Consider the following 57671-nt stretch of genomic DNA (forward strand, 5'->3'; position numbering starts at 1 on the left):
GTCGTGCGCCGGCACCGGCCGCCCGGCCCCGCGCGCGACGGCCGCGATGACGTCGCGCACCGAATGGCCGCGGCCGGTGCCGAGGTTCAGCGCGCCGCTCGCGCCGCCGCCGAGCAGGTGCGCGAGCGCGCGCACGTGCGCGTCGGCGAGGTCGGTCACGTGGATGTAGTCGCGCACCGCGGTGCCGTCGGGCGTGTCGTAGTCGGTGCCCATCACCTGCAGCGGCCCGCGCTGGCCGAGCGCGGCCTGGATCGCCAGCGGGATCAGGTGCGTCTCGGGGTCGTGCACCTCGCCGATCTCGCCGTCGGGGTCGGCGCCGGCGGCGTTGAAGTAGCGCAGCGCGAGCCAGTGCAGCCCGTGCGCGACGCCGTGCCAGTGCAGCGCACGCTCGACGAACAGCTTGCTCTCGCCATACGGGTTGACCGGCTGCTGCGGATGGTCCTCGGGGATCGGCACGACGCGCGGCACGCCGTAGGTTGCGCAGGTCGACGAGAACACGATGTGGCGCACGCCGGCGGCGTGCATCGCCTCGAGCAGCGCCAGCGTGTGCACGACGTTGTTGCGGAAGTACTTCGCCGGGTCGCTCATCGACTCGCCGACGTAGGCGCTGGCGGCGAAGTGGATCACGGCGTCGATGCGCTGCTCGCCCAGCGTGCGCTCGACGAGCGCGCGGTCGGCGAGTTCGCCCTCGACGAAGGGGCCCCAGCGCACCGCGTCGCGGTGGCCGGTGCTCAGGTTGTCGAACGTGACCGGGACGTGGCCAGCGGCCGCCAGCGCCTTGCAGGTGTGGCTGCCGATGTAGCCCGCCCCACCGGTCACGAGGACGCGGCGTTGCGTCATGGAGACTCCGGAATCAGGCGGCGACGAGCTGCACCGCGCCGCGCGACAGCTGCGCCTCGAAGTAGGCGATCGTGCGCAGCAGCCCCTGCTCGAGCTGCACGACCGGCTGCCAGCCGAGCACGGCGCGCGCGCGCGTGATGTCGGGCTGGCGGCGCTTCGGGTCGTCCTGCGGCAGCGGCTCGTGCACGATGCGCGAGCGGCTGTTGGTCAGCCGCTTGACGGCCTCGGCGAGCTCGAGCATCGTGAACTCGCCGGGGTTGCCGAGGTTGATCGGGCCGAGCACCTCGTCGGGCGAGGCCATCATCTTCATCAGGCCGTCGACGAGGTCGTCGACGTAGCAGAACGAGCGCGTCTGCTGGCCGTCGCCGTAGATCGTCAGCGGCTCGTCCATCAGCGCCTGCACGATGAAGTTCGAGACGACGCGCCCGTCGTCGGGACGCATGCGCGGGCCGTAGGTGTTGAAGATGCGCACCACCTTGATCGGGATGCCGTGCTGGCGGTGGTAGTCGAAGTACAGCGCCTCGGCGCTGCGCTTGCCCTCGTCGTAGCACGAGCGCACGCCGCACGGGTTCACGTGGCCCCAGTAGCTCTCGGGCTGCGGGTGCACGAGCGGGTCGCCGTAGACCTCGCTGGTCGAGGCGAGCAGGCTCTTGGCGCCGGTGCGGCGCGCCAGGCCGAGCAGGTTGATCGACCCGAGCACGCTCGTCTTCATCGTGTGGATCGGGTCGGCCTGGTAGTGGCCGGGCGAGGCGGGGCAGGCGAGGTTGTAGACCTCGTCGGCCTGCAGCACGAGCGGCTCGGTGATGTCGTGCCGCACGACGTCGAAACGCGGGTGGTCGAGCAGGTGCGCGATGTTGGCCTTGCGCCCGGTGTAGAAGTTGTCGACGCAGATCACTTCGTGACCGGCGGCGAGCAGCCGCTCGCAAAGGTGCGAACCGATGAACCCGGCGCCGCCGGTGACGACGATCTTCTTGCTTTCCTCCATGCGCCCCTCTCGTGGTTGGACTGACGGGCGCCTTCGGCGCCCGTGGCACCTCCAACGCGGCGCCCCCGGTTCCGGTTGACGCGCAACGGCACTGGGGCTGCGCGTCGCGCGATCGAGGCACTCCTCCGCGACAAAATGTGGTTTTCTCGCAACACTTGCGGGACGATTGAGTCGCGCCGGGCCGGCGCGGGCACCCTTCGCGCGGCGTCAGCGAAAGCGCGCCGCGCGCTTGTCGAGAAAGGCCTGCAGGCCCTCGAGCCCGTTGGGCGAGAACAGGTTGGCGACGAAGTGCTCGCGCTCGTCGTCGAGGTGCGCGCGCAGCGGCCGTGCCGGCGCGGCGTCGACGAGTTCCTTCGCGCTGGCCAGCGCGTTCGGCGCCATTGCTGCGAGCCGCTCGGCCAGCCGCAGCGCCTCGGGCAGCGCCTCGCCGGCCGGCACGACCTGATTGACCAGGCCCCAGCGCTGCATCTGCGCCGCGTCGACCGGCTCGGCCAGCCACAGCAGCTGCAGCGCGAGCGCGCGCGGCAGCCGCTGCGCGAGGTGCCAGCTGGCGCCGCCGTCGGGTGACAGGCCGATGCGGCCGTAGCTCATCACGAAGCGCGCGTCGTCGGCGGCGACGATCAGGTCGCACGCCAGCGCGAGCGAGAAGCCGCCGCCGGCGGCCCAACCCTCGACGGCGGCGATCACCGGCTTCGGGCACGCGCGCAGCGCTTCGACGAGGCCGTGGAACTGGTCGATCGACGCGCGCTGCGCGGCGGGGCCGCCACCGTCGTCGCGCAGCCGCGTCGCGCGCAGGCGCTGGATGTCGCCGCCGGCGCAGAAGTGCGTGCCGTCGCCGCGCAGCACGACGCAGCGGATGTCGTCGCTCGACTCGGCCGTCTGCAGCGCCTCGATGCCGGCCGCGTAGGCCTGTGGCGACAGCGTGTTGCGCGTGGCCGGGTCGCTGAGCGTGAGCACGAGCGTCGTGCCGTGGCGGGCGGTCAGCAGTTCGGACGGCATCGCGGCGTCGGGCGGGAAACGGATCGGCGGCGGCGCGCGATTCTGGCACGCAGGCACCGGCCTGTTCACTCAATTGCGCGGCGGCCGCGCCGATAGAGTTACCCAACCAACTGCAACCGATCGTGTCGCCCGTCCTGCCCCGCCTGCTGCATGCCGTCGCGCCGAGCATCCTGGCGCCCAGTGCCCTCGCGCTCGCCGCGGCGCTGGCGTGCGCGCCGGCAGCGGCGCTGTCGATCGGCAGCGCGCGCACGCCGATCGTGATCGGGCAGCCGCTGAACCTCGCGCTGCCGATCCAGCTGGCTGCCGGCGAGGTGCTCGAGCGCGACTGCGTGAAGGTCGACGTCACGCTCGGCGAATCGCGGCTCGCCCGCGAGCTGCTGGCCGTGGGTCTCGAGCCGGCGGCCGATCCCGCACGGGTGATGCTGCGCGTGCGCAGCGGCGTCGCTGTCGAGGAGCCGATCGTGTCGCTGACCGTCGCGGCCGGCTGCCCGGCGCGGCTGGTGCGCAGCTTCGTGCTGTTTCCCGAGTTGCCGGCGGTGGCGGCGGCCAGCGAGGCGGCGGTGCCGACGGCCGCCGAGGCGCCGGTTCCCGTCGCGCCGGTCGTCACGTCCCCGTCCGCACCGGCCGAGGCCGCGGCGTCGGTGGCCGCCGAGCCGGCCGCTGCGCACCGGTCGCCCCCCGTGCGCGAGGCGCGCACTGCGGCCGCCACGGCGGCACGCGCCGAGCGCCACTCGACGCGCGCCGAGCGCCCGCGCGCCGGCGGGAAGGCGCAGCCGCGGACCCCCACCACCCGCACGGCGGCGCGGCCCGTGCAGCCGCGACTGCAGCTCGAGCTGCTCGAGCCGGCGGCCGACGTGCAGGCCGCGCAGGCACGTGCCGAAGCGGCCGAGCAGGCCCTGCACGCCGCGCAGGCCGCCGCGGCGCAGGCCCAGCAGCGCATCGCCGAGCTCGAAGCCGCGCTCGCGCGCCGCGAGACCGACGCGAAGGCCGACCGTGCAGCGATCCAGGCGCTGCAGCGCGACCTCGCCGAGGTGCGCTCGCAGGCGGCGTGGTGGCCGCTGGTCGCGGGCGTTCTCGCCGCGTCGACGCTGCTGTCGGCCGGGCTCGCATGGCGCACGCGGCAGCAGGCGCAGCGCGCGTGGTGGCACGGGCAGGCCGGCGGCGACGGGGCCACGACGACGACCGCGTCGCATGTATCGGTGCCGACGGTGGCGACGCAAACGCTGGGCGTCGAGTCCGCGCCGCACGCGGCTGCCTCGGCCGAAGGCGCGCGCGCATGGCCGGCTGCGCCCGTCGCGGCGGCCCGGCCGACCGGCGCCGACGTCGCGCCCGCGGCGCCTGTCGCGGCACACGCCGATGCCAACACGCTGCAGCCGGTGGCCCTGCGCGGGCTGGACGTGCTGGGCGTGCTGGGCATGAGCGTCGACGAGCAGATCGACCTCGACCAGCAGGTCGAATTCCTCGCCGTGCTCGGCCAGGACGAGGCCGCGGTCGAGCTGTTGCGCGACCGCCTGCGCCGCTCGGCCGGTCGCGCCCCGATGCCGTATCTGCGCCTGTTCGACCTGTACCGGCGCCTCGGCGAGCGCGAGTCGTACGAGCGGCTGGCGGCGCGTTTCGCCGAGCATTTCAATGCCCGCGCGCCGGCGTGGGAAGACGCCGCGGCGGCGCAGCGCGGTCTCGACGCCTGCGCGTGCCTGGCGACGATCGAGGCGCAGTGGTCCGATGCGGTCGCGGTGCAGCGCACGATCGAGTCGCTGCTGCTGCCCGGCGCGAGCGACGCGCCGCCGTTCGACTTGCCGGCGTTCGACGACCTGCTGCTGCTGTACCAGGTCGCGCGCGAGCGTGCGCTCGAGGCAGGGGCCGCCGACGTCGCGATCTCGGCGCCGCTCGAGCTGGCGCTCGTCGATGATGATGCGGCGCCCGCCGCGCGGCCGGCGCCGAAAGCGCGGCGCCCGCGCCGCAAGGCCAGCGCTGACACCGGGGGCCGCGAGCCGCGGCGCGACCGCGAGGTCGCGCCCGACTTCAGCGACGTCGCGACGGCGGCGAGCGACTGAGCTTCGCCGCCTGCGCGCTACAGCCGCGCCAGGCGCTCGAGCGCGAGGTCCAGCGTCGCGTCCTTCTTCGCGAAGCAGAAGCGCACGATGCGCTGCTCGAAGCCGCCGGCATAGAACGCCGACAGCGGGATCGCCGCGACGCCGACCTCGGTCGTCAGCCAGCGGCAGAACGCGGCTTCGGTGAGGTCGCTGATCGCCGAGTAGTCGACGCACTGGAAGTAGCTGCCCTCGCTGGGCAGCAGCCGAAAGCGCGTCGCGGCCAGCCCGGCGCGGAACAGGTCGCGCTTGCGCTGGTAGAACGCACTGAGTTCCAGGTACGGCGCCGGGTCGACCATGAAGCGCGCCAGCCCGTGCTGCACCGGCGTGTTGACGGTGAACACGTTGAACTGGTGCACTTTGCGGAACTCGTCGGCCAGCGGCCCCGGCGCGGCGACGTAGCCGACCTTCCAGCCGGTCACGTGGTAGGTCTTGCCGAAGCTCGAGACGACGAACGCGCGCGCGGCGAGCTCGGGGTGCGACGCGGCGCTGGCGTGCGTGCGGCCGTCGTAGACCATGTGCTCGTAGACCTCGTCGCTGATCAGCAGCACGTCGGTCGGGCGCAGGATCGTCGCCAGACGCTCGAGGTCGTCGCGGCTCCACGTCGTCGCGCTCGGGTTGTGCGGCGAATTGACGATGATCGCGCGCGTGCGCGGCCCGATCGCCGCGGCGATGCGATCGAAGTCCGGGCGGAACGTGCCCGGTGTCAGCGGCACGCGCACGATGGTGCCGCCGGCCAGCTCGATGTTCGGGCCGTAGCTGTCGTAGCACGGCTCGAGCACGATCACCTCGTCGCCCGGGTGCACGCAGGCGAGGATCGCGGTCAGGATCGCCTGCGTCGCGCCGGCGGTGATCGTGATCTCGCGCCCCGGGTCGTAGCGGTGGCCGTACAGCGCCTCGATCTTGGCCGCCACGGCCTCGCGCAGCGCCGGCACGCCGGCCATCGGCGGGTATTGGTTGAGCCCCGCGCGCATCGCGTCGGCAACGGCGTCGATGAGGCGCGGGTCGCCGTCGAAGTCGGGGAAGCCCTGTCCGAGGTTGACGGCGCCGTGCTCCTGCGCGAGCGCCGACATCACGGTGAAGATCGTCGTGCCGACGTGCGGCAGGCGGCTGGGCAGCGGGGGAGTGCGGGAAATGGCCATGGTGTCGGGTCAGAGGCGGTGTCGAGCGCCCGCGGCCCAGCCGGCTTGAGCGGCTCGCGGGCGGCGTCCCGCCGGCGGGCGGGCGTGCAGGGCGCTTCGGGAGGGGGTCACAGGTCGAAGTGTTCGCCGCCGCCGGCCAGTGCGCGCTCGATCAGCGCGCGCGGCAGCCGCTCGGACAGCAGCTCGGCGAAGGCGTAGACGAAGTGGCGCAGGTACGCGCCGCGCTTGAACGCCACCCGCGCGACGTTGCTGCCGAACAGGTGGCCCACCGGATGCGCGACGAGGTCGCCGGCCGTCTCGCCGGCCATCGCCATCTCGGCGACGAGACCGACGCCCAGGCCCAGCCGCACATAGGTCTTGATGACGTCGGAGTCGATCGCTTCGAGCACGACGCGCGGCGCGAGGCCGCGCTGCGCGAACGCGGCGTCGATGCGCCGGCGCCCGGCGAAGGCGCTCTGGTAGCTGACCAGCGGCTCGGCGGCGATCTGCTCGAGCGTCGGCCGCTCGACGGCGGCCAGCGGGTGCGACGCCGGCACGACGAGCACGTGCTGCCACTCGTAGCACGGCAGCGAGACGAGCCCGTCGATTTCGGCCAGCGACTCGGTGGCCAGCCCGATGTCGGCGGCGTCGTCGAGCAGCATACGCGCGACCTGCTCGGGCGCGCCCTGGTGCAGCGTCACGTGCACCTTCGGGTAGCGCCGCCGCAGCTGCGCCACCGGCTCGGGCAGCACGTAGCGCGCCTGCGTGTGCGTCGTCGCGATCGACAGCGTGCCGGCGTCCTGCAGGCTGTACTCCTCGCCGATGCGCCTGAGGTTGGCGATCTCGCGCATGATGATCTCGATCGAGCGCAGCACCTGCTGGCCGGGCTCGGTCACGCGGCGCAGGCGCTTGCCGTGGCGCGCGAAGATCTCGACGCCGAGCTCCTCCTCGAGCTCGAGGATCGCCTTGCTGATGCCCGGCTGCGACGTGTGCAGCGCCTTGGCGGTCTCGGTCAGGTTCAGGCCGCGGCGCACGGCCTCCTGCACGAAGCGGAACTGGTGCAGGTTCATGGTGTCTCGGCCAGCGCGATCGCCGCCTGCGCCATCGCGGCGACGAGTTCGTCGCGCTCACCCACCGCGCGGTGCAGCCGCACCGTGACGCCGGGGTGGCGTGCGCGCACGGCGTCGAGCAGTGGCGGCACGTCCTTGCGCACGTGGCCGCCGGCGCCGAGGAACAGCGGCACGACCTCGAGGTGCGTGCAGCCCTCGGCGACCAGCGCGTCGGCGGCGCTGCCGAGGTCGGGCGCCATGAATTCGAGGAAGGCCACGCGCACGCCGGCGCCCGGGCGCTGCGCGCGCAGCCGGGCAGCGACGGCCTCGAACGGCAGCGCCCAGTTCGGGTCGCGCGCGCCGTGGGCGAACAGCAGGTAGCCGGTCTTCGTCGTCGCGTTCATCGGTAGCGCACCAGCCACGCGAACGCGGCCAGCGACAGGCTGAGGTAGACGATGCCGGGCAGGCCCGCGGCCAGCCACGGCGTCCAGTCGCGCAGCGTGCCGAGGTGGCCCGCCAGGCTGTTGAGCAGCATGAAGCTGGTGCCCAGCATCACGCCGCCGAAGACCTTGACGCTGATGCCGCCGCTGCGCGCGTGCAGGTACGCGAACGGCAGCGCGAGCGCGACCATCACGAGGCACGCCAGCGGGTACAGCGCCTTCTTCCAGAACTGGATCTCGTAGCGCTGCACGTCCTGCGCCTGTGCGCGCAGGTGCCGCACGTAGGCCCACAGCTCGGCGGTCGACATCGTGTTCGGCGGCAGCACGGCGGCCTTGACGACGTCGGCGCGCAGCGTGCCGGGCCACTGCCACGCGTCGAGTCTGCGCGTCGTCACCGCCGGCGTCGCGCCGTCGCTGCCCACGGGCCACTGCCGCAGCTCGACGTCCTTCAGGTGCCACACGGCGTCGTCGTCGATGCGCGCCGACTCGGCCACGACCTGCTCGACGAGCCGCTGGCGGTCGTCGAGCACGAACAGGCGCACGCCGCCCAGCTCGCCGTCGGCACGCAGGCGCTGCACGTGCACCGACACCGAGCGCGGCTGTCCGTCGTGGACATAGCGGTCCTTCAGCCAGGCACCGCCGCGCGTGCCGGCGCGCGCGCCGCCGGTGTCGAGCAGCAGGCGCTGGGCCCGCTGGTCGGCCCACGGCGCCACGTAGTCGCCGACGAGCAGCGTCGCCACCGCGAAGACGGCGCCGAGGGCGGCCAGCAGCGCCAGCGCGCGCCCGGGGCCGAGGCCGCTGGTGCGCAGGATCGTGAACTGCGTCGACTGCGCCAGCCGCGCGAGCGAGAAGATGGTGCCGATCAGCACCGCGATCGGCAGCAGTTCGTACAGGTTGCCGGGTGCCTCGAGCAGGCTGACGGCCACGGCGGTCCACGTCGGGTAGCCGCGCCGCATCGCGGTGCCGAGCTGGTCGACGAGGTCGACGAAGAAGAACAGCGCGAGGAACGCCAGCGCGACGAAGACGACCGCGCCGACGATGTCGCGGTACAGCAGGCGACGCACGGTGCGCACGCGCTCAACCTCCCCGGCGCCACAGGCGCAGCGTCGCGACGGCGGCGTTCTCGCGCCACCAGATCAGCGCCAGCGCGAGCGCGAACACCGTGCCGTGCAGCCCGAACACCGCGACGCCGAGCCCGACGCGGCCGCCCGCGACCCAGGCCTGCATCAGCGAGATCAGGTTGTAGTAGACGACGAAACCCAGCAGCGCGAACACGAGGTTCCAGTTGCCCGGGCGCCGCGGGTCGCTGGCCGACAGCCCGACGGCCAGCAGCAGCAGGTTGCCGGCGCCGAACAGCAGGCCGATGCGCCACGCCAGCTCGCCTTGCTGGCGCGGCTGCGGGTCGCGCAGCAGCTCGTGCGTCCACTGCTCACGCGGCGGGCGCTCCTGCGCGCGCTGCGCCGCGCGCTCGCTGACCAGCATGCGGTAGCGCTCGAAGCGGGCCATCGTCATCACGCCCGAGTCGAGGCGCGTGTCGTTCTGCTGGCCGTGGTCGAGCACGAGGTAGCGGCGCTCGCCTTCGGACTCGAGCCGCCCGGCCAGCGCGGTCGTCACCGATTCGCGGTCGCCGCGCGAGTTCAGCACGAACACGTTGCGCGCGTCGGCGTCGCGCTCGGAGTGGCTCTCGATGAAGAACACGCGGCTGCCGTCGCGCGACGACTGGAACACGCCGGGCGCGACGCGCGACAGGTCGCTGCGCTGTTCGAACTGCTCGCGCAGGTCGGCACTGGTGCGCTGGCTCCACGGACGCGCGAACACGACCAGCAGCGCGATGACGACCAGCACCGGCCACGCGGTGCGCAGCACCGGGCGCACGAAGCGCGACAGCCCGATGCCGGCAGCGAACCAGATCGCCATCTCGCTGTCGCGGTACATGCGCCCGATCGTCACGACGACGGCGGCGAACAGCGACAGCGCGAGCACCGTCGGCAGCTCGGAGAGTGCGACGTAGCCCATCAGCAGCATCACGTCCTGTGGCGCGACCTGCCCGCGCGCGGCCTGGCCGAGCATGCGCACGAGGAACATCGTCATCACGATGGTCACGATGACGACCATCGTCGCGCCGAAGGTGCGCGCGAGCTCTCGGCGCACCGAGGTATCGAATAACATCAGTCGATCTGAGAACTTCGCCTCATTATGGACTTGCGCACCCAGACCCTTCCGGCAGCCGGCGTCGCCGGCGTCGCGGCCGACGCACTGCTGGTCGTCGTCGTCGGCACGGCAGCGCCGCGCGGGCTCGACGCGGCGCTGGCGCCGCTGCTGGCCGACGCGCTCGAGCACGGCGACTTCGAGTTCAAGCCCGCGCGCGTGCTGTACCTGCACCGTCCGGCGGGGTTCAAGGCGGTGCGGGTCGCGCTGGCGGCGGCCACCGAGCCGACGCCGAAGGCGTTCAAGGCCGCGGTGGCGGCGGGGCTCGCTGCGCTGAAGGTGCCGGGCGTCAAGCGCCTGGCCGTGGCGGTGGCTGCCGACGACACCGACGCGATCGACGACCGCCACGCCGAGGCGCTCGCGGTCGCGGTGGCCGAGGCGGTCTACGTCTACCGGCACACCAAGCCGAGCGCGCCCGCGGCGCCGGCGCTGGCCGCGGTGACGCTGCTGTGCGCGAAGCCGCGCGCGGCGCTGCTGCAGCGCGGCCTCGTGCGTGGACAGGCGATCGCTGCCGGCGTGACGCTGGCGCGCGAGTGCGCCAACCGGCCGGCCAACCACTGCACGCCGACCTTCCTCGCCGAACAGGCGCGGGCGCTGGCGAAGTCGCACGGTCTGAAGGCCGAGGTGCTCGACCGCAAGGACGTCGAGAAGCTCGGCATGGGTGCGTTCCTCGCCGTCGCGCGCGGCTCGCACGAGCCGCTGCGCTTCATCGTGCTGCGCTACCAGGGTGCGGGCAAGGGCGACGCGCCGATCGTGCTGGTCGGCAAGGGCATCACGTTCGACACCGGCGGCATCTCGATCAAGCCGGCTGCCGAGATGGACGAGATGAAGTTCGACATGAGCGGCGCGGCCAGCGTGCTCGGCACGCTGCGCGCGCTCGCCGAGCTCAAGCCCCGCGTCAACGTCGTCGGCCTGATCCCGGCGTGCGAGAACATGCCCGGCGGGCGCGCCGTCAAACCGGGCGACGTCGTGACCTCGATGTCGGGGCAGACGATCGAGATCCTCAACACCGATGCCGAGGGCCGGCTGATCCTGTGCGACGCGCTGACCTACGCGGCGCGCTTCAAGCCGCAGGCGGTGGTCGACGTCGCGACGCTGACCGGCGCGTGCGTGATCGCGCTCGGCCACCAGCACAGCGGCCTGTTCAGCGCCGACGACGCACTCGCCGCCGACCTCCTCGCCGCCGGTGCCGCGGCGCTCGACACCGCGTGGCGCATGCCGCTCGACACCGAGTACGACGAGGCGCTGAAGAGCAACTTCGCCGACATGGCCAACGTCGGCCCGCGTGCCGGTGGCGCGATCACGGCGGCGAAGTTCCTGCAGCGCTTCGCGAAAGACTTGCCGTGGGCGCACCTCGACATTGCCGGCACGGCGTGGAAGAGCGGCGCGCACAAGGGGGCGACCGGCCGGCCCGTGGGGCTGCTGACGCACTTCGTGCTTGCGCGCGCCGCCTGACGCGGAGCGGCAGGGTGCCCGAAGTCGCGTTCCACACCGGACTGCCCGACAAGGTCGAGTACGCGTGCCGTCTGCTGCGCAAGGCGTGGCGGCAGCGCCAGCGCGTGGCCGTCACCGCCGATGCGGCGACGCTCGGGCGGCTCGACGCCGCGCTGTGGACCTTCGAGCCGCAGGGCTTCGTGCCGCACGTGCGCCTGGCCGCCGGCGCGTCGCCGGCGCCGCGGCTCGCGCGCACGCCGATCTGGCTCGTCGACGACGGGGCGCGCGCGCCGCAGTGCGACGTGCTGGTCAATCTGGGGCCCGCGCAGGCCGCCGACGCCGGCCGCTACGCGCGCGTGATCGAACTCGTCGGCGCCAGCGACGCCGACCGGCAGGCCGGCCGCCAGCGCTGGCAGGCGTACAAGAGCGCGGGCTGGAGCGTCACCCACCACGCCCGCGACGGTGACGGCTGAGGGTGCCTTGCGATGAACCTGCGCACTTTCGATCCGCCCGTGCAGCCGGCCCGCGTGCCGACGCTGACCGAAGTGCTGGACGCCGCCACGCCGTCGGCGCCGCCGACACCGGCCGAGCCGCTGCCGGTGCTCGTCGAGCCCGTCGAGACGCCCGGCGACGGCCCCGCCGTGGCGCCGCTTTCGTTGGCCGCTCAGCAAGCGGCGCCCGCGCTCGCGGCCGATCCGCAGGCCGTCGCCGACGAGCTGGCGCGCCGGCTCGCACCGCAGCTCGAGGCGCTCGTCGACGCGCGCCTGCGCGCGGCGTCGGCAGCCGTCGCGCAAGCGCTGCTCGCGCACGCGCGACGCACACTCGCCGATGACGTGCATGCGTGCGTCGCTGCCGCGGTGCGCGACGCGCTGACCCGCCCCGCGGCGCCGGCCGACGATCCGCGCGCAGGCCCGTAGCGGCGAACGAGCTTGGCCCGCTGCACGGCGGGGTTGCGGGTTCCCCGGACGAGATTCATGACAATTTCGAGTATCGTTGCTGGCGTTGAGAAACATTCCCATCGCTCAACGCATCCCCACGGAGGTACTGAATGCAACTGAAAGCGAAACTGATCGCCGCGTCGGCGGCGCTGATCCTGGCCGGCGGCGTCTCGGCGCAGGATCTCGTCGTGCGCATCGGCCACGTCGGCCCGACCAGCGGCGCGATCGCGCATCTGGGCAAGGACAACGAGAACGGCGCGCGCATGGCGATCGAAGAGCTCAACGCCAAGGGCGTGACGATCGGCGGGCGCAAGGCCAAGTTCGAACTGCTCGCCGAGGACGATGCGGCCGACCCGAAGCAGGGCACGGCAGCGGCGCAGAAGCTCATCGACAGCAAGGTCAACGGCGTCGTCGGCCACCTGAACTCGGGCACGACGATTCCCGCGTCGAAGCTGTACTTCGACGCCGGCATCCCGCAGATCAGCCCGTCGGCGACGAACCCGCGCTACACGCGCCAGGGCTACAAGACGGCGTTCCGCCTCGTCGCTGACGACGTGCACCTCGGTGGCACGCTGGGCCGCTACGCGGTCGAGACGCTCAAGGGCCAGCGCATCGCCGTGATCGACGACCGCACCGCGTACGGCCAGGGCGTGGCCGACGAGTTCGAAAAGGGCGTCAAGAGCAAGGGCGGCAGCGTCGTCGCGCGCGAGTTCACGAACGACAAGGCGACCGACTTCACTGCGATCCTGACCAGCATCAAGGGCAAGAACCCCGACGTCGTCTTCTTCGGCGGCATGGACGCCGTGGCCGGCCCGATGTTGCGCCAGATGAAGCAGCTCGGCATCAACGCCAAGTTCATGGGCGGCGACGGCATCTGCTCGGGCGAGCTGCCGAAGCTTGCTGCCGGCACGTTGGCCGACGGGCAGGTCATCTGCGCCGAGGCCGGTGGTGTCGAAGGCGAATTCAAGGCCAGCATGGACAAGTTCAAGGCCGATTACAAGAAGCGCTTCGGCATCGACGTGCAGCTGTATGCGCCGTACGTCTACGACGCCGTCAACGTGATGGTCGCGGCAATGGTCAAGGCCGGCAGCGCCGACCCGGCGAAGTACCTGCCTGAACTGGCCAAGACCAGCGGCTACAAGGGTGTGACCGGCACGATCGCCTTCGACGAGAAGGGCGACCTGAAGAACGGTGCGCTGACGCTGTTCACTTACAAGGGTGGCAAGCGCGAGCAGCTCGCCGTCGTGCGCTGAGTCGTCCGATCGACGTGAACGCAGGGCGCCGGCCGCGAGGCCGGCGCCTTTTTCGTTGCATCATCCGAGGCCGGCGCCTCCGAGGCGTCGTCGCGCAGCGAGGAGACCTGCATGACCCCGGTGGATCTGGCATCGAGTTTCGACCTGCCCAAGCGCGCCGTCGCGCTGGTGCTGGCCGGGGGACGCGGCAGCCGGCTGAAGAACCTCACCGACCGGCGCGCGAAGCCGGCGGTGTACTTCGGCGGCAAGTTCCGCATCATCGACTTCGCGCTGTCGAACTGCCTGAACTCCGGCATCCGCCGCATCGGCGTCATCACGCAGTACAAGAGCCACAGCCTGCTGCGCCACCTGCAGCGCGGCTGGGCGTTCCTGAAGTCGGAGATGAACGAGTTCGTCGACCTGCTGCCGGCGCAGCAGCGCGTCGACGAGGAGAGCTGGTACCGCGGCACCGCCGACGCCGTGTTCCAGAACCTGGACATCATCGACGGCTACGACGCCGACTTCGTCGTCGTGCTCGCCGGTGACCACATCTACAAGATGAACTACGCGCTGATGCTGGCCGACCACGTCGCCCACGGGCGGCCGTGCACAGTCGGCTGCATCGAGGTGCCCAAGGCCGATGCGACCGCGTTCGGCGTGATGGCCACCGACGACTCGCGGCTGATCACCGACTTCGTCGAGAAGCCGGCCGACCCGCCGGTGATGCCCGGGCGGCCCGACACGTCGCTGGCCAGCATGGGCATCTACATCTTCGACGCGAAGTACCTGTTCGAGGCGCTGCGCCACGACATGGCCGACCCGGCGTCGAGTCACGACTTCGGCAAGGACATCATTCCGCGTGCCGTCGCGCAGCGCAACGCGGTGGCGCACCCGTTCGGGCTGAGCTGCGTCGGCACGCGGCCCGGCCAGCAGCCGTACTGGCGTGACGTCGGCACGATCGACGCGTACTGGGACGCCAACATCGACCTCACGGCGACCGACCCGCTGCTCAACCTGTACGACACGCGCTGGCCGATCTGGACGTACCAGCCGCAGCTGCCGCCGGCCAAGTTCGTCCACAACCTCGCGCACCGCCGTGGCATGGCGATCGAGTCGATGGTCTCGGGCGGCTGCATCGTCTCCGGGCGCACGTGGCGCACGCTGCTGTTCTCCAACGTGCGGGTGCACTCGTACGCGCAGGTCGACTGGTCGGTGCTGCTGCCCGACGTCGAAGTCGGCCGCCACGCGCGGCTGTCGCGCGTCGTCGTCGACCGCGGCTGCGTGATCCCGGAAGGCATGGTCATCGGCGAGGATCCGGCCGACGACGCGCGCCGTTTCCTGCGCACCGACAACGGCATCACGCTCGTCACGCGCGAAATGCTCGCGCGCCTCGCGTCGGCATGAGGGTCCTGCAGGTCGCGGCCGAGGTGTTCCCGCTGGTCAAGACCGGCGGTCTGGCCGACGTGCTCGGCGCGCTGCCGCAGGCGCTGGCCACCTGCGGCGCCGACGTGCAGCTGCTGCTGCCGGGCTTTCCTGCCGTCGGCGACGCGCTGGGCGGCGCGCGCACCGTCGCGCGGCTGGGCCCGCTGTTCGGTGCGGCGCGGGTCGACCTGCTGCACGGCCGCCTGCAGGGCCTGGACACGCCGGCCTACGTGATCGATGCGCCTTACCTGTACCGCCGCGACGGCAACCCCTACCTCGGCCCCGACGGCCACGACTGGCCCGACAACCTGCAGCGCTTCGCCTTGCTGGGCTGGGCTGCGGCGCACCTGGCCGCCGGCGAGCTCGACCCGGACTGGCATCCGGACATCGTCCACGCGCACGACTGGCACGCCGCGCTGGCCTGCGCCTACCTCGCGATGCACCCGACGACACCCGCCGGCAGCGTGTTCACGGTGCACAACCTTGCGTACCAGGGACTGTTTCCGCTCGGCGACTTCGCGCTGCTCGGGCTGTCGCACCGGCTGCTGTGGCCGCACGGCATCGAGTTCCACCGCCAGGTCTCGTTCATGAAAGCCGGGCTGCTGTACGCCGACCGCATCACCACCGTGAGCCCGACCTACGCGCGCGAGATCGCCACGCCCGAGTTCGGCTGCGGCCTCGACGGCGTGCTGCGCGACCGCGGCAGCGACGTGCGCGGCATCCTCAACGGCGTCGACCGCGAGGTCTGGAACCCCGCCACCGACCCGTGGATCGCGGCGCGCTACGACGCGACGTCACTCGGCGGCAAGGCGTACTGCAAGGCCGCGCTGCAGCGCGAGTTCGGGCTGGAGGCACGCGCCGACGCGCCGCTGCTGGGCGTCGTCAGCCGGCTGACCTCGCAGAAGGGCCTCGACCTGCTGCTCGGCGCGCTGCCTGCGCTGCTGGCGCGCGGCGGCCAGCTCGCGGTGCAGGGCACCGGTGACGACGCCCTCGAGCAGGCCTTCCGCCGCGCGGCCGAGCAGCATCCGCGGCAGGTCGCGCTGCACATCGGCTACGACGAGCCGCGCGCGCACCGGCTGGTGGCCGGCGCCGACATCATCGTCGTGCCGTCGCGCTTCGAGCCCTGCGGGCTGACGCAGATGTACGGCCTGCGCTACGGCACGCTGCCGCTCGTGCGCCGTGTCGGCGGGCTGGCCGACACCGTCGTCGACGCCGACCCGGTCGCGCTGGCCGAGGACCGCGCCACCGGCTTCGTGTTCGACGCCGCGCACCCGAGCGCGCTCGAGGCCGCGCTGGCGCGTGCGATCGCGCTGTACCGCGAGCCGGCGCAGTGGCAGCGCGTCGTTCGCCGCGCGATGGCGCAGCAGTTCACCTGGGATGCCGCGGCGCGTCAGTACCTGGCGCTGTACGACGAGGCGCTGCGTGCTCGGCGCGAGACGCCGCGCAAGGCCGGCGCACGCTGAGGTTGCGATGGCGGAGGGAGCGGGATTCGAACCCGCGGTGGGCTGTTGACCCACACACGCTTTCCAGGCGTGCGACTTAAACCACTCATCCATCCCTCCGCGGGGACGGTCGGCGTGCGGCACGCCGATCGACGAGGCGCGGATTATCCCACCGCGCTCCAGGCGTGCTGCTGCAGCTGCTCGAGCGTCACGTAGTGCAGCGCGCGCTCGTGCGTCGCTTCGAGCACCACCGGCGGTGCGCAGCCGGCGCGCACCGCCTCGACCCAGCGCAGCGCGCACACGCACCAGCGGTCGCCCGGCTTCAGGCCGCGGAAGCGCATCTCGGGCCGCGGCGTGATCAGGTCGTTGCCGCGCTCGAACTGGAAGTTCAGGAACTCGACCGTGACGCGCGCGCAGATCACGTGGCTGCCGAGGTCGTGCTCGTCGGTGTGGCAGCAGCCGTCGCGGTACCAGCCGGTCAGCGGGTCGTAAGAGCACGGCACGAGGTCGGTGCCGAGCACGTTCTTCGCGGGCTTCGGGGTCATCGGCGGCAGGCGTGACAGCGAACGCGGACAGTCTAGCCAGTGCGCCGTGCCACGAGCGCGTCGTGGGAACGGGCCTACACTGCGCCGTTTTTGTCGCCTTCCGTCGCCCGCGAGGACCGCTGCCATGCTGCGCTTCCACTTCCCGATCGTCATCATCGACGAGGACTTCCGCTCCGAGAACGCCTCGGGGCTGAGCATCCGCGCGCTTGCGCAGGCGATCGAGAAGGAAGGCTTCGAGGTGCTCGGCACGACGAGCTACGGCGACCTCAGCCAGTTCGCGCAGCAGCAAAGCCGCGCCAGCGCGTTCATCCTGTCGATCGACGACGAGGAGATCGCCGCCGAAGGCGGCGAGGAAGGGCCGGCCGTCGAGGCGCTGCGCAAGTTCATCCGCGAGATCCGCTTCCGCAACGCCGACATCCCGATCTACCTCGCCGGCGAGACGCGCACGAGCCAGCACATCCCGAACGACATCCTGCGCGAGCTGCACGGCTTCATCCACATGTTCGAGGACACGCCGGACTTCGTCGCGCGCCACATCATCCGCGAGGCCAAGGCCTACCTCGACGGGCTCGCGCCACCGTTCTTCAAGGCGCTGATGGACTACGCGCAGGACGGCTCGTACTCGTGGCACTGCCCGGGGCACTCGGGCGGTGTCGCGTTCCTGAAGAGCCCGGTCGGGCAGATGTTCCACCAGTTCTTCGGCGAGAACATGCTGCGCGCCGACGTGTGCAACGCCGTCGAGGAGCTCGGCCAGCTGCTCGACCACACCGGCCCGGTGGCCGCGAGCGAGAAGAACGCGGCGCGCATCTTCAACGCCGACCACTGCTTCTTCGTCACCAACGGCACGAGCACGAGCAACAAGATCGTCTGGCACCACACGGTGGCGCCTGGCGACGTCGTCGTGGTCGACCGCAACTGCCACAAGAGCATCCTGCACTCGATCATCATGACCGGGGCGATCCCCGTGTTCATGACGCCCACGCGCAACCACTACGGCATCATCGGCCCGATCCCGCAGCACGAGTTCTCGCGCGAGGCGATCGAGAAGAAGATCGCCGCGCACCCGCTGCTGCAGGGCGTCGACGCGAAGACGGTGCGCCCGCGCATCATGACGCTGACGCAGAGCACCTACGACGGCGTGCTCTACAACACCGAGACGATCAAGGGCATGGTCGACGGCTGGGTCGAGAACCTGCACTTCGACGAAGCATGGCTGCCGCACGCCGCGTTCCACCCGTTCTACGGCAGCTACCACGCGATGGGCAAGAAGCGCGCGCGGCCCGTCTCGACGGTGGTCTATTCGACGCAGTCGACGCACAAGCTGCTCGCCGGGCTCTCGCAGGCGTCGCAGGTGCTGGTGCAGGACTCGCAGCAGGTCGGGCTCGACCACCACCTGTTCAACGAGGCGTACCTGATGCACACCAGCACGAGTCCGCAGTACGCGATCATCGCCAGCTGCGACGTCGCCGCGGCGATGATGGAGCCGCCCGGCGGCACCGCGCTCGTCGAGGAGAGCATCAAGGAGGCGTTGGACTTCCGCCGCGCGATGCGCAAGGTCGAGCGCGAGTTCGGCCACGACTGGTGGTTCACCGTCTGGGGTCCCGACCAGCTCGCCGAGGAGGGCGTGGGTCGCGCCGCCGACTGGGTGCTCACCGCCGGCGATGCGTGGCACGGCTTCGGCGAGGTGTCGGCGGGCTTCAACATGCTCGACCCGATCAAGAGCACGATCATCACCCCCGGGCTCGACGTCAACGGCAAGTTCGACCAGACCGGCATCCCGGCCGGCATCGTCACCAAGTTCCTCGCCGAGCACGGCGTGGTCGTCGAGAAGACGGGGCTGTACTCGTTCTTCATCATGTTCACGATCGGCATCACGAAGGGCCGCTGGAACACGCTGCTGACGGCGCTGCAGCAGTTCAAGGACGACTACGACAAGAACGCGCCGCTGTGGCGCATCCTGCCCGAGTTCGTCGCCAAGCACACGCGCTACGAGCGCATGGGGCTGCGCGACCTGTGCCAGGCGATCCACGAGGCCTACGCCGAGGGCGACGTCGCGCGGCTGACGACCGAGATGTACCTGTCGGACCTGCAGCCGGCGATGACGCCCACCGACGCCTACGCCTGCATCGCCAAGCGCCGCACCGAGCGCGTGCCGATCGACCGCCTCGAGGGGCGCATCACGACCTCGCTGCTGACGCCGTACCCGCCGGGCATCCCGCTGCTGATCCCCGGCGAGCGCTTCAACAAGAAGATCGTCGACTTCCTGCGCTTCGCGCGCTCGTTCAACGCCGCGTTCCCCGGCTTCGCGACCGACGTGCACGGTCTGATCGAGGACGTCGACGCCGACGGCCGCAAGACCTACGCCGTCGACTGCGTGCGCGATGACTGACGCCGCCGTCGCGGCGCCGCTGCCGTGGCTGGTGGCCGACGTCGGCGGCACGCACGCGCGCTTCGGCCTCGTCGAGGAGCCTGGCGGCGGCGTGCGCCACGTCCAGGCGCTGCGCACCGCCGACTTCGCCGGCCCGGCCGAGGCGGCGCGCGCGTACCTCGACGCGCGCCGCGCCGACGGCGCGCTCGCACATGCGCCGCGCGCGGCGGCGTTCGCTGTCGCGACGCCCGTCGGGCGCGAGCCGATCGCGCTGACCAACGCGCGCTGGTCGTTCACGCGCGCGCAGCTGCGCGCGGCGCTCGGCGTCGAGCGGCTGCGCGTGCTCAACGACTTCGAGGCGCTCGCGCTGTCGCTGCCGGCGCTGCCGCCCGAGCACCTGCGCGTGCTCGGGCCGTGGCCGCCGCCGGACGGCACGCGCGCCGTCGTCGGTCCGGGCACCGGGCTCGGCGTCGCCGCTCTGGTGCGCACGCCGTGCGGCTGGCACGCCGTGGCGGGCGAGGGTGGGCACGCGACGCTGGCCGCCGGCGACGACTACGAGCAGGCCGTCGTCGCGCATGCGCGGCGCGAGTTCGCGCACGTGTCGGCCGAGCGGCTGCTGTCGGGTATCGGGCTGCCGGTGCTGCACCGTGCCGTGGCTGCGGTCGAAGGCATCGCTGCGCCGGCGCTCGATGCGCCGGCCATCGTGCAGGCCGCGCTCGACGGCGGCGACGCGCTGGCTGCGCGCACGCTCGACACGTTCTGCGCGCTGCTCGGCAGCTTCGCCGGCAACGTCGCGCTCACGTTCGGTGCGCGCGGCGGGCTGTACGTCGGCGGCGGCATCGTGCCGCGCTTCGCCGAGCGCTTCGCGGCGTCGCGCTTTCGCGCGCGCTTCGAGGCCAAGGGCCGCTTCGCGCCGTACCTGGCCGCGACCCCGACGCCGCTGATCGTCGATCCGCACGCGACGCTGGCTGGTGCCGCGGCGGCGCTCGACGCGGCGCCCGACGCCTGACCTCGGGCTGCGCGGTCAGGCGTCGGCACGCGCCGCGTGGCGCATACTTTTTGACCTGAACCACAAGAAATCGCAGGGAGAGGCCGTGACGACCCGTTCCGTCCCCACGCGCCCGGCGCCGTCGGCGCGCCGGCGGGCGCTGCCGTCGGTGCGCAGCGTGTTCCACGACGCGCTCGACCAGCAGCTGCTGCGCCGTGCCGACGGCATCGCCGACGCGCGCCGCTCGCCGCCCGACGTGTGGCTGCGTGCGGCCGCCGCCGTGTGCATGGGCGAACTCGAGCGCCGCTGGGCGGCGACGCAGGCCGAGGACCTCGCGCTGCTGACGCGCAAGCGCGCGCCGGCCCGCGGCGAGGCGCCGCCGCGGCGGGTGCACTACCTGTCGATGGAGTTCCTGATGGGCCGCGCGCTCGGCAATGCGCTGGCCGCCCTCGGCCTCGACGACGAGTTCCGCCGCCACCTCGCGGCGTCCAAGCTCGCGCCGGCCGACGTGCTCGAACGCGAGCGTGATGCCGCGCTCGGCAACGGCGGCCTCGGGCGGCTGGCGGCGTGCTTCCTCGACTCGTTCGCGATGCTCGGGCTGCCGTCGTTCGGCTACGGCCCGCGCTACGAGTACGGCATGTTCGCGCAGAAGATCGTCGACGGCTGCCAGGTCGAGGAGCCCGACGACTGGCTGCGCGGCGGCGGCAGTCCGTGGGAAGTGCGCCGTCCCGAGCTGCAGTACGAGGTCGGCTTCGGCGGCCGCGTCGAGTCCGCCGACGGACGGCGACGCTGGGTGCCGGCCAAGACGGTGCTGGCCAACGTCTACGACTTCATCGTGCCGGCGCCGGGCAGCGAGCGCGTCTCGACGCTGCGTCAGTGGCGCGCGCGCGCCACCGGCAGCATCGACTTCGAGCTGTTCTGCCGCGGCGAGCACGTCGAGGCCGGGCGCGAGCGCATCGAGGCCGACATCCTCAACTGGGTGCTGTACCCCGACGACAGCACGCCGGCCGGGCGCGAGCTGCGGCTGAAGCAGGAGCACTTCCTCGTCAGCGCGTCGCTGCAGGACATCGTGCAGCGCCACCTGCGCGAGCAGGGCCGCATCGACAACTTCGGCGACAAGAACGTCATCCACCTCAACGACACGCACCCGGCGCTGGCGCCGGTCGAGCTGATGCGGCTGCTGATCGACGTGCACGGGCTCGACTGGGACAGCGCGTGGGCGCAGACGCACAAGGCGATCAGCTACACCAACCACACGCTGCTGCCCGAGGCGCTCGAGACCTGGCCGGTGTGGATGTTCGAGTCGCTGCTGCCGCGGCACCTCGAGATCGTCTACGAGATCAACCACCTGTTCCTCGACGACGTGCGCCGGCGCCACCCGCACGACCACGACCTGCTGCGCCGCGTGTCGCTGATCGACGAGTCGGGCGAGCGGCGCGTGCGCATGGCTGCGCTGTCGATCGTCGCCGCGCACCGCGTCAACGGGGTCTCGCAGCTGCACTCGCAGCTGATGGTGCAGTCGATCTTCGCCGACTTCGCGCACCTGTTCCCCGACCGTTTCACCAACGTCACCAACGGCGTGACGCCCAGGCGCTGGCTGATGCAGGCCAACCCGGGGCTGGCCGCGCTGATCGACGAGCAGCTCGGCGCGACCTGGCGCCGCGACCTCGACCGCCTGCACAAGCTCGCCGCGCACGCCACCGACCGCCGGCTCGGCCGTGCGGTAATGAAGGTCAAGCGCGCCAACAAGCTGCGGCTGGCCGCGCTGATCGAGCGCGAGGTCGGCGTGCGCGTCGATCCCGACAGCCTGTTCGACGTGCAGGTCAAGCGCGTGCACGAGTACAAGCGCCAGCTGCTGAACCTGATGCACGTGATCGCGCGCTACCACGCGATGCTCGCCGACCCCGAAGCCGACTGGGTGCCGCGCACCGTGATCCTGGCGGGCAAGGCGGCGTCGGCGTACCGCGCCGCGAAGGCCATCGTGCGCCTGGCGCACGACGTCGCCGCGGTCGTCAACGCCGACGCGCGGCTGCGCGACCGGCTCAAGGTCGTGTTCCTGCCGAACTACAGCGTCTCGCTGGCGGAGGTGATCATGCCGGCGGCCGACCTGTCGCAGCAGATCTCGACCGCCGGGCTCGAGGCGTCGGGCACCGGCAACATGAAGTTCGCGCTCAACGGCGCGCTGACGATCGGCACCTGGGACGGCGCCAACATCGAGATGGCGCAGGCCATCGGCGAGGAGCACCTGTTCGTGTTCGGGCTGCGCGCCGAGCAGATCGCGCAGCGCCGCACCGAGGGCTACCAGCCGCGCGCGCACTACGAGCACGACGCGCGGCTGCGCGGCGTGATCGACGCGCTGCTGCGCGGCGACTTCAGCGCCGGCGACCCCGGGCGCTACCGCAGCCTGATCGAGCCGCTGCTCGACCACGACCGCTACATGCTGATGGCCGACTTCGACGACTACCTTCGTGCGCAGCGCGAGGTCGACGCGCTGTACCGCACGCCGGCACGCTGGGCCGAGAAGGCGCTGCGCAACATCGCCGGCATGGGCCACTTCTCGAGCGATCGCACGGTCCGCGACTACGTCGAGCGCATCTGGTCGCACGTGCCGTGAGGCCGCACGGGACAGGCGGGAGCGAGGGCATGCTGGGCGAAGCCGACGTCGCGGCGCTCGTCGAGGCGCGCCACCCCGACCCGTTCGCCGTGCTCGGACTGCACGCCGACGCGCGCGGCGTGCTGTGGGTGCGCGCGCTGCTGCCCGGTGCGCACGCGGTCGCGGTGCTCGAGCGCGACGGCGGCCGCCGCGTGGCCAACCTGACGCTGCGTCACGGCGACGGGCTGTTCGAGGGCGTGGTGCCCGACCGCGCCGAGCGCTTCGCATACCGCCTGCTCGTGACCTGGGCCGACGGGCGCGAGCAGCAGCTCGCCGACGCCTACGCCTACGGCTCGCTGATCGACCCGACCGAGATCTACTACCTCGGCGAAGGCAGCCACCTGCGCCCGTACACGGTGCTCGGCGCCCACGCGATGGAGGTCGACGGCGTGGGCGGCGTGCGCTTCGCGCTGTGGGCGCCGAACGCGCAGCGCGTGAGCGTCGTCGGCGACTTCAACGGCTGGGACGGGCGGCGCCACCCGATGCGGCTGCACCACGGCGCGGGCCTGTGGGAGATCTTCGTGCCGCACGTCGCCATCGGCGACCGCTACAAGTACGAGCTGCGCACGCGCGACGGCACCGTGCTGCCGCTGAAGGCCGACCCGTACGCGCGCGCGTGCGAACTGCGCCCGGCCACCGCGAGCGTCGTCGCACCGCTGCCGCCCGCGCAGCCGCTGCCGCCGGGGCGCGCCGAGACCAACGCGCGCCGCGCGCCGGTGTCGATCTACGAGGTGCACCTCGGCTCGTGGCGGCGCCACCCCGACGGCGGCTTCCACGACTGGGACCTGCTCGCTGCGCACCTGCCGGCCTACGCCGCCGACCTCGGCTTCACGCACGTCGAGCTGCTGCCGGTCAGCGAGCACCCGTTCGACGGCTCGTGGGGCTACCAGACGCTGGCGCTGTACGCGCCGACCGCGCGCTTCTCGGCGCCCGCCGACGGCCGCCCGCGCGTCGGCGACCCGGCCGGCTTCGTGCGCTTCGTGCAGGCGTGCCGCGCGCACGGCCTCGGCGTGCTCGTCGACTGGGTGCCGGCCCACTTCCCGACCGACGCCTGGGGGCTGGCGCGGTTCGACGGCACGGCGCTGTTCGAGCACGAGGACCCGCGCGAAGGCTTCCACCGCGACTGGAACACGCTGATCTACAACTTCGGCCGCCACGAGGTGCGCAACTTCCTCGTCGGCAGCGCGCTGTACTGGATCGAGCGCCTGGGCGTCGACGGGCTGCGTGTCGACGCGGTGGCGTCGATGCTGTACCGCGACTATTCGCGCGAGGAAGGGCAGTGGGTGCCCAACGTGCACGGCGGGCGCGAGAACCTCGAGGCGATCGCGTTCCTCAAGCGCGTCAACGAGGTCGTCGGCGCGCAGTGCCCCGGCGCGATCACGGTGGCCGAGGAATCGACCGCGTTTGCCGGCGTCACGGCGCCGACCTACGCCGGCGGTCTGGGCTTCCACTACAAGTGGAACATGGGCTGGATGCACGACACGCTGGCCTACATGCGCGAAGACCCCGTGCACCGCCGCTGGCACCACGACAAGATGACGTTCGGGCTGATCTACGCGTTCAGCGAGAACTTCGTGCTGCCGCTGTCGCACGACGAGGTCGTGCACGGCAAGGGCTCGATCCTCGGGCGCATGCCCGGCGACGACTGGCAGCGCTTCGCGAACCTGCGCGCGTACTACGGCTTCATGTGGGGCCACCCGGGCAAGAAGCTGCTGTTCATGGGGCAGGAGTTCGCACAGCCCGGCGAGTGGAACCACGACGTCGAGCTGCCGTGGCACCTGCTGCAGCACGAGCGCCACGCCGGCGTGCAGCGGCTCGTGCGCGACCTCAACGCGCTGTACCGGCGCGAGGGCGCGCTGCACCGCCTCGACAGTGAGGCGGCCGGCTTCGAGTGGATCGCGGTGCACGAGGCGGCCGACTCGGTGTACGCGTGGGTGCGGCGTGACGACGCCGGCGGCGCCGTCGTCGTGGTGTGCAACTTCACGCCGGTGCCGCGCCACGGCTACCGGCTCGGCGTGCCCGACGGGCCCGGCGCGTGGCGCGAGTGGCTCAACACCGATTCGGCCTACTACGGCGGCTCGAACCTGGGCAACGGCGGGCGCGAGCTCGCGGTGCACGAGGTGCCGGCGCACGGCCGCGCGCGCTCGATCGTGCTCGACCTGCCGCCGCTGGCCACGCTGTTCCTCGGTCCGGCCTGACGCGATGCCCGGATTCCGCCTGCCCGCGCGCCTGCAGCCCGGCCGCACCGAGCCGCTGGGCACGCTCGCGCGCGACGGCGGCGTCAACGTCGCCGTGTGGTCCGACCACGCCCAGCGCATCGAGCTGTGCGTGTTCGACACCTCCGGCGCGCGCGAGGTGCGCCGCTACGAGCTGTACGGCCCGCGCGACGGCGTGTTCCACGGCTTCCTCGACGGCGCCGGGCCGGGGCTGGTCTACGGGCTGCGCGCGCACGGGCCGTGGCAGCCCGAGCGCGGGCACCGCTTCAACCCGCACAAGCTGCTGCTCGACCCGTGGGCGCGCGAGATCGTCGGCCACTTCCGCTGGCGGCCCGAGCACTTCGGCTACGAGGTCGGCCACCCCGACGGCAACCGCGCCCCCGACCGGCGCGACAACGCGGTGCACGCGCTGAAGGCGCGCGTCGCGCCGCCGCCGGCGGTCGCGCCCGGCGTCGCGAATGCGCCGCGCCACCGCACCGCCGACCTCGTGCTGTACGAGACGCACGTCAAGAATTTCACGCAGCGCCTCGACGCGGTGCCGCCCGAGCTGCGCGGCACCTACGCCGCGCTGGCGCATCCGGCCGCGGTGGCGCACTTGCGGCGGCTCGGCGTGACGACGCTGTCGCTGCTGCCGGTGCAGTGGCACCTCGACGAGATGGGCCTCGTCGAGCGCGGCGCCGTCAACCACTGGGGCTACAACACGCTGGGCTTCTTCTGTCCCGACCCGCGCTTCGCGACCGCGGCCGTGCGCGGCGACCCGCAGGCGGTGGCCGCCGAGTTCCGCGCGGCGGTGGCCGGGCTGCACGACGCCGGCCTCGAAGTCGTGATCGACGTCGTCTTCAACCACACGCCCGAGGGCGACGAGAACGGGCCGACGCTGTCGTGGCGCGGGCTCGACAACGCGAGCTGGTACCGCGCGCGCGCCGACGACCCGAGCCGCATCGAGAACCTCAGCGGCTGCGGCAACACCGTCAACGTCGCGCACCCGCGCGTGACGCAGTTCGTCCTCGACGTGCTGCGCTACTGGGTGCACGAGATGGGTGTCGACGGCTTCCGCTTCGACCTCGCGCCGGTGCTCGGGCGCACACGGCACCACGGCTTCGACCCCGACAGCGCCTTCTTCGTCGCGCTGCGGCAGGACCCGACGCTCGCGCGCGCGCACCTGATCGCCGAGCCGTGGGACCTGGGCTACGACGGCTACCAGCTCGGGCGCTTCCCGGGCCGCTTCCTCGAGTGGAACGACAAGTTCCGCGACAGCGTGCGCCGCTTCTGGCTGCACCGCGGCGTGGGCCGCGGCGAGCTCGCGCGGCGCTTCACCGCCAGCAGCGACCTGTTCCAGCACGGGCAACGGCGGCCGAGCGCGTCGGTCAACTACGTCACCTCGCACGACGGCTTCACGCTCGCCGACGTCGTCAGCTACGCGCACAAGCACAACGAGGCCAACGGCGAGGGCAACCGCGACGGCCGCGACGGCGAGCCGGCGTGCAACTTCGGTCACGAAGGACCGAGCGACGACCCGGTGATCCGGCAGCGGCGCGCGCGCGTGCAGCGCGCGCTGCTGGCCACGACGCTGCTCGCGCAGGGCACGCCGATGCTGCACGGCGGCGACGAGCTCGGCCACACGCAGCACGGCAACAACAACGCCTACTGTCAGGACAACGCGATCGGCTGGCTCGACTGGGGCCGCGCCGACGCGGCGCTCGTCGACTTCACGGCCGCGGTGCTCGCGCTGCGCCGCAGCGAGCCGGCGCTGCACCACGACGTGTGGTTCCGCGCCGACGCGGCGCGCAACGGCGAGCGCGGTGTCGTGTGGTACCGCCCCGACGGGCGCGAGATGCAGGTCGACGACTGGCACGACGGCGGCCAGCACGCGTTCGCGTGCGTGATCAACCTGCGCGGCGACCCGACGCCCGAGGGCCAGGTGGAGGCCGAACGCTCGGTGCCGCTGGCCGTGCTGTTCAACCCCGAGCCGGTGGCGGTGCCGTTCGTGCTGCCCGACGGCCCGTGGCGTCTGCGGCTGGACACCAGCGGCGAGCTCGCGCCCGGGCACGGGCTCGGCCGCCACGCGCGGCTGGCGGCGCCGGCGTCGGCGCTGCTCGTCTTCGCCCACGAGACTCCCGACGCGGCGCCGCCCGCCTGACCCGATGGACCTGAACCAACGCGCCAGCGGCGTGCTGCTGCACCCGACCTCGCTGCCCGGCCCGCACGGCTGCGGCGACCTCGGGCCGGCGGCGTACCACTTCGTCGACTGGCTGGCCGGCGCAGGCCAGCGGCTGTGGCAGCTGCTGCCGACCAACCCGGTCGGTCCGGGGAACTCGCCGTACCAGAGCGTGTCGGCGTTCGCCGGCAGCGAGCTGATGGTGGCGCTCGAGCCGCTCGTCGAGCGCGGCTGGCTGCCGCCGGCCGCCGCGCCGGCATTCCCGACGCACGAGGCCGACTGGCCGCAGGTCGCGCCGTGGCGCATGCAGCGTCTGCGCGAGGCCGCCGCGGGCTTCTTCGCGCGCGCGATGCCGGGCGAACGCGACGCGTTCGACGCGTGGTGCGCCCGCGAAGCCGGCTGGCTCGATGACTACGCGCTGTTCATGGCGATCGACCGCGCGCACTGCGCGCGCGGCGGCGAGGGGGGCTGGTGGGCCTGGGACGCGCCGCTGGCCGCGCGCGAGCCGGCGGCGCTGGCCGCCGCGGCGCGCGAGCTTGCCGACGAGGCCGCGTTCTGGCGCTTCGCGCAGTGGTGCTTCGACACGCAGTGGGCCGCCTTGCACGCCTACGCGCGCGAACGCGGCGTCGCCGTGATGGGCGACTTGCCGATCTTCGTCGCGCACCACAGCGCCGACTGCTGGGCGCGGCCCGACCTGTACTTTCTCGACGAGCATCACCAGCCCACCGTCGTTGCCGGCGTGCCGCCCGACTACTTCAGCGCCACCGGCCAGCGCTGGGGCAACCCGCTGTACCGCTGGGAGCGCATGGCCGCCGACGGCTTCGCGTGGTGGACGGCGCGCGTGCGCCGCGCGCTGGCGCTGGCCGACGTGTTCCGCATCGACCATTTCCGCGGTTTTGCCGGCTACTGGGAGATCCCGGCCGGCTGCCCGACCGCGGTCGACGGCCGCTGGGTGGCCGGCCCCGGCGCGGCGCTGTTCGAGGCGATCGAAGCCGCGCTCGGGCGGCTGCCGATCGTCGCCGAGGACCTCGGCGTGATCACCCCCGACGTCGTCGCGCTGCGCGAGCGCTTCGGGCTGCCGGGCATGCGCGTCCTGCAGTTCGCGTTCGGCGACGACGCCGGCAACCGCTTCCTGCCGCACCACTACGAGCCGGCCACCTTCGTCTACACCGGCACGCACGACAACGACACCGCCGTCGGCTGGTGGCAGCGCTGCTCGCCGCGCGAGCGCGCGTTCGCCGCCGCCTACCTCGGCTGCGGCGACGGCGCCGACGTGCACTGGGCGATGATCCGCGCCGCGAGCACGTCGGTCGCGAACTGGGTCGTGTTCCCGCTGCAGGACGTGCTCGGCCTCGACGGGCGGCACCGGATGAACCTGCCGGGCACCGTCGAGGGCAACTGGCGCTGGCGCTTCGACTGGGCGATGGTCGGCCCCGAACCGGGGCGGCGGCTCGGTGCGATCACCGCCGCCAGCGGGCGCGCGCCGCTGGCGCACCTGGCGCTGCCGGAGCACCCGGCGCAGGGGCACCGGCCCTGAAGCGCCGCTGACGCTCAGGACTCGCTGGCGTCGGCGATGCCGCCCATGACCTGGCTGAAGCCCGCGTCGACGTAGGTGATCTCGGCGGTGACGCCGGCGGCCAGATCCGACAGCAGGAACGCGGCGACGTTGCCGACGTCGTCGATCGTCACGTTGCGCCGCAGCGGCGCGTTGCGCTCGACCAGATCGAGGATCTTGCCGAAGCCCTTGATGCCGCTGGCCGCGAGCGTCTTGATCGGCCCGGCCGAGATGCCGTTGACGCGCACGCCGCGCGGCCCGAGGCTGGCCGCGAGGTAGCGCACGCTGGCCTCGAGCGAGGCCTTCGCCAGCCCCATCGTGTTGTAGTTGGGCACCACGCGGTCGGCACCGAGGTAGGTCAGCGTCAGCAGCGCAGCGCCCGGGTTCAGGCGCGAGGCGGCGGCTTTCGCCATCGCCGGGAAGCTGTAGGCCGAGATGTCGTGCGCGATGCGAAACGCCTCGCGGCTCAGGCCGTCGAGGAAATCGCCGGCGATCGCCTCGCGCGGCGCGAAGCCGATCGAGTGGACGAAGCCGTCGAAGGTCGGCCAGGCCTCGCCGAGCTGGGCGAACAGGCGCTCGATCTGCGCGTCGTCGGCGACGTCGCATTCGAACACCAGCGTCGAACCGAACTCGGCGGCGAACTCGGTGATGCGGTCCTTGAACCGCTCGCCGACGTAGCTGAACGCCAGCTCGGCGCCCTCGCGCCGGCAGGCGCGCGCGATGCCGTAGGCGATCGAGCGGTTGGACAGCAAACCGGTGATCAGCAGGCGCTTGCCGGCGAGAAAGGCCATCGTGTCTCCGTGGGCGTCTTCGAGCAGCGCCGGATTCTGGCACGGTCGGCAGCGCGCCTTGAACGGCTTTTCGCGCGACCTTATAATGCGCGCTTCACTGAATTCCTGATTGCAAATGGGCGGTGTCATCCGGCCCATTTTTTTTGCTTGATCGCGAATCACGCCACGACCCGCACTGCCTTGGCTTCCCGCGTTACGCGCCCCGGTTCGAAGACGCCGCCCCGCCCCGTCGGCGGGCCGCGGCCGCGCGGGGGCGCGCCCGCGCGTGGCGCGCCGGGCGGGCGCGGCGGGGCTGCCGGCCCGCGTGAGCGGCGCGGCGCGCGCGGCACCGAGGTGGTCTGGGGGTCGTCCGCAGGGGCCTGGATGGCGGCGGTCGCGCGCACCGTCGAGGGGCTCGGCTACGACCTCGTCGACATCGAGCGCGAGGGCCGCGGGCTGCTGCGCGTGACGATCGACCGCGTGCCGGGGCGCGTCTATCCCGGCGGCGGCGAGTTCGTGACGGTCGACGACTGCGAGGCGGTCACGCGGCAGTTGCAGTATGTGCTCGAGGTCGAAGGCTGCGACTACGCGCGCCTCGAGGTGTCGTCGCCGGGGCTCGACCGGCCGCTCAAGCGGGCCGCCGACTACGAACGTTTTGCCGGCGCCGAGGTCGACGTGACGCTGCGTGAGCCCCTCGAGGGCCGGCGCAAGTACCGCGGCACGCTGCTCGCGGGCGACGGCGGCCACTGGCGGCTGGTGCTGGCCGGCGGCGAGCAGGCGCTCGATTTCGCGCTCGACGAAGTGCGCGAGGCGCGGCTGGTGCCGGTAGTGGATTTCAAGGGTCGCAAGGGCCGGGGTGCGCAGGCGACGGCGCCGGACGGCGACGAGGTTGACGGAGGTCGAAGGGAATGAACCGCGAAATGCTGATGCTGGTCGACGCCATCTCGCGCGAGAAGAACGTCGATCGCGACGTCGTGTTCGGCGCCGTCGAGTCGGCGCTCGCGCAGGCGACGAAGAAGCTGCAGGGCGGCGACGTCGACATCCGCGTGGCGATCGACCGCGAGACCGGGGAGTACGAGACCTTCCGCCGCTGGCACGTCGTGCCCAACGAGGCCGGTCTGCAGAACCCCGACGCCGAGGTGCTGCTGTTCGAGGCGCAGGAGCAGATTCCCGACATCGAAGTCGACGACTACATCGAGGAGCCGATTGAGTCGGTGCCGATCGGCCGCATCGGCGCGATGGCGGCCAAGCAGGTCATCCTGCAGAAGATCCGCGACGCCGAGCGCGAGCAGCTGCTCAACGACTTCCTCGCGCGCGGCGAGAAGATCTTCGTCGGCACCGTCAAGCGGCTCGACAAGGGCGACCTCATCGTCGAGAGCGGCCGCGTCGAGGGGCGCCTCAAGCGCAGCGAGATGATCCCGAAGGAGAACCTGCGCAGCGGCGACCGCGTGCGCGCGTTCATCCTCGGCGTCGACCCGACGGTGCGCGGGCCGCAGATCATGCTGTCGCGCGCGGCGCCGGGCTTCATGATCGAGCTGTTCCGCCAGGAGGTGCCCGAGATCGAGCAGGGCCTGCTCGAGATCAAGAGCTGCGCGCGCGACCCGGGCAGCCGCGCGAAGATCGCCGTCGTCAGCCACGACCGCCGCGTCGACCCGATCGGCACCTGCGTCGGCGTGCGCGGCTCGCGCGTCAACGCGGTGACCAACGAGCTCGCCGGCGAGCGCGTCGACATCGTGCTGTGGTCCGAGGATCCGGCGCAGTTCGTCATCGGGGCGCTCGCGCCGGCCAACGTGCAGTCGATCGTCGTCGACGAGGAGCGCCATGCGATGGACGTCGTCGTCGACGAGGAGAACCTCGCGATCGCGATCGGCCGCGGCGGCCAGAACGTGCGCCTGGCCAGCGAGCTCACCGGCTGGCGCATCAACATCATGACGGCCGAGGAGTCCGCCGCCAAGCAGGCGCAGGAGACCGAGGCGATCCGGCGCCTGTTCGTCGACAAGCTCGACGTCGACGAGGAGGTCGCCGACATCCTGATCGCCGAGGGCTTCACGAGCCTCGAGGAGGTGGCCTACGTGCCGATCTCCGAGATGCTCGAGATCGAGGCCTTCGACGAAGACACCGTCAACGAGCTGCGCACGCGCGCCAAGGATGCGCTGCTGACGATGGAGATCGCGCGCGAGGAGAAGGTCGAGGAGGTGTCGCAGGACCTGCGCGACCTCGAGGGCCTGACGCCGGACCTGATCGCCAAGCTCGCCGACGCCGGCATCCACACGCGCGACGACCTGGCCGACCTCGCCGTCGACGAGCTGACCGAGATCACCGGCCTCGACGACGACGCGGCCAAGGCGCTGATCATGAAGGCGCGCGAACACTGGTTCACCGCCTGAGCGCGACACGACACCCGGCCCGGCCCCACCCAGCAAGGAAAATCACCCCATGGCAGTCACCACCGTCGCCCAGTTGGCCGCCGAGCTGAACCGCCCGGCGGCGACGCTGCTCGAGCAGCTGCAGTCGGCGGGCGTGCGCAAGGGCTCGGTCGAAGACACGCTGACCGAGCACGACAAGGAGCGCCTGCTCGAGTACCTGCGCAGCGTGCACGGCACCGCCGGCGGCGAGCGCAAGAAGATCACGCTCGTCAAGAAGAGCACGAGCGAGATCAAGCAGGCCGACGCCAGCGGCAAGGCGCGCACGATCCAGGTCGAGGTGCGCAAGAAGCGCGTGTTCGTCAAGCGCGAGGAGGCCGCGCCCGCCGAGGAGGCTGCGCCGGCCGCGCCGGTGATCGACGAGGCCGAGCTGCAGCGCCGCGAGGAAGAGGCGCAGCGCCAGGCCGAGCTGCTCAAGCGCCAGGAAGAGGAACTGGCCGAGCGCCGCCGGCAGCGCGAGGAGCAGGAAAGGCGCGAGCGCGAGGCCGCCGAGGCGCGTGCGCGCGAGGCTGCCGAGAAGGCGGCCGCCGAGCTCGCCGCAGCCGAGCAGGCCGCCGCTGCCGCGAAGCAGGCGGGCGCCAAGGCCAAGGCCGCACCGGCCCCGTCGCCGGCCGTCGAAGCGGCGCCGCCGGCGGCGCCGGCCGAGGCGCCGAAGCCGGCGCTGCGCGTGGTCAAGGCCGTCGACGCCGACGCCGCCGAGAAGCAGCGTCTGGCCGACCTCGAGAAGCGCCGCAAGGCGGCCGAGGCCGAGGCTGCCGCGATCCGCGCGATGATGGCGCAGCCGCGCAAGGTGCTCACGGCCAAGAAGCCCGAGGAGCCCAAGCCGGCCGAGGCGGCCAAGGCGGGCATCGCCGGCACGATCCACCGGCCGAAGCCGGGTGCCGGTACGCCCGCGCCGGCACCGGCCAAGCCCGGCGACAAGAAGTCGGTCAAGGCCGACAAGATGTCGTCGGCATGGGCCGATGGCGCCAAGCGCCCGGGGCTGGCCAAGGGTCGCACCGACGTTGGCGCCGGCGCCGCGCGCAGCGGCTGGAAGGCGCCGCGTGGCGGCGCGCGCCGCGGCGAACGCGGTGAAGGCGAGTCGAGCTTCGTGCCGCCTGCCGAGGCGCAGGTCTACGAGGTGCACGTGCCCGAGACGATCTCGGTCGCGGACCTCGCGCACAAGATGAGCGTCAAGGCCAGCGAGGTCATCAAGCAGCTGATGAAGCTCGGGCAGATGGTCACGATCAACCAGCAGCTCGACCAGGAGACGGCGATGATCGTCGTCGAGGAGATGGGCCACAAGGCGGTCGCGGCCAAGCTCGACGACCCCGAGGCCTTCCTCGCCGAGGAGGGCGCCGCTGCGTCGCAGGCCGAGGCCAAGCCGCGCGCGCCGGTCGTCACGGTGATGGGCCACGTCGACCACGGCAAGACCTCGCTGCTCGACTACATCCGCTCGACGCGCGTGGCCGCGGGCGAGGCCGGCGGCATCACGCAGCACATCGGCGCCTACCACGTGCAGACGCCGCGCGGGATGATCACGTTCCTCGACACGCCGGGCCACGAGGCGTTCACCGCGATGCGTGCACGCGGCGCCAAGGCCACCGACATCGTGATCCTGGTCGTCGCCGCCGACGACGGCGTGATGCCGCAGACCAAGGAGGCGATCCACCACGCGAAGGCGGCCGGCGTGCCGATCGTCGTGGCGATCAACAAGATCGACAAGCCCGAGGCCAACCTCGAGCGGGTGAGGAGCGAACTGATCGCCGAGCAAGTCGTGCCGGAGGAATTCGGCGGCGACTCGCCGTTCTGCCCGGTGTCGGCCAAGACCGGGCAGGGCATCGACAACCTGCTCGAGCAGGTGCTGCTGCAGGCCGAGGTGCTCGAGCTGAAGGCGCCGGTCGACGCGCCGGCCAAGGGCCTCGTGATCGAGGCGCGGCTCGACAAGGGCAAGGGCCCGGTGGCCACCGTGCTGGTGCAGTCGGGCACGCTCAAGCGCGGCGACGTCGTGCTCGCGGGCAGCTCGTACGGCCGCGTGCGCGCGATGCTCGACGAAGACGGCAAGCCCACCACCGAGGCGGGGCCGTCGATCCCGGTCGAGATCCAGGGCCTGACCGAAGTGCCGGCCGCCGGCGACGAGTTCATGGTGCTCGCCGACGAGCGCCGCGCGCGCGAGATCGCGACCTTCCGCCAGGGCAAGTACCGCGAGGTCGCGCTCAACAAGCGCCAGGCCGCCAAGCTCGAGAGCATGTTCGAGCAGATGGGCGAGGGCAAGGTGCTCACGCTGCCGCTGATCATCAAGGCCGACGTGCAGGGCTCGCAGGAGGCGCTGTCGGCGTCGCTGCTCAAGCTGTCGACCGACGAGGTCAAGGTGCAGATCGTGCACGCGGCGGTCGGTGCGGTCAGCGAGAGCGACGTCAACCTCGCGCTCGCGTCGAAGGCCGTCATCATCGCCTTCAACGTGCGCGCCGACGCCGGCGCACGCAAGCTTGCCGAGAGCAGCGGTGTCGACATCCGCTACTACAACATCATCTACGACGCGGTCGACGACGTGAAGGCGGCGATGAGCGGGCTGCTCGCGCCCGAGCAGCGCGAGGAGATCATCGGCAGCGCCGAGATCCGCCAGGTCTTCGTCGCCTCGAAGATCGGCACGGTGGCCGGCTGCATGGTCACCTCGGGTGTCGTGCGCCGCGGTGCGCGCTTCCGCCTGCTGCGCGACAACGTCGTCGTCTACACCGGCGAGGTCGAGTCGGTGCGCCGCATCAAGGAGGACGTGCGCGAAGTCAAGGAAGGCTTCGAGTGCGGCATCAAGCTGAAGAACTACAACGACATCAAGGAAGGCGACCAGCTCGAGTTCTTCGAGATCAAGGAAGTCGCCCGCACCTTGTAAGGCGGAGTCGTCCCCGACTGCACACCCCGCCGACCGCAAGGAAGGCGGGGTTTGCGCTTCGAAAGGAGTCCCGATGCGTCACAGGAAGAGCATTCCCAACCGCAGCTACCGCGTGGCCGACCAGATCCAGCGCGACCTTGCCGAGCTGATCCGCGAGCTGAAGGACCCGCGCGTGGGCCTGCTGACGATCAACGCCGTCGAGGTTTCGCCCGACTACGCGCACGCCAAGGTCTACTTCTCGCTGCTCGTCGGCGACCCCGTCGAGTGCGAGACCGCGCTCAACGAGGCGGCGGGCTTCCTGCGCAACGGGCTGTTCAAGCGGCTGCAGATCCACACCGTGCCGACGCTGCACTTCCACTTCGACCGCACGACCGAACGCGCCGCCGAGCTCAACGAGCTGATCCGCCGCGCCAACGAGACCCGCGCGAAGGACGACTGACGTGAGCGAGCCGCGCGCGCGCCTGCCGCGCCGTGCCGTGCACGGCGTGCTGCTGCTCGACAAGCCCGCGGGCCTGTCGAGCAACGACGCGCTGCAGCGCGCCAAGCGCCTGTACCGCGCCGAGAAGGCCGGCCACACCGGCACGCTCGACCCGCTGGCCAGCGGTCTGCTGCCGGTGTGCTTCGGCGCCGCGACCAAGTTCGCGCAGGCGAGCCTCGACGCCGACAAGGCCTATCGCGCCACACTCGCGCTCGGCGTCACGACGACGACCGGTGACGCCGAGGGCGACGTCGTCGAGCGCCGCACCGTGTCCATCGACCGCGCGGCGATCGACGCCGCCTGCGCGCGCTTCGTCGGCGAGATCGAGCAGGTGCCGCCGATGCACTCGGCGCTCAAGCACGAGGGGCGGGCGCTGTACGACTACGCGCGCGCGGGCCTCACCGTCGAGCGCGCGCCGCGCCGCGTGACGATCCAGCGCCTCGACGTCGTCGAGTGGGACGGCGAGCGGCTCGTGCTCGACGTCGTCTGCAGCAAGGGCACCTACGTGCGCACGCTCGCCGAGGACCTCGGCGCGGCACTGGGCTGCGGCGCACACCTCGCTGCGCTGCGTCGCACCGCCAGCGGCGCGCTGACGCTGGATGGCGCCGTCACGCTCGACGCGCTGCAGGCGATGGACGAGGCGCAGCGCGACGCGCTGCTGCTGCCGCCCGACGTGCTCGTCGGCCACTGGCCGCGCGTCGCGCTGCCCGACGACGAGGCCGGGCGCTTCCTGACCGGGCTGCGCCGGCGCGTGCGGCTGCCCGACGCGCCGGCGGTGCGCGTCTACGGGCCGCAGCCGCGCGCGTTCCTCGGCAGCGCGCACATCACCGCCGGCGAACTGATCGCCGACCGACTGCTCAGCCCGGCCGAGGTGGCCGGGCTGCTGAACCCGCGAGAACCCGCATGACCCGACCGATCCGCAACATCGCGATCATCGCCCACGTCGACCACGGCAAGACGACGCTGGTCGACCAGCTGCTGCGCCAGAGCGGCACGTTCCGCGACAACCAGCAGGTCGCCGAGCGCGTGATGGACAGCAACGACCTCGAGCGCGAGCGCGGCATCACGATCCTGGCCAAGAACTGCGCGGTGCGCTGGAAAGACACGCACATCAACATCGTCGACACGCCCGGTCACGCCGACTTCGGCGGCGAGGTCGAGCGCGTGCTGTCGATGGTCGACGGCGTGCTGCTGCTCGTCGACGCCGTCGAGGGGCCGATGCCGCAGACGCGCTTCGTCACGAAGAAGGCGCTGGCCCTCGGCCTGAAGCCCATCGTCGTCGTCAACAAGGTCGACCGCCCGGGCTCGCGCATCGACTACGTGATCAACGCGACATTCGACCTGTTCGACAAGCTCGGCGCGACCGAGGAGCAGCTCGACTTCCCGGTCGTCTATGCGTCGGGCCTCAACGGCTGGGCGACGCTCGAGCCGGGCACGGTCGGCACCGACCTCGCGCCGCTGTTCGAGGCCATCGTCAAGCACGTGCCGCCGCACGAGGGCGACCCCGACGCGCCGCTGCAGCTGCAGATCTGCTCGCTCGACTACTCGAGCTACGTCGGGCGCATCGGCATCGGCCGCGTCAACGCCGGCACGATCCGCCCGGGCATGGACGTGCTCGTCTGCGAGGGCACCGACGGGCCGTCGAGGAAGGGGCGCATCAACCAGGTGCTCACGTTCGAGGGCCTCGAGCGGCGCGTGACCGACCGTGCCGGCCCCGGCGACATCGTGCTCGTCAACGGCATCGACGACATCGGCATCGGCGTCACGCTCACGAGCCCCGACGACCCGCGGCCGCTGCCGATGCTGCAGGTCGACGAGCCGACGCTGACGATGAACTTCTGCGTCAACACGAGCCCGCTCGCGGGGCGCGAGGGCAAGTTCGTCACCAGCCGCCAGATCCGCGACCGCCTCGAGCGCGAGCTGCAGAGCAACGTCGCGCTGCGCGTGAAGGACACCGCCGAGGACGGCGTCTACGAGGTCTCGGGCCGCGGTGAGCTGCACCTGACGATCCTGCTCGAGAACATGCGCCGCGAGGGCTACGAGCTGGCGGTGAGCAAGCCGCGCGTCGTGTTTCACGAGGAGAACGGCGTGCGCATGGAGCCGATCGAGCTCGTGACCTGCGACGTCGAGGACCAGCACCAGGGCGCCGTGATGCAGGCGCTCGGTGAGCGCCGCGGCGAGCTCGTCAACATGGAGACCGACGGCGCCGGGCGCGTGCGGCTCGAGTACCGCATCCCGGCGCGCGGGCTGATCGGCTTCTCGACCGAGTTCCTCAACCTCACGCGCGGCACCGGGCTCATCAGCAACATCTTCGACGGCTGGGAGCCGTACAAGGGCGAGATCGCCGGTCGCAAGAACGGCGTGCTCGTGAGCCAGGAAGACGGCGAGATCGTCACCTACGCGCTGGGCAAGCTCGACGACCGCGGCCGCATGTTCGTCAAGCCCGGCGACCCGGTCTACGAGGGCATGATCGTCGGCGTGCACAACCGCGACAACGACCTCGTCGTCAATGCGGTGCGCACCAAGCAGCTGACGAACTTCCGCGTCAGCGGCAAGGAAGACGCGATCCGCCTGACGCCGCCGATCGAGCTGACGCTGGAGTACGCCGTCGAGTTCATCGAGGACGACGAGCTCGTCGAGATCACGCCGAAGTCGATCCGGCTGCGCAAGCGCTTCCTGAAGGAGCACGAGCGCAAGCGCGCGCAGCGCGAAGCCGCGTGAGCGGCTTCGCGCCGCGCGCGGCGCGCCGCCATGGGGCACCCCCCGCCCCCCGCCAGGCGGGGCCACCAGCATGAGGAACGAGGGCAGGCGCAGCCGGCCCGCTGAACGTATGACACATCGACGGGCCGTGGCACTGATGGTGCTGGTGACGCTGCTGTGGAGCATCGCCGGCGTCGTCACGCGCCTGCTCGACGCGGCCGCCGCGTTCGAGGTCACGTTCTGGCGCAGCGCGTTCAACGCGCTGGCGCTCGCGGTGCTGCTGTCGTGGCTGCGCGGCCCGCGGGCGCTGCTGCACACGCTGCGCACCGGCGGGCCGGCGCTGTGGCTGTCGGGACTGTGCTGGAGCGTGATGTTCACCGCGTTCATGGTCGCGCTGACGCTGACGACGGTGGCCAACGTGCTGGTGACGATGGCGGTCGCGCCGCTGTTCACGGCGCTGGCGGCGCGCGCGGCGCTCGGCCACCGGCTCGCGGCGCGCACGTGGGCGGCGATCGCGGTGGCCGGCGCCGGCATCGCGTGGATGTACGGCCGCGACGTCAGCGCCGCCGGCGGCACGCACGGACTCGGCGTCGCGGTGGCGCTGGGGGTGCCAGTTGCGGCAGCGGTCAACTGGACCTTGCTGCAGGGTTTGCGCCAGCGTGCGCAAGGCGACGCTGCGCCGCCGCCCGACATGCTGCCGGCCGTGCTCGTCGGCGCGGTGCTGTCGGCGGCGGCCACGCTGCCGCTGTCGCTGCCGTTCGCGGCGACGGCGCACGACGTCGGCTGGCTCGCGCTGCTCGGCGTCGTGCAGCTCGCGGTGCCCTGCCTGCTCGCGGTGGCGGCCGCGCGCGTGCTCAGCGCGCCCGAAGTGTCGCTGCTCGCGCTGCTGGAGGTCGTGTTCGGGGTCGCGTGGGCCTGGCTCGGGGCTGGCGAGGCGCCGTCGTCGACCGTGCTGGCCGGCGGCGCGCTCGTGCTGGGGGCGCTGGTCGTGCACGAGCTGCTCGCGCTGCGCCGGCCGGCGTCGGCGGCGGGTGACACCGCAGCGGCGCGCACGGGCTTCTCCCGAGGCGAAGAAGGCGCACGCGGCGCAGACTCGGTGCCGTAGACACCCCGGCCCCGATGCAGTTGCCGCCGCCGTCCCCGTCGCTTTGGCTGTGGCTGACGGCGGCCGCCGGTGTGGGCGCGGCGCTTTTCTGGTGGCTGCGCCGCCGTCGCGGCGGCGCGTCGCCCGCGGCGCGACCCGACGACGATCGCCTCGAGCGGCAGGCGCTGCGCCACGCGCTCGATGCGGCACAGATGCCGGTGGCGATCAGCGACCTCGCCGGTCGCCTGACCTACGTCAACGACGCGTTCGTGCGCGCCTGGGGGTACGACGCGCGCGACGGCGTCGTCGGCCGGTGCGTGACGTCGTTCTGGCAGGACCCGGCGGGCGCCGCCAGCGTCGTCGATGCATTGCAGGCACACGGCCGCTGGGAGGGCACGCTGCTCGCGCAGCGCCGTGACGGCGGCACGATGGCGATGCGCACGTCGGCGCACCTCGTGCGCGCCGACGACGGCCGGCCCATCGCGATGATGGCCTCGTTCGCCGACGAAACGGCGCTGCGCACCGCGCAGGAGGCGCTGCTGCGCGAGCGCGAATTCGCGCGCCGGCTGATCGACGTCGCGCCGGTGCTGGTGCTCGTGCTCGACGCGCGTGGCGGCGTGCGTCTGGTCAACCGGCACTTCGAGCAGCTCACCGGCTGGCGCCTGGCCGACCTGCGGCGGCGCGACTGGTTCGACATCTTCATCCCGCCGGCTGACCGGGCGGCGCTGCGCACGGTGTTCGACGCCGTGTGCCGCGGTGAGGTGGTGCGCCAGCACGTGGCCGCAATGCAGCTCGGCGACGGCACGGTGCGCGCGGTCGAGTGGTCGAGCCAGGCCCTGTTCGACGCGGCCGGCGGCGTCGACGCCGTGCTCGCGATCGGCAGCGACGTCACCGAGCGGCTGGCGGCCGAGCAGCGCCGCCGCGACGACGCGCAGCGCCGCGACGCGCTGTTGCAGCTCGCGCAGCGGCTCGAGCTGGCGCGCGACGCGCATGCCGTCGCCGCGGCGCTGAAAGACGAGATCGAGGCGCGCGTCGGCTACCGCAACGTGTGGATCCTGCTCGCCGACGAGCTGGGCACGCGCTACCGCCTCGAGGGTACCGCCGGCGAGCCGATCTCGCGGCTGCCGGCGCCGTCGTGGTCGCAGCAGCTCAACCCGGCGGCGTCCTCGCTGCTGCGCGATCTGCTGCAAGGCGACGCGCCGGTCGTCTGGCCCGACGCGCAGCTCGACCGCCGCACCGCGCGCACGACGCTCGCACCGCTGGTGCCGCGCACGCTGGTGCACGTGCCGCTGTTCGTCGCCGGCCGGCGCGCCGGCCTGCTGGCCACCGGCACCTTCGGCGACGAAGGCGTGCGCGTGCCCACCGCCGAGCAGCTCGCGCACCTCGTCGACCTGGCGCGCCACGCCGCGGTGGCGATCGACCGCATCCGCTACATCGATGCGCTGCGCCAGCGCGACGCGCAGCTCGCGCAGGCGCAGGCGCTCGCGCAGGTCGGCAGCTGGGAGCTCGACCACCTGCTGGCGCGGATGCAGTGGTCGGCCGAGCTCGGCCGCATCCTCGAGCTCGACGCGACGCAGGTCGAGCCGTCGTCGCAGGCGCTGCTGGCCGCGGTGCACCCCGACGACCGCCAGCGCCTGGTCGACGTGCAGGCGGCGGCATTGCGCACGCGCCAGCCGTGGTCGCTGCGTCACCGGCTGCGTATGGCCGACGGGCGCATCAAGTGGGTCGAGCACCGCGGCGAGACGGTGTTCAACGCGCTCGGTGAGCCGCTGCGCACGAGCGGCACGCTGCAGGACGTCACGCGCGCGCAGCTCGAACAGCAGGCCACGCAGGCCGCGCGCCAGCAGCTGCAGCGCGTGATCGATGCCGCGACCGAAGTTGCGATCACGGCCGGCGACGAGAGCGGCCGCGTCGTGCTGTTCAACACCGGCGCCGAGCGCATGCTCGGCTGGCGCGCCGACGAGGTCGTCGGCCGCATGACGGTGCGCGAGTTTCACGTGCCCGAGGAACTCGAGGCGCGCGCGCGCGAGCTCAGCGTCGAGTACGGCGAACCGGTCGACGCGATGCAGGCCACGCGGGCGCCGGCGCTGCGCGGCGACTTCCGCCCGCGCGAGTGGACCTACGTGCGCAAGGACGGCACCCGCCTGACGGTGAGTCTGGCCATCACGCGCATGCTCGACGAGCGCGGCGAGCCGGCTGGCTTCCTCGGCGTGGCCGTCGACGTCACCGAGCGCAAGCGCGCCGAGCGCGCGCTGCGCGACCTCAACGTCGAGCTCGAGCGCCGCGTCGCCGAGCGCACCGCCGAGCTCGTGCAGGCGCGCGACGAGGCGCAGCGCGCCAGTGCCGGCAAGAGCGAGTTCCTGTCGCACATGAGCCACGAGCTGCGCACGCCGCTCAACGCGATCCTCGGCTTCGCGCAGCTGCTCGAGGTCGAGCCGCTGCCGCCTGCGACGCGGCGCTACGTCGACGAGATCCGCCGCGCCGGCGACCACCTGCTCGCGCTGATCACCGACTTGCTCGACCTGTCGCGCATCGAGTCGGGCCGCCTCGCGGTGTCGATCGGCCCGGTCGACGTCGACGCCGCCGTCGCGCAGGCGATGCGGCTCGTGCAGCCGCTGGCCGACGCGCACGCGGTGCAGGTCACGGCCGGCGCCGCGTCGTGCGCTGCGGTGCAGGCCGACCCGACGCGGCTGCGCCAGGTGCTGGTCAACCTGCTGAGCAACGCCGTCAAGTACAACCGCGCCGGCGGCTGGGTGCGCGTCGACAGCGTCGCGCTCGACGACGGTCGGCGGCGGCTGAGCGTCAGCGACAGCGGTGTCGGCATCGCTGCCGACAAGCTCGAGCGCCTGTTCACGCCGTTCGAGCGCCTCGGCGCCGAGGCCGGCAGCGTCGAGGGCACCGGCGTCGGGCTGGCGCTGTCGCGCCGGCTCGTCGAGCTGATGGGCGGGCGGCTGGGCGTGCAGTCGCGCCCCGGCGAGGGCTCGACGTTCTGGGTCGACCTGCCGGCGGCACCCGCGACGTTGCAGGCGCCGGCCGATCGCGCCGCCGCGCGCGCTGCAGCGGTGCCGCAGCACGTGCTCTATATCGAGGACAACCCGGTCAACGTCCAGGTCCTCGAGGCGATGCTCGCGCACCTGGGCGTGCAGCGCGTCGATGCGGCGCCCGACGGGCCGAGCGGCCTCGAGCGCGCGCGCGCCGAGCGCCCGCAGCTGATCCTGCTCGACATCCAGCTGCCCGGCATGGACGGCTACGCCGTGCTCGACGCGCTGAAGGCCGACCCGGCGACGTGCGATATTCCGGTCATCGCGCTGTCGGCCGACGCGATGCCCGCCGAAGTCGAGCGCGGGTTGGCCCGCGGCCTGCGGCAGTACCTGACCAAGCCGGTGGAGATGTCCGAACTGATGGCCGCGCTCGAGCGCATCGGCAACCCCGCATCGGCGGCCGGGAGCGCGGCGTGAGCACGCTGCAGCCGCTGTCGGGGCTCGACGCGCTGTTCCTGCACCTCGAGACGCCGCAGATGCCGATGCACGTCGGCGCGCTGCACGTGCTCGAGCTGCCGCGCGGCCACCGCGGCCGCTTCGTCAACGACCTGCGCCGCCACCTGCAGTCGCGCCTGGCGGTCGCGCCGGTGCTGCGCCGGCGGCTGTGGTGGATGCCGCTGAACCTCGCCAATCCGGCATGGATCGACGCCGAGCCCGACCTGCGCCACCACGTCGTCGAGGTGCGCCTGCCGGCCAGCGCGCGCCACGGCAGCGGCCTGCGCGAGCTCGAAGCCGAGGTCGCGCGGCTGCACGCCGTGCCGCTCGACCGCTCGCGGCCGCTGTGGCGCATGCACGTGCTCGAGGGGCTGGCCCCCGGCGCCGACGGCTGCCGGCGCGTGGGCCTGTACACGCAGCTGCACCACGCGGCCGTCGACGGCCAGGCCGCGGTCGCGCTGGCCAACGCGCTGCTCGACCCGACGCCGGTGCCACGCGCGCTGGCCACCGTCAAGGCGCGCCGTCGCGTGCCGGCCGGCGGCGACGCGGCGCTGGCGCCCGGCCCGCTCGAGATGCTGCGCCAGGCCATCGGGCAGGAGGTGCAGCAGGTCGCGCGCCTCGTGCGCGAGCTGCCGGCCACCGTCGACAGCCTGCGCAGCGCCGCGGCGCGCGCGCTGGCCGGCCGCGTCAAGGGCTTCAGCAACGTGACGCTCGCACCGCGCACGCCGCTGAACGTGTCGGTCGGCGAGCAGCGCGCGTTCGCGACGCTGACGCTGCCGCTCGACGAGGTGCGCGCGCTCGGCCGCCTGCACGGCGCCAGCGTCAACGACGTCGTGCTGATGCTGTGCAGTTCGGCGCTGCGGCGCTACCTCGCACGCCGGCGCGCGCTGCCGCGCAAGTCGCTGGTGGCCGCGGTGCCGGTGTCGCTGCGCGCGGCCGGCGACGCCTCGAGCGACAACCAGGCCTCGATGAGTCTCGTCAGCCTGGGCACGCACATCGCCGACCCGCTCAAGCGGCTCGAGCACGTCAAGGCCGCCAGCGCGGCGATGAAGGGCACGATGGGCGCGCTGCGTGGCGTGCTGCCCACCGACTACCCGTCGATCGGCGTGCCGTGGCTGCTCGAGGCGGCCGCGTCGCTGTACGGCAAGGCCCGGCTCGCCGACCGCATCCCGGGCGTGGCCAACCTGGTGATCTCGAACGTGCCCGGCCCGACGATGCCGCTGTACCTGGCCGGCGCGCGCATGCTGACCAGCTACCCGGCGTCGATCGTCGTCCACGGCCTGGCGCTGAACGTCACCGTGCAGAGCTACGACCGCTCGCTCGACTTCGGGCTCGTCGCCGACGCGAAGGCCCTGCCCGATGTCGCGGCGCTGGCCGACGACCTGCGCGTCGCGTTCGACGACCTGCGTGCGATCGCCGTGCCCGACGACGAGCCGACCGCCGGCGAGATCGCGCGCGGCGTCGCGCGCCGCGCCAGGCGGGAGATCGGCGCCGTCGTCGACCGCACCGTGCCGCGGCCGGTCGTCGACGCCGCGCGCGGCGCCACCGCGTTCGGTGTCGCGGTCGGCAGCGCGGTGGGCAAGACGCTGGGCAACACCGACGCGATGCGGCTGCTTGGGCGCATCGTGCCCGGCATGGCCGTCGAGACGGTGGGCCGCGTCGTCGGCACGGTGCGCGACTCTGTCTCGAAGGCGACAAAGGCGCCTAGGGCCAGCCCTCCAGCCAAGGCGCGGCGGCGCCGCTAGCATCGCGCCACCTGCCCCACCGCAGGCCCGCACCGCCTGCCCCGATGCCGGTCTACCGCCGCCCGTCCCTTGCGCGCACCGCGCCGCCGCCGCCGGTCGACGACGCCCGCGCCGCGCTGCAGCCCCCCGGTCCGTGGCTGATACTGCTCGAAAGCCGCGCGCCGTGGGAACTCGCTGCGCTGCTGGCGGCGATGCCGTGGCTGCGCCGGCTGCCGCCGGGCGATGGCCACCCGGTGCTCGTGTTCCCCGGTCTCGGCGCGTCCGACGCGAGCACGCTGCCGCTGCGCAACGTCCTGCGCGCCAGCGGCTACACGCCGTACCCGTGGCGGCAGGGGTTCAACTTCGGCCCGCGCCAAGGCCTGCTCGCGGCCACGCGCGCGATGGTCGCGCAGCTGGCCGACCGGCACCGCGAGAAGGTCAGCCTGATCGGCTGGAGCCTGGGCGGCATCTACGCGCGCGAGATCGCCAAGGAGACGAGCGCGCAGGTGCGCTGCGTGATCACGCTGGGCACGCCGTTCTCGGGCCACCCGCGTGCGACGAACGCCTGGCGCTTGTACGAACTCGTCAGTGGCCAGCACACCGACGACGACGAGCTGCTCGCGCTGATCCGCCAGCCGCCGCCGGTGCCGACGACGTCGATCTACAGCAAGACCGACGGCGTCGTCGCGTGGCAGTGCAGCCTCAACGACCCGCAGCACCCGCTGGCCGAGAACATCGAGGTGCACGCGAGCCACCTCGGCATGGGCATGAACCCGCTGGCGCTGTACGCGATCGCCGACCGGCTGGCGCAGGACCCGGCGCAGTGGCGGCGCTTCGACGCGCGCGGCGCGCGGCGCTGGTTCTTCCGCACCGCGCACGAGGGGCCGCTCGCCGCCGCGGGCAAGGGCTGAGCCGTGCGCGTCGTCGCCAACGGCATCGGCATCGAGGTCGACGACGCGGGCCCGCCCGACGGCGAGCCGCTGCTGCTCGTGATGGGCCTGGCGATGCAGCTCGTCGCCTGGCCCGACGAGCTGCTCGACGCGCTGCGACGCCGGGGCTTTCGCCCGATCCGCTTCGACAACCGCGACATCGGGCTGAGCCAGTGGTTCGACGCGCTCGGCGTGCCCAGCGTCGCGTGGGCCGCGCTGCGCTACGGCCTGCGGCTGCCGGTGCGCGCGCCGTACTCGCTGGCCGACATGGCCGCCGACACGGTCGGCGTGCTCGACGCGCTGGGGCTGACGCGCGTGCACCTGTGCGGCGCGTCGATGGGCGGCATGATCGCGCAGCACGTCGCCGCCGCGCACCCCGAGCGCGTCAAGAGCCTGACGCTGATGATGACGACCTCGGGCGCGCGCGGCCTGCCGCCGCCGGCGCCGGCGGTGCGCCGCGCGCTGCTGCAGCGCCCGCGCGCCGACGACCCGGCCGGTGCGCTCGCGCTGATACAGCAGCTGCTGACACTGATCGCGAGCCCCGCGTACCCGCCGCAGCCGCAGGCGCTGCGCCAGCGCATCGCGGCGTCGATCGAGCGCGCGTACCACCCCGCCGGCGCGGCGCGCCAGCTGCTGGCCGTGATCGCCGACGGCGACCGCTCGCCGCTGCTTCGGCGCATCGCGGCGCCGACGCTGGTGCTGCACGGCCGCGACGACCCGCTGGTGCGCGTGGCCGCGGCGCACGACCTGGTCAGCAAGATCGCGCAGGCCGAGATCGACGTGATCCCCGGCTGGGGCCACGACCTGCCGCCGGCGCTGATGCCGCGGCTGGCCGACGCGATCGCCCGCCGCGCCGCGCGCGCGGCCGGCTGAACCGCGGCGCGTCGGGCCACCGCGCGGCGATGGCACACTGCGCGCCTTTCGCGTTGACCCGTTTTTCTCCACTGCCTTGGACAAGATCCTGCTGCAGCTCGCCGCCGAGCTGAAGGTGCGCCCGGCGCAGGTCGCCGCTGCGGTCGACCTGCTCGACGGCGGCGCCACCGTGCCGTTCATCGCCCGCTACCGCAAGGAGGCCACCGGCGGCCTCGACGACACCCACCTGCGCGAGCTCGAGGCGCGCCTGGCGTACCTGCGCGAGCTCGAGGACCGCCGCGCCGCGGTGCTCAGGAGCATCGACGAGCAGGGCAAGCTCACGCCCGAGCTGCGCGCCGCGATCGAGGCCGCCGCGACGAAGCAGGACCTCGAGGACCTGTACCTGCCGTACAAGCCCAAGCGCCGCACGAAGGGCATGATCGCGCGCGAGGCCGGTCTCGAGCCGCTGGCCGACCGCCTGTTCGCCGACCCGACGCTCGACCCGCTGGCCGAGGCGGCGGCGTTCCTGAACCCCGAGGCCGGCTTCGGCGACGTGCACGCGGTGCTCGACGGCGTGCGCGACCTGCTCGCCGAGCGCTGGGCCGAGGACGCCGCGCTCGTCGGCAGCCTGCGCGAGTGGCTGTGGGCCGAGGGGTCGCTGCGCTCGACGCTGGCCGCCGGCAAGGACGAGGCGAACCCCGAGGTCGCGAAGTTCCGCGACTACTTCGACTACCGCGAGCCGATCGCCAAGGTGCCGTCGCACCGCGCGCTGGCCGTGTTCCGCGGCCGCGCGCTCGAGATCCTCGACGCGCGGCTGGTGCTCGACGAGGAGCCCGCACCCGGCCAGCCGTCGCTGGCCGAGGGCCGCATCGCGCACCACCTCGGCTGGCGCCACGGCGGCCGGCCGGCCGACGAGCTGCTGCGCAAGACGGTCGCGTGGACGTGGAAGGTCAAGCTCAGCCTGTCGCTCGAGCGTGACCTGTTCGCGCGGCTGCGCGAGGCCGCCGAAGCGGTCGCGATCAAGGTCTTCGCCGAGAACGTGCGCGACCTGCTGCTCGCCGCGCCGGCGGGCCCGCGCGTCGTGATGGGGCTCGACCCCGGCATCCGCACCGGCGTCAAGGTGGCCGTCGTCTCGGAAACGGGCAAGGTGCTCGACACCGCCACCGTCTACCCGCACGAGCCGCGTCGTGACTGGGACGGCGCGTTGGCCACGCTCGGGCGGCTCGTGGCCGCACACGGCGTGAGCCTGATCGCGATCGGCAACGGCACCGCGAGCCGCGAGACCGACCGCCTGGCCGCCGAGCTCGTCAAGCGCGTGCGCCAGCTCGCGCCGCAGGCCGTGCTCGACAAGGTCGTCGTCAGCGAGGCCGGCGCCTCGGTCTACTCGGCCAGCGAGGTCGCCAGCCGCGAGCTGCCCGACCTCGACGTCAGCCTGCGCGGCGCCGTGAGCATCGCGCGGCGCGTGCAGGACCCGCTGGCCGAGCTGGTCAAGATCGACCCGAAGAGCATCGGCGTCGGCCAGTACCAGCACGACGTCAACCAGAGCGAGCTCGCCCGCACGCTCGACGCGGTCGTCGAGGACTGCGTCAACAAGGTCGGCGTCGACCTGAACACGGCGTCCGTCCCGCTGCTCGCGCGCGTGTCGGGGCTGAGCCCGTCGGTCGCGGCGGCGATCGTGCGCTGGCGCGACGCGCGCGGCGCGTTCCGCAGCCGCCAGCAGCTGCTCGAGGTGACCGGCCTCGGGCCGAAGACGTTCGAGCAGGCGGCCGGCTTCCTGCGCATCCGCGGCGGCGACAACCCGCTCGACATGACGGGCGTGCACCCCGAGAGCTACCCGGTCGTCGACCGGCTGCTCGCGGCCACCGGACGGCCGATCGGCGAGCTGATCGGCCGCGCCGACGTGCTCAAGACGCTCAAGCCCGAGGCCTTCGCCGACGAGCGTTTCGGCGCGATCACGGTGCGCGACATCCTCGCCGAGCTCGAGAAGCCCGGGCGCGACCCGCGGCCGCACTTCCAGGTCGCGCGCTACAGCGAGGGCGTCGAGGACATCAAGGACCTCAGGCCCGGCATGGTGCTCGAAGGCACGGTCAGCAACGTCGCGCAGTTCGGCGCCTTCGTCGACCTCGGCGTGCACCAGGACGGGCTGGTGCACGTCAGCCAGCTCGCCAACACTTTCGTGCGCGACGCGCGCGAAGTCGTCAAGGCCGGCGACGTCGTCAAGGTCAAGGTGCTCGAGGTCGACCTCGCGCGTGCGCGCATCTCGCTGACGATGCGCCTGGACGCCGTGCCCGCGCCGCGCAGCGGTGCGCGCGACGACCGCACCCCGCGCGCCGGCGAGCGCACGCGCCACGCGGCAGCACCCGCCCCGCAGGGTGCGATGGCCGCGGCGTTCGCGAAGCTGCGCGGCGGCTGAGCCTGTGGCGATGCGCGCGCTGCAGGTCTTCGCCGGCGAGCGCGCCCGCGCGCAGTTGCGCGAGCGCGGCCTGCGGCCGGACGACGTGCGCGTCGTGCCCGCGGCCGCCGGCGGGCCGAAAGGGCTGGTGCTCAACCCGCTCGACCGCTTCGTCTTCGGCCACTGGCTGAAGGCCGGTGCGCAGGTCGTGCACCTGGCCGGGGCGTCGATCGGCGCGTGGCGCATGGCCTGCGCCTGCCTGCCCGACGCCGACGCGGCGCTGGCGCAGCTGGCCGACGACTACATCGGCCAGCGCTACGAGCACGCGCCCGGCAAGCCGCCCGCGCCGCGTCACGTCAGCGAGGTGTTCGGCGCCAAGCTCGCCGAACGCTTCGGCGGCCGCGAGGCCGAAGTGCTCGGCCACCCGCGCTGGCGGCTGCACGTGTTCACGAGCCGCGGGCGCGCGCTGCTCGGCCGCGAGGGCCGGCTCGGCTCGAAGGTGACGACGCCGCTCGGCTACCTCGGCGCGTTCGCGGCCAACGCCGTGAGCCGCCGCGCGATGGGCGGCTGGCTCGAGCGCGTCGTCTTCTCGGACCCGCGCGACGCGCTGCCGCTGCCCCTGCGCGACTACCGCACGACGGTGGTGCCGCTGACGGCGGCCAACCTGCAGCCGAGCATCCTGGCCAGCTGCTCGATTCCGTTCTGGCTCGAGGCGGTGCGCGACATTCCCGGGGCACCGAAGGGGGCCTACTGGGACGGCGGCCTCACGGACTACCACCTGCACCTGGACTACGCGTCGATGCGCGACGGCCTCGTGCTGTACCCGCACTTCCAGCGCCAGATCGTGCCCGGCTGGCTCGACAAGGCGCTGCGCCATCGTCACCGCGCGACGGCGCGGCTGGCCAACGTCGTCGTGCTCGCACCCAGCGCAGAGTGGATCGCGACGCTGCCGGGCGGCAAGCTGCCCGACCGCAGCGACTTCAAGGCCTACGGCGACGACCTCCCCGGCCGCATGACGGCGTGGCGCCGCGCGCTCGCCGAGAGCCGACGGCTGGCCGACGAGTTCGCCACGCTCGTCGAGCGGTCGGCGATCGACGCCGAGCCGCTCGTGTGAACGCGGCGCGTAGAATTGCAGCCTCGATTTACCCACTCAGCAAGAGCGAGAAAGGCACGACGGGTGATGACACCGCGAACGTCGACCCCGCTGTCCGGAGGCTGAGCCGCCGCGGTCGATCGCGTCCTGTCGTCGTCTGATCGAGCGCGGCCCCGTCCGCGCTTTTTCGTTTCTGGAGTCCGCAGATGATTTCCGTGCGTTTGCCCGATGGTTCGAGCCGGCAGTTCCCCGCGCCGGTGACGGTGGCCGAGGTCGCTGCGGCCATCGGCCCGGGGCTGGCCAAGGCCGCGCTGGCCGGCCGTGTCGGGCGGGGTGCCGACGCGAAGCTGGTCGACACGAGTTACCGGCTGGAGTCCGACACCGACCTGGCGATCGTCACCGACAAGGACCCCGAGGGCCTCGAGCTGATCCGCCACTCGACGGCGCACCTGCTGGCCTACGCCGTCAAGGAGCTGTTCCCCGACGCGCAGGTCACGATCGGTCCGGTGATCGACAACGGCTTCTATTACGACTTCTCGTACAAGCGCCCGTTCACGCCCGAGGACCTCGAGGCGATCGAGCAGCGCATGCGCGAGCTCGCCGCGAAGGACGAGCCCGTCGTGCGCCGCGTGCTGCCGCGCGACGAGGCGGTGGCGTACTTCAAGAGCCTGGGCGAGCACTACAAGGCCGAGATCATCTCGAGCATCCCGCCCGGCGAGGAGGTCAGCCTGTACCGCGAAGGCGGCTTCGAGGACCTGTGCCGCGGCCCGCACGTGCCGAGCACCGGCAAGCTCAAGCACTTCAAGCTGATGAAGGTCGCCGGCGCCTACTGGCGCGGCGACCACCGCAACGAGATGCTGCAGCGCATCTACGGCACCGCGTGGGCGACGAAGGACGACCTGCAGAAGTACCTCACGATGCTCGAGGAGGCCGAGAAGCGCGACCACCGCAAGCTCGGCCGTGAACTCGACCTGTTCCACCTCGACGAGCACGCGCCGGGCCTGGTGTTCTGGCACCCGAAGGGCTGGGCGCTGTGGCAGCAGGTCGAGCAGTACATGCGCGCCGTCTACCGCGACAACGGCTATCTCGAGGTCAAGGGCCCGCAGATCCTCGACAGGACGCTGTGGGAGAAGACGGGGCACTGGGACAAGTACCGCGAGAACATGTTCACGACGGAGTCGGAGAAGCGCGACTACGCGCTGAAACCGATGAACTGCCCCGGCCACATCCTGATCTTCAAGCAGGGCGTCAAGAGCTACCGCGACCTGCCGCTGCGCTACGGCGAGTTCGGCGCCTGCCACCGCAACGAGCCCAGCGGCGGCCTGCACGGCATCATGCGCGTGCGCGGCTTCACGCAGGACGACGGCCACATCTTCTGCACCGAGGACCACATCCTGCCTGAGTGCGTGGCCTATACGGCGCTGCTGCAGAAGGTCTACGCCGACTTCGGCTTCACCGAGATCCTCTACAAGGTCGCCACGCGCCCCGAGCAGCGCATCGGCAGCGACGAGATCTGGGACAAGGCCGAGCACGCGCTGATGGAGAGCCTGCGCGCGTCGGGCTGCGAGTTCGTCGTCGCGCCCGGCGACGGCGCGTTCTACGGCCCGAAGATCGAGTACACGCTGAAGGACGCCCTCGGCCGCGAGTGGCAGTGCGGCACGATGCAGGTCGACTTCTCGATGGCGCAGCGGCTCGACGCCGAGTACGTCGCCGAGGACGGCAGCCGCAAGCACCCGGTGATGCTGCACCGCGCGATCGTCGGCAGCCTCGAGCGCTTCATCGGCATCCTGATCGAGCAGCACGCCGGCGCGCTGCCGGCGTGGCTCGCGCCGGTGCAGGCCGTCGTCTGCTCGATTTCCGAGCAGCAGGCCGACTACGCCGCCGAAGTAGCGAAAACGCTGCAAAAACAAGGAGTTAGAGTCGAGGCGGATTTGCGTGCCGACAAGATCACGTATAAAATCCGCGCGCATTCGTTGCAGAAGGTGCCGTACATCCTCGTCGTGGGCGACAAGGAGAAGGCAAGCGGCGCCGTCGCGGTGCGCGCCCGGGGCAATCGGGATCTCGGCGTGATGCCGCTGGACGACTTCATCGCGAAGCTCGCCGGCGACATCGCCGCCAAGGCCTGACGGCACGGCGCGCCTTTCGTTTTTCACTGCGGGCCACAACTTGCCGGTGGCCCTGACGAGGCTGGAACCATCGCTACTTTCTTCGACCGTCGTATTCCGAACGACATCCGCAAGCACCGGTTGAACCGGGAGATCACGGCGCCGCAGGTGCGGCTCAACGGGCCGAACAACGAACCGCTGGGCATCGTGCCGATCCAGGAAGCCTTGCGGCTGGCTGGTGAATACGACGTCGATCTGGTCGAGATCGCCCCGCAGGCCGATCCGCCGGTGTGCCGGCTGATGGACTACGGCAAGTTCAAGTACCAGGAGCAGAAGAAGGCGGCCGAAGCGAAAGCGAAGCAGAAGGTCATCGAGGTCAAGGAAGTCAAGTTCCGCCCCGGCACCGACGAGGCCGACTACGCGGTGAAGATGCGCAACCTGCGCCGCTTCATCGCCGAGGACGGCGACAAGGGCAAGGTCACGCTGCGCTTCCGCGGCCGCGAGATCACGCACCAGGAGATCGGCATGCGGCTGCTCGAGCGCATCCGCGACGACCTGGCCGACGTGGCGGTGGTCGAGCACATGCCCAAGCTCGAGGGGCGACAGATGGTGATGGTGCTGGCGCCCAAGCGCAAGTAGCCGGCACCGTGAAGGGTTCGCGTCCGCGGTTGGTCGCCGCGGGTTGCGACGAAGAAGCCGCTGCAGGCCGTCAAGCGCACCGGCCGGTGCCGCCTGCAGGGGCCACTGAAAAGGAGCAGTCATGCCCAAGATGAAGACCAAGAAGAGCGCGGCCAAGCGGTTCCGCGTGCGTCCCGGCGGCACCGTCAAGCGCGGTCAGGCGTTCAAGCGCCACATCCTCACGAAGAAGAGCACGACGCGCAAGCGCCAGCTGCGCGGCAGTGCCAACGTGCACGAGCGCGACGTTGGCCACATCGCGGCGATGATGCCGTTCGCCGGTCTGTGACCGCCTCGGACGAAAGGAGCTGAACCATGCCTCGCGTCAAACGTGGTGTCACCGCCCGCGCGCGTCACAAGAAGGTGCTCGCGCTGGCCAAGGGCTTCCGCGGCCGCCGCAAGAACGTCTTCCGCATCGCCAAGCAGGCGGTGATGAAGGCGGGCCAGTACGCCTACCGCGACCGCCGCGCGCGCAAGCGCGTGTTCCGCCAGCTGTGGATCGCCCGCATCAATGCGGCCAGCCGCGAGCTTGGCGTGACGTACAGCAAGTTCATGGCCGGCCTGAAGAAGGCGCAGATCGACATCGACCGCAAGGTGCTCGCCGATCTGGCCGTCAACGACCCGGCGGCGTTCGGCAGCATCGTCGAGAAGGTGAAGGCCCAGCTCGCTTGATGTCGCCCGCCCGGCCGCCGTGCGGCCGGGGCGCTGCAAGCCTCGAGGCCGTCACCTTCGGTGGCGGCCTTTTTTCGTTCTCCACGCATCCATGAACGACCTCGATTCCCTCGTGGCGGCGGCGCAGTCCGAGTTCGCCGCCGCCGCGACGCCGGCCGAGCTCGAGAACGCCAAGGCGCGCTTCCTCGGCAAGACCGGCCGCATCACCGAGCTGCTGAAGTCGCTCGCCGCGCTGCCGGCCGACGACAAGCGCACGCGCGGCGCCGAGATCAACGCCGCCAAGCAGCGCATCGAGGCCGCGCTGCAGGCGCGCCGCCAGGCGCTGGCCGATGCCGAGCTCGAGGCCCAGCTGCGCGCCGAGGCGCTCGACGTGACGCTGCCCGGACGCCGTCGCGGCAGCGGCGGGCTGCACCCCGTGAGCCGCACGATGGAGCGCATCGAGGCCATCTTCGGCTCGATGGGCTTCGACGTCGCCGACGGCCCCGAGATCGAGAACGACTGGTTCAACTTCACCGCGCTGAACACGCCCGAGGACCACCCGGCGCGTTCGATGCACGACACCTTCTACGTCGAGGGCGGCTACCTGCTGCGCACGCACACCAGCCCGATGCAGGTGCGCCACGCGGTGCAGCACGTCAAGCGCCACGCCGGCGCCGACCCGATGCCCGAGATCCGCGTCATCGCGCCCGGGCGCACGTACCGCGTCGACAGCGACGCGACCCACTCGCCGATGTTCCACCAGTGCGAGGGGCTGTGGATCGGCGAGAACATCAGCTTCAAGGACCTGAAGGCGGTGTTCGCCGACTTCTTCCGCCGCTTCTTCGAGACCGACGCGCTCGCGCTGCGCTTCCGGCCGAGCTTCTTCCCGTTCACCGAGCCGTCGGCCGAGGTCGATATCGCGTTCACCTCGGGGCCGCTGAAGGGCCGCTGGCTCGAGGTGGCCGGCTCCGGCCAGGTGCACCCGAACGTCGTGCGCAACTTCGGCCTCGACCCCGAGCGCCACATCGGCTTCGCGTTCGGCATGGGTCCCGACCGCCTGACGATGCTGCGCTACGGCGTCGGCGACCTGCGCCTGTTCTTCGACAACGACCTGCGCTTCCTGAGCCAGTTCCAGTAAGGCGCGAGACGAGTCATGCAATTCCCGGAATCCTGGCTGCGCGAGTTCTGCAACCCGCCGCTGTCGACGCGCGAGCTCGCCGACCTGCTGACGATGGCCGGCCTCGAGGTCGAGGAGCTGCGCCCGGTGGCGCCGCCGTTCACCCACGTCGTCGTCGGCGAGATCGTCGAGGCGGTGCCCCACCCCAACGCCGACCGCCTGCGCGTGTGCAAGGTCACTGCCGGCGAGCACACGCAGGACGGCCTGCTGCAGGTCGTCTGCGGCGCACCGAACGCGCGCGCCGGCCTGAAGGCGCCACTCGCGCTCGTCGGCGCGCAGCTGCCGCCGGCCGAGGAGGGCGGTGCGCCGTTCGAGATCAAGGTCGGCAAGCTGCGCGGCGTCGAGAGCTTCGGCATGCTGTGCTCGGCGCGCGAGCTCAAGCTCAGCGACGACCACGGCGGCCTGCTCGAGCTCGCGCCCGATGCACCGGTGGGCGCCGACCTGCGCGCGGCGCTGAACCTCGACGACACGCTGTTCACGCTCAAGCTGACGCCCAACCTCGCGCACTGCCTGAGCGTCTACGGCATCGCGCGCGAGGTTTCGGCGCTGACCGGCGCGCCGCTGAAGACGCCGGCGATTCCCCCGGTCGCGCCGGTGCACGACGCCAAGCTGCCGGTGCGCATCGAGGCGCCAGACCTGTGCGGGCGCTTCTCGGGGCGCATCGTGCGCCACGTCGACACGAAGGCGAAGACGCCGGCGTGGATGGTCGAGCGCCTCGCGCGCTGCGGGCAGCGCAGCGTCACGGCGCTGGTCGACATCTCGAACTACGTGATGTTCGAATACGGCCGGCCGTCGCACATCTTCGACCTCGACAAGATCCACGAGGGGCTCGTCGTGCGCTGGGCGCGTCCGGGCGAGACGCTGAAGCTGCTCAACGGCCAGACGGTCGAGCTCGACGCGCAGGTCGGCGTGATCGCCGACGCGACGGGTCCCGAGTCGCTGGCCGGCATCATGGGCGGCGACGCGACCGCGGTCAGCGATGCGACGAAGAACGTCTACGTCGAGGCCGCGTTCTGGTGGCCGAAGGCGGTCGCCGGGCGCTCGCGGCGCTTCAACTTCGCCACCGACGCCGGGCACCGCTTCGAGCGCGGCGTCGACCCGGCGCTGACCGTGCAGCACATCGAGCGCATCACGCAGCTGATCGTCGAGATCTGCGGTGGCGAGCCCGGGCCGATCGACGACCAGGTCGTGAACCTGCCGGCGCCCAAGCCCGTCACGCTGCGCGTCGCGCGCGCGGCGAAGGTGATCGGCATGCCGGTGACGCAGGCGCAGTGTGCCGACGTGTTCCGGCGGCTCGCGCTGCCGTTCACCGAGGGCGACGGCACGCTGACCGTGACGCCGCCGAGCTGGCGCTTCGACCTCGCGATCGAGGAAGACCTGATCGAGGAAGTCATCCGCGTCATCGGCTACGACCGCCTGCCGACGACGCCGCCAATCGCACCGGTGACGGCGCACGTCAAGCCCGAGCACCACCGCAGCGCGCACCGCGTGCGCCACCTGCTGGCCGCGTTGGACTATCAGGAGACGATCGGTTTCTCATTCGTCGAGGAGCGCTGGGAGCGTGAGCTCGCCGGCAACGCCGACCCGATCCGGCTGCTGAACCCGATCGCCGCGCCGCTCGCGGTGATGCGCTCGAGCCTGGTGGGCTCGCTCGTGCAGGTGCTGCGCCACAACCTCGCGCGCAAGCAGCCGCGCGTGCGCGTCTTCGAGATCGGCCGCGTGTTCATGAAGGACGCGTCGGTGCGCGACAGCGACACGACGGTGGCCGGCGTGCACCAGCCGATGCGCATCGCAGCACTGGCCTATGGCGCCGCCGACGAGCTGCAGTGGGGCACGAAGGAGCGCGGCGTCGACTTCTTCGACGTGAAGGGCGACGTCGAGGCGCTGTTCGCGCCGCGCCGACCGCGCTTCGTCGCCGGCACGCACCCCGCACTGCACCCCGGGCGCTGCGCGCGCATCGAAGTCGACGGCGTCGCGGTGGGGTGGATCGGCGAGCTGCACCCGAAGTGGCGCCAGGCCTACGAGCTGCCGCACGCGCCGGTGCTGTTCGAGCTCGAGCTCGAGGCGCTGCTGGTGCGCGACGTGCCGCAGTTCCAGCCGCTGCCGCGCCAGCAGCCGGTGACGCGCGACCTCGCGCTGGTGGTGGCCGACGGCGTCAGCCACGAGGCGCTGATCGACGCGATCGGCCCGGGCGAGGGTCTGGTGCGCTCGGCGCGCCTGTTCGACATCTACAAGCCGGCGCAGCCGGTGGCGGGCATCGGTGTGCACGAGCGCAGCCTCGCGGTGCGGCTGGAGTTGCTCGACGAGGCCGCCACGCTGACCGACGAGCGCATCGACGCCGAGCTCGCGCGCGTGCTGCAGCGCCTGGCGCAGCGGGTCGGCGCGCGGCTGCGCGCGTGAACGCACGACGAGGGAGAACGACCGATGACCGAGGAGCGACCCGACGCCGCGCACGAGCGCGTGATCCTGCCGTCGCTGGAGACGCCGACGCTGACCAAGGCCGAGCTGGCCGAGCTGCTGTTCGAGCGCCTAGGCCTCAACAAGCGCGAGGCCAAGGACATGGTCGAGGCCTTCTTCGACATCCTGCACGAGGCGCTGGTCAGCGGCAAGGACGTCAAGCTGTCGGGGTTCGGCAACTTCAACATCCGCCGCAAGGCGCCGCGCCCGGGGCGCAACCCGCGCACCGGCGAGTCGATCCCGATCAAGGCGCGCCACGTCGTCACGTTCCACGCCAGCCACAAGCTCAAGGGCATCGTGCAAGGCGAGATCCCGACGGCGGGGGAGTTCGAGTAGAGTGCTGACCCCCATCTGCCGCGTTGCCACGCATGGACTCCGGGCTGCCGCCGATTCCCGCCAAGCGCTACTTCACGATCGGTGAAGTCAGCGAGTTGTGCGGCGTCAAGCCGTACGTGCTGCGCTACTGGGAGCAGGAGTTCACGCAGCTGCGGCCGATGAAGCGGCGCGGCAACCGCCGCTACTACCAGCACCACGAGGTGCTGCTCGTGCGCCGCATTCGCGAGCTGCTCTACGAGCAGGGCTTCACGATCAGCGGCGCGCGCAACCGGCTCGCCGAGAGCGCCGGGCGGGCCGCACCGCGCCACGCGGGCACCGTGCCCGCTGGTGCGTTCGACGCGGCGCCGCCCGACGTCGATCCCGCGCCGGTGGCCGGGGCCGGCGACGCCGCGGCGGCGTCGCTGACGCCGGTCCAGCTGCGCGCCGAACTGCTGTCGATCCGCGAGCTGCTGACCGTCTGAGATCGCAGGGGCAGGTATACTTTCAATCTTCGTCGGGGTGTAGCGCAGCCTGGTAGCGCACTTGCATGGGGTGCAAGGGGTCGCGAGTTCGAATCCCGCCACCCCGACCAATGACAGCCCAAGCCCGGAGCCGAAAGGCTCCGGGCTTTTTGTTCGGGTGTCGCGCCCGCTCGAAGCGGCGCGGAGGCCCCCAGCGGCCGCGCGTCATCGGCGCGGGGGCGTCACGCCTGCCGCGCGGGCGCGTCCTTTGGCGGCTTGGGCACGCGCCCCATCAGGTAGAACTCGTCGTTCGGCCGCATGCCGGTGACGTTGGCCATGCGGTTCGACAGGCCGAAG

General features: G+C 72.3%; 45 protein-coding genes and 2 tRNA genes (1 of these 47 running past the window's edge). 35 read left to right on the top strand and 12 right to left on the bottom strand.

What is annotated here, in order from left to right; genetic code table 11:
- From galE to MOJ79_RS08250, 3 genes are all read right to left on the bottom strand, one after another.
- Positions 1–840: UDP-glucose 4-epimerase GalE (gene galE, locus MOJ79_RS08240; RefSeq protein WP_241923723.1), on the bottom strand; the 840-nt coding region annotated here is incomplete at its 3' end.
- 13 nt (positions 841–853) lie between these two features.
- Complete coding sequence (locus MOJ79_RS08245) at positions 854–1825, bottom strand: UDP-glucuronic acid decarboxylase family protein (RefSeq protein ID WP_241923724.1); 972 nt, start codon at positions 1823–1825, stop codon at positions 854–856.
- 207 nt (positions 1826–2032) lie between these two features.
- Complete coding sequence (locus MOJ79_RS08250; RefSeq protein WP_241923725.1) at positions 2033–2824, bottom strand: oxepin-CoA hydrolase, alternative type; 792 nt, start codon at positions 2822–2824, stop codon at positions 2033–2035.
- Between the two features lie 122 nt (positions 2825–2946).
- Between MOJ79_RS08250 and MOJ79_RS08255 the strand changes: the two genes are divergently transcribed.
- On the top strand, positions 2947–4878 hold the full coding sequence (locus MOJ79_RS08255; RefSeq protein ID WP_241923726.1) for a hypothetical protein: 1932 nt from the start codon (positions 2947–2949) through the stop codon (positions 4876–4878).
- A 17-nt stretch (positions 4879–4895) separates the two neighbouring features.
- Here the strand turns inward: MOJ79_RS08255 and MOJ79_RS08260 are convergent, their stop codons facing one another.
- From MOJ79_RS08260 to lptF, 5 genes are all read right to left on the bottom strand, one after another.
- Positions 4896–6056, bottom strand: a complete 1161-nt coding sequence (locus tag MOJ79_RS08260; protein ID WP_259374391.1) for a pyridoxal phosphate-dependent aminotransferase — start codon at positions 6054–6056, stop codon at positions 4896–4898.
- Positions 6057–6163: 107 nt separating this feature from the next.
- Complete coding sequence (locus tag MOJ79_RS08265) at positions 6164–7105, bottom strand: CysB family HTH-type transcriptional regulator (protein ID WP_241923727.1); 942 nt, start codon at positions 7103–7105, stop codon at positions 6164–6166.
- A complete protein-coding gene (locus tag MOJ79_RS08270; protein ID WP_241923728.1) occupies positions 7102–7488 on the bottom strand; it encodes a sirohydrochlorin chelatase in 387 nt (128 codons plus the stop codon). Before MOJ79_RS08270 ends, MOJ79_RS08265 begins: the two co-directional genes overlap by 4 nt.
- The gene (lptG, locus tag MOJ79_RS08275; RefSeq protein ID WP_241923729.1) at positions 7485–8597 is read right to left on the bottom strand and encodes an LPS export ABC transporter permease LptG; all 1113 of its coding nucleotides are present in this window, start codon (positions 8595–8597) and stop codon (positions 7485–7487) included. The genes MOJ79_RS08270 and lptG overlap by 4 nt, the downstream gene beginning before the upstream one ends.
- A 4-nt stretch (positions 8598–8601) precedes the next feature.
- Positions 8602–9693: an LPS export ABC transporter permease LptF gene (gene lptF / locus MOJ79_RS08280; protein ID WP_241923730.1), complete on the bottom strand. Its 1092-nt coding sequence runs from the start codon at positions 9691–9693 to the stop codon at positions 8602–8604.
- Between the two features lie 27 nt (positions 9694–9720).
- On the opposite strand from lptF, the gene MOJ79_RS08285 reads away from it, so the two are divergent.
- The 6 genes from MOJ79_RS08285 (at position 9721) to glgA (ending at position 16221) form a co-directional block, all read left to right on the top strand.
- Positions 9721–11187, top strand: coding sequence for a leucyl aminopeptidase (locus MOJ79_RS08285; RefSeq protein WP_241923731.1), 1467 nt, complete (start codon positions 9721–9723; stop codon positions 11185–11187).
- 14 nt (positions 11188–11201) lie between these two features.
- Positions 11202–11639 (top strand): DNA polymerase III subunit chi, encoded by a 438-nt coding sequence (locus tag MOJ79_RS08290; RefSeq protein ID WP_241923732.1) that lies wholly within the window; start codon positions 11202–11204, stop codon positions 11637–11639.
- Positions 11640–11651: 12 nt separating this feature from the next.
- Positions 11652–12083, top strand: a complete 432-nt coding sequence (locus MOJ79_RS08295; protein WP_241923733.1) for a hypothetical protein — start codon at positions 11652–11654, stop codon at positions 12081–12083.
- A 131-nt stretch (positions 12084–12214) separates the two neighbouring features.
- Positions 12215–13357: a branched-chain amino acid ABC transporter substrate-binding protein gene (locus MOJ79_RS08300; RefSeq protein ID WP_241923734.1), complete on the top strand. Its 1143-nt coding sequence runs from the start codon at positions 12215–12217 to the stop codon at positions 13355–13357.
- Positions 13358–13468: 111 nt separating this feature from the next.
- On the top strand, positions 13469–14740 hold the full coding sequence (glgC, locus tag MOJ79_RS08305; RefSeq protein ID WP_241923735.1) for a glucose-1-phosphate adenylyltransferase: 1272 nt from the start codon (positions 13469–13471) through the stop codon (positions 14738–14740).
- Positions 14737–16221, top strand: coding sequence for a glycogen synthase GlgA (gene glgA, locus MOJ79_RS08310; protein WP_241923736.1), 1485 nt, complete (start codon positions 14737–14739; stop codon positions 16219–16221). The genes glgC and glgA overlap by 4 nt, the downstream gene beginning before the upstream one ends.
- 8 nt (positions 16222–16229) lie before the next feature.
- Here glgA and MOJ79_RS08315 read toward each other — a convergent pair.
- Together MOJ79_RS08315 and MOJ79_RS08320 are read right to left on the bottom strand one after the other, a co-directional pair.
- Positions 16230–16320: transfer RNA gene (locus tag MOJ79_RS08315), tRNA-Ser, on the bottom strand.
- 44 nt (positions 16321–16364) lie between these two features.
- Positions 16365–16745 carry a DUF2237 family protein gene (locus tag MOJ79_RS08320; protein ID WP_241923737.1) on the bottom strand — a complete coding sequence of 127 codons (381 nt, stop codon included), beginning with the start codon at positions 16743–16745 and terminating at the stop codon, positions 16365–16367.
- Positions 16746–16869: 124 nt separating this feature from the next.
- Between MOJ79_RS08320 and MOJ79_RS08325 the strand changes: the two genes are divergently transcribed.
- From MOJ79_RS08325 to malQ, 6 genes are all read left to right on the top strand, one after another.
- Entirely contained in the window at positions 16870–19134 is a 2265-nt protein-coding gene (locus tag MOJ79_RS08325; RefSeq protein WP_241923738.1) for an arginine/lysine/ornithine decarboxylase, read from the top strand.
- Positions 19127–20122, top strand: a complete 996-nt coding sequence (glk, locus tag MOJ79_RS08330; RefSeq protein WP_241923739.1) for a glucokinase — start codon at positions 19127–19129, stop codon at positions 20120–20122. Before MOJ79_RS08325 ends, glk begins: the two co-directional genes overlap by 8 nt.
- A gap of 85 nt (positions 20123–20207) precedes the next feature.
- Positions 20208–22715: a glycogen/starch/alpha-glucan phosphorylase gene (locus MOJ79_RS08335; protein WP_241923740.1), complete on the top strand. Its 2508-nt coding sequence runs from the start codon at positions 20208–20210 to the stop codon at positions 22713–22715.
- A 29-nt stretch (positions 22716–22744) separates the two neighbouring features.
- On the top strand, positions 22745–24952 hold the full coding sequence (gene glgB, locus MOJ79_RS08340) for a 1,4-alpha-glucan branching protein GlgB (protein WP_241923741.1): 2208 nt from the start codon (positions 22745–22747) through the stop codon (positions 24950–24952).
- Between the two features lie 4 nt (positions 24953–24956).
- Positions 24957–27110 (top strand): glycogen debranching protein GlgX, encoded by a 2154-nt coding sequence (glgX, locus tag MOJ79_RS08345; RefSeq protein ID WP_241923742.1) that lies wholly within the window; start codon positions 24957–24959, stop codon positions 27108–27110.
- Between the two features lie 4 nt (positions 27111–27114).
- Complete coding sequence (malQ, locus tag MOJ79_RS08350) at positions 27115–28665, top strand: 4-alpha-glucanotransferase (protein ID WP_241923743.1); 1551 nt, start codon at positions 27115–27117, stop codon at positions 28663–28665.
- A gap of 14 nt (positions 28666–28679) precedes the next feature.
- Here the strand turns inward: malQ and fabI are convergent, their stop codons facing one another.
- Entirely contained in the window at positions 28680–29474 is a 795-nt protein-coding gene (gene fabI, locus MOJ79_RS08355; RefSeq protein ID WP_241923744.1) for an enoyl-ACP reductase FabI, read from the bottom strand.
- Positions 29475–29837: 363 nt separating this feature from the next.
- Here fabI and rimP point away from each other — a divergent pair, with 363 nt between their 5' ends.
- The 22 genes from rimP (at position 29838) to MOJ79_RS08465 (ending at position 57445) form a co-directional block, all read left to right on the top strand.
- Positions 29838–30365: a ribosome maturation factor RimP gene (gene rimP, locus MOJ79_RS08360; protein ID WP_241923806.1), complete on the top strand. Its 528-nt coding sequence runs from the start codon at positions 29838–29840 to the stop codon at positions 30363–30365.
- Positions 30362–31840, top strand: a complete 1479-nt coding sequence (gene nusA / locus MOJ79_RS08365) for a transcription termination factor NusA (protein WP_241923745.1) — start codon at positions 30362–30364, stop codon at positions 31838–31840. Before rimP ends, nusA begins: the two co-directional genes overlap by 4 nt.
- Before the next feature lie 49 nt (positions 31841–31889).
- A complete protein-coding gene (gene infB / locus MOJ79_RS08370) occupies positions 31890–34745 on the top strand; it encodes a translation initiation factor IF-2 (RefSeq protein WP_241923746.1) in 2856 nt (951 codons plus the stop codon).
- 73 nt (positions 34746–34818) lie between these two features.
- Positions 34819–35184, top strand: coding sequence for a 30S ribosome-binding factor RbfA (gene rbfA / locus MOJ79_RS08375; protein WP_119286394.1), 366 nt, complete (start codon positions 34819–34821; stop codon positions 35182–35184).
- 1 nt (position 35185) lies between these two features.
- On the top strand, positions 35186–36130 hold the full coding sequence (truB, locus tag MOJ79_RS08380; protein ID WP_241923747.1) for a tRNA pseudouridine(55) synthase TruB: 945 nt from the start codon (positions 35186–35188) through the stop codon (positions 36128–36130).
- Positions 36127–37944, top strand: a complete 1818-nt coding sequence (typA, locus tag MOJ79_RS08385) for a translational GTPase TypA (protein WP_241923748.1) — start codon at positions 36127–36129, stop codon at positions 37942–37944. The genes truB and typA overlap by 4 nt, the downstream gene beginning before the upstream one ends.
- Before the next feature lie 109 nt (positions 37945–38053).
- Positions 38054–39028 carry a DMT family transporter gene (locus MOJ79_RS08390; RefSeq protein ID WP_241923749.1) on the top strand — a complete coding sequence of 325 codons (975 nt, stop codon included), beginning with the start codon at positions 38054–38056 and terminating at the stop codon, positions 39026–39028.
- 14 nt (positions 39029–39042) lie between these two features.
- Positions 39043–42465 (top strand): PAS domain S-box protein, encoded by a 3423-nt coding sequence (locus tag MOJ79_RS08395; protein WP_241923750.1) that lies wholly within the window; start codon positions 39043–39045, stop codon positions 42463–42465.
- Positions 42462–44228 carry a wax ester/triacylglycerol synthase family O-acyltransferase gene (locus MOJ79_RS08400; protein ID WP_241923751.1) on the top strand — a complete coding sequence of 589 codons (1767 nt, stop codon included), beginning with the start codon at positions 42462–42464 and terminating at the stop codon, positions 44226–44228. Before MOJ79_RS08395 ends, MOJ79_RS08400 begins: the two co-directional genes overlap by 4 nt.
- 44 nt (positions 44229–44272) lie before the next feature.
- Positions 44273–45118 carry an esterase/lipase family protein gene (locus MOJ79_RS08405; RefSeq protein ID WP_241923752.1) on the top strand — a complete coding sequence of 282 codons (846 nt, stop codon included), beginning with the start codon at positions 44273–44275 and terminating at the stop codon, positions 45116–45118.
- 3 nt (positions 45119–45121) lie between these two features.
- A complete protein-coding gene (locus tag MOJ79_RS08410) occupies positions 45122–46009 on the top strand; it encodes an alpha/beta fold hydrolase (protein ID WP_241923753.1) in 888 nt (295 codons plus the stop codon).
- 76 nt (positions 46010–46085) lie between these two features.
- Positions 46086–48401 carry a Tex family protein gene (locus MOJ79_RS08415; RefSeq protein ID WP_241923754.1) on the top strand — a complete coding sequence of 772 codons (2316 nt, stop codon included), beginning with the start codon at positions 46086–46088 and terminating at the stop codon, positions 48399–48401.
- Positions 48402–48411: 10 nt separating this feature from the next.
- Entirely contained in the window at positions 48412–49494 is a 1083-nt protein-coding gene (locus tag MOJ79_RS08420) for a phospholipase (RefSeq protein ID WP_241923755.1), read from the top strand.
- Positions 49495–49679: 185 nt separating this feature from the next.
- The gene (gene thrS / locus MOJ79_RS08425) at positions 49680–51599 is read left to right on the top strand and encodes a threonine--tRNA ligase (RefSeq protein WP_241923756.1); all 1920 of its coding nucleotides are present in this window, start codon (positions 49680–49682) and stop codon (positions 51597–51599) included.
- A 120-nt stretch (positions 51600–51719) separates the two neighbouring features.
- Positions 51720–52217, top strand: a complete 498-nt coding sequence (gene infC / locus MOJ79_RS08430) for a translation initiation factor IF-3 (RefSeq protein ID WP_235823226.1) — start codon at positions 51720–51722, stop codon at positions 52215–52217.
- Between the two features lie 121 nt (positions 52218–52338).
- A complete protein-coding gene (rpmI, locus tag MOJ79_RS08435) occupies positions 52339–52542 on the top strand; it encodes a 50S ribosomal protein L35 (RefSeq protein WP_119286369.1) in 204 nt (67 codons plus the stop codon).
- Positions 52543–52568: 26 nt separating this feature from the next.
- A complete protein-coding gene (gene rplT / locus MOJ79_RS08440; RefSeq protein WP_119286368.1) occupies positions 52569–52925 on the top strand; it encodes a 50S ribosomal protein L20 in 357 nt (118 codons plus the stop codon).
- A gap of 91 nt (positions 52926–53016) precedes the next feature.
- A complete protein-coding gene (locus tag MOJ79_RS08445) occupies positions 53017–54042 on the top strand; it encodes a phenylalanine--tRNA ligase subunit alpha (RefSeq protein WP_241923757.1) in 1026 nt (341 codons plus the stop codon).
- A 15-nt stretch (positions 54043–54057) separates the two neighbouring features.
- Positions 54058–56481: a phenylalanine--tRNA ligase subunit beta gene (gene pheT / locus MOJ79_RS08450; RefSeq protein WP_241923758.1), complete on the top strand. Its 2424-nt coding sequence runs from the start codon at positions 54058–54060 to the stop codon at positions 56479–56481.
- A gap of 24 nt (positions 56482–56505) precedes the next feature.
- The gene (locus MOJ79_RS08455) at positions 56506–56874 is read left to right on the top strand and encodes an integration host factor subunit alpha (protein ID WP_241923759.1); all 369 of its coding nucleotides are present in this window, start codon (positions 56506–56508) and stop codon (positions 56872–56874) included.
- Positions 56875–56906: 32 nt separating this feature from the next.
- Positions 56907–57335 (top strand): MerR family transcriptional regulator, encoded by a 429-nt coding sequence (locus MOJ79_RS08460; protein WP_241923807.1) that lies wholly within the window; start codon positions 56907–56909, stop codon positions 57333–57335.
- A gap of 33 nt (positions 57336–57368) precedes the next feature.
- Positions 57369–57445, top strand: a tRNA-Pro gene (locus MOJ79_RS08465).
- Between the two features lie 111 nt (positions 57446–57556).
- Here MOJ79_RS08465 and MOJ79_RS08470 read toward each other — a convergent pair.
- Positions 57557–57671, bottom strand: the 3' portion of a protein-coding gene (locus MOJ79_RS08470) for a peroxidase-related enzyme (RefSeq protein ID WP_241923760.1). The gene runs 494 nt beyond the window's last position; only the last 115 of its 609 coding nucleotides appear in the window; its start codon lies beyond the right edge, outside the window; the stop codon is at positions 57557–57559.

The organism is Calidifontimicrobium sp. SYSU G02091, from assembly GCF_022631395.1.
Taxonomy (GTDB): domain Bacteria; phylum Pseudomonadota; class Gammaproteobacteria; order Burkholderiales; family Burkholderiaceae_C; genus Calidifontimicrobium; species Calidifontimicrobium sediminis.

Excerpts from the sequence above, each read along its gene's own strand:
- MOJ79_RS08325 (WP_241923738.1), top strand. The coding sequence starts at position 16,870 with ATGCTGCGCTTCCACTTCCCGATCGTCATCATCGACGAGGACTTCCGC.
- MOJ79_RS08270 (WP_241923728.1), bottom strand. The coding sequence starts at position 7,488 with ATGAACGCGACGACGAAGACCGGCTACCTGCTGTTCGCCCACGGCGCG.
- MOJ79_RS08445 (WP_241923757.1), top strand. The coding sequence starts at position 53,017 with ATGAACGACCTCGATTCCCTCGTGGCGGCGGCGCAGTCCGAGTTCGCC.
- glgB (WP_241923741.1), top strand. The coding sequence starts at position 22,745 with ATGCTGGGCGAAGCCGACGTCGCGGCGCTCGTCGAGGCGCGCCACCCC.
- nusA (WP_241923745.1), top strand. The coding sequence starts at position 30,362 with ATGAACCGCGAAATGCTGATGCTGGTCGACGCCATCTCGCGCGAGAAG.
- MOJ79_RS08260 (WP_259374391.1), bottom strand. The coding sequence starts at position 6,056 with ATGGCCATTTCCCGCACTCCCCCGCTGCCCAGCCGCCTGCCGCACGTC.
- MOJ79_RS08320 (WP_241923737.1), bottom strand. The coding sequence starts at position 16,745 with ATGACCCCGAAGCCCGCGAAGAACGTGCTCGGCACCGACCTCGTGCCG.
- MOJ79_RS08250 (WP_241923725.1), bottom strand. The coding sequence starts at position 2,824 with ATGCCGTCCGAACTGCTGACCGCCCGCCACGGCACGACGCTCGTGCTC.
- typA (WP_241923748.1), top strand. The coding sequence starts at position 36,127 with ATGACCCGACCGATCCGCAACATCGCGATCATCGCCCACGTCGACCAC.
- MOJ79_RS08390 (WP_241923749.1), top strand. The coding sequence starts at position 38,054 with ATGACACATCGACGGGCCGTGGCACTGATGGTGCTGGTGACGCTGCTG.
- rplT (WP_119286368.1), top strand. The coding sequence starts at position 52,569 with ATGCCTCGCGTCAAACGTGGTGTCACCGCCCGCGCGCGTCACAAGAAG.
- MOJ79_RS08300 (WP_241923734.1), top strand. The coding sequence starts at position 12,215 with ATGCAACTGAAAGCGAAACTGATCGCCGCGTCGGCGGCGCTGATCCTG.
- MOJ79_RS08285 (WP_241923731.1), top strand. The coding sequence starts at position 9,721 with ATGGACTTGCGCACCCAGACCCTTCCGGCAGCCGGCGTCGCCGGCGTC.
- infB (WP_241923746.1), top strand. The coding sequence starts at position 31,890 with ATGGCAGTCACCACCGTCGCCCAGTTGGCCGCCGAGCTGAACCGCCCG.
- glk (WP_241923739.1), top strand. The coding sequence starts at position 19,127 with ATGACTGACGCCGCCGTCGCGGCGCCGCTGCCGTGGCTGGTGGCCGAC.
- rimP (WP_241923806.1), top strand. The coding sequence starts at position 29,838 with ATGGCGGCGGTCGCGCGCACCGTCGAGGGGCTCGGCTACGACCTCGTC.
- fabI (WP_241923744.1), bottom strand. The coding sequence starts at position 29,474 with ATGGCCTTTCTCGCCGGCAAGCGCCTGCTGATCACCGGTTTGCTGTCC.
- lptF (WP_241923730.1), bottom strand. The coding sequence starts at position 9,693 with ATGTTATTCGATACCTCGGTGCGCCGAGAGCTCGCGCGCACCTTCGGC.
- MOJ79_RS08455 (WP_241923759.1), top strand. The coding sequence starts at position 56,506 with ATGACCGAGGAGCGACCCGACGCCGCGCACGAGCGCGTGATCCTGCCG.
- rbfA (WP_119286394.1), top strand. The coding sequence starts at position 34,819 with ATGCGTCACAGGAAGAGCATTCCCAACCGCAGCTACCGCGTGGCCGAC.
- MOJ79_RS08405 (WP_241923752.1), top strand. The coding sequence starts at position 44,273 with ATGCCGGTCTACCGCCGCCCGTCCCTTGCGCGCACCGCGCCGCCGCCG.
- MOJ79_RS08460 (WP_241923807.1), top strand. The coding sequence starts at position 56,907 with ATGGACTCCGGGCTGCCGCCGATTCCCGCCAAGCGCTACTTCACGATC.
- glgA (WP_241923736.1), top strand. The coding sequence starts at position 14,737 with ATGAGGGTCCTGCAGGTCGCGGCCGAGGTGTTCCCGCTGGTCAAGACC.
- pheT (WP_241923758.1), top strand. The coding sequence starts at position 54,058 with ATGCAATTCCCGGAATCCTGGCTGCGCGAGTTCTGCAACCCGCCGCTG.
- malQ (WP_241923743.1), top strand. The coding sequence starts at position 27,115 with ATGGACCTGAACCAACGCGCCAGCGGCGTGCTGCTGCACCCGACCTCG.
- MOJ79_RS08395 (WP_241923750.1), top strand. The coding sequence starts at position 39,043 with ATGCAGTTGCCGCCGCCGTCCCCGTCGCTTTGGCTGTGGCTGACGGCG.
- glgX (WP_241923742.1), top strand. The coding sequence starts at position 24,957 with ATGCCCGGATTCCGCCTGCCCGCGCGCCTGCAGCCCGGCCGCACCGAG.
- MOJ79_RS08265 (WP_241923727.1), bottom strand. The coding sequence starts at position 7,105 with ATGAACCTGCACCAGTTCCGCTTCGTGCAGGAGGCCGTGCGCCGCGGC.
- rpmI (WP_119286369.1), top strand. The coding sequence starts at position 52,339 with ATGCCCAAGATGAAGACCAAGAAGAGCGCGGCCAAGCGGTTCCGCGTG.
- thrS (WP_241923756.1), top strand. The coding sequence starts at position 49,680 with ATGATTTCCGTGCGTTTGCCCGATGGTTCGAGCCGGCAGTTCCCCGCG.
- MOJ79_RS08245 (WP_241923724.1), bottom strand. The coding sequence starts at position 1,825 with ATGGAGGAAAGCAAGAAGATCGTCGTCACCGGCGGCGCCGGGTTCATC.
- MOJ79_RS08295 (WP_241923733.1), top strand. The coding sequence starts at position 11,652 with ATGAACCTGCGCACTTTCGATCCGCCCGTGCAGCCGGCCCGCGTGCCG.
- glgC (WP_241923735.1), top strand. The coding sequence starts at position 13,469 with ATGACCCCGGTGGATCTGGCATCGAGTTTCGACCTGCCCAAGCGCGCC.
- MOJ79_RS08420 (WP_241923755.1), top strand. The coding sequence starts at position 48,412 with ATGCGCGCGCTGCAGGTCTTCGCCGGCGAGCGCGCCCGCGCGCAGTTG.